Annotated in this window: 53 protein-coding genes and 2 tRNA genes (2 of these 55 cut by a window edge); 29 read left to right on the plus strand and 26 right to left on the minus strand. The window is 64.8% G+C overall.

The window, feature by feature from the left end; genetic code table 11:
* The 3 genes from AC1DOP_RS08675 to AC1DOP_RS08685 form a co-directional block, all read left to right on the plus strand.
* Positions 1-244: the final stretch of a 3-deoxy-7-phosphoheptulonate synthase gene (locus AC1DOP_RS08675; protein WP_441934842.1), read on the plus strand. It extends 815 nt beyond the left edge of the window; the window shows 244 of its 1,059 coding nt (coding positions 816-1,059); its start codon lies beyond the left edge, outside the window; the stop codon is at positions 242-244.
* A 102-nt stretch (positions 245-346) separates the two neighbouring features.
* On the plus strand, positions 347-1,384 hold the full coding sequence (tsaD, locus tag AC1DOP_RS08680) for a tRNA (adenosine(37)-N6)-threonylcarbamoyltransferase complex transferase subunit TsaD (RefSeq protein WP_441934754.1): 1,038 nt from the start codon (positions 347-349) through the stop codon (positions 1,382-1,384).
* Positions 1,385-1,482: 98 nt separating this feature from the next.
* On the plus strand, positions 1,483-2,328 hold the full coding sequence (locus tag AC1DOP_RS08685) for an endonuclease/exonuclease/phosphatase family protein (RefSeq protein WP_441934753.1): 846 nt from the start codon (positions 1,483-1,485) through the stop codon (positions 2,326-2,328).
* Here the strand turns inward: AC1DOP_RS08685 and AC1DOP_RS08690 are convergent.
* The 3 genes from AC1DOP_RS08690 to ybaK all read right to left on the minus strand — a co-directional run bounded on the left by AC1DOP_RS08690 (position 2,325) and on the right by ybaK (position 4,499).
* Entirely contained in the window at positions 2,325-2,975 is a 651-nt protein-coding gene (locus AC1DOP_RS08690) for a DsbA family oxidoreductase (protein ID WP_441934752.1), read from the minus strand. The genes AC1DOP_RS08685 and AC1DOP_RS08690 overlap by 4 nt on opposite strands.
* Before the next feature lie 308 nt (positions 2,976-3,283).
* Positions 3,284-3,931: a glycerol-3-phosphate 1-O-acyltransferase PlsY gene (gene plsY / locus AC1DOP_RS08695; RefSeq protein WP_477250781.1), complete on the minus strand. Its 648-nt coding sequence runs from the start codon at positions 3,929-3,931 to the stop codon at positions 3,284-3,286.
* A gap of 76 nt (positions 3,932-4,007) precedes the next feature.
* Positions 4,008-4,499, minus strand: a complete 492-nt coding sequence (gene ybaK, locus AC1DOP_RS08700) for a Cys-tRNA(Pro) deacylase (protein ID WP_477250782.1) — start codon at positions 4,497-4,499, stop codon at positions 4,008-4,010.
* Between the two features lie 38 nt (positions 4,500-4,537).
* Here ybaK and AC1DOP_RS08705 point away from each other — a divergent pair, with 38 nt between their 5' ends.
* From AC1DOP_RS08705 to AC1DOP_RS08715, 3 genes are all read left to right on the plus strand, one after another.
* Complete coding sequence (locus AC1DOP_RS08705) at positions 4,538-5,503, plus strand: endonuclease/exonuclease/phosphatase family protein (RefSeq protein WP_477250783.1); 966 nt, start codon at positions 4,538-4,540, stop codon at positions 5,501-5,503.
* Positions 5,504-5,655: 152 nt separating this feature from the next.
* A complete protein-coding gene (locus AC1DOP_RS08710) occupies positions 5,656-6,864 on the plus strand; it encodes an efflux RND transporter periplasmic adaptor subunit (protein WP_477250784.1) in 1,209 nt (402 codons plus the stop codon).
* Between the two features lie 4 nt (positions 6,865-6,868).
* Positions 6,869-9,985, plus strand: coding sequence for an efflux RND transporter permease subunit (locus AC1DOP_RS08715; protein WP_477250785.1), 3,117 nt, complete (start codon positions 6,869-6,871; stop codon positions 9,983-9,985).
* A gap of 127 nt (positions 9,986-10,112) precedes the next feature.
* Here AC1DOP_RS08715 and AC1DOP_RS08720 read toward each other — a convergent pair whose 3' ends face one another.
* The 6 genes from AC1DOP_RS08720 to AC1DOP_RS08745 form a co-directional block, all read right to left on the minus strand.
* Entirely contained in the window at positions 10,113-10,289 is a 177-nt protein-coding gene (locus tag AC1DOP_RS08720; protein WP_477250786.1) for a hypothetical protein, read from the minus strand.
* 71 nt (positions 10,290-10,360) lie between these two features.
* Positions 10,361-11,266 carry a site-specific tyrosine recombinase XerD gene (xerD, locus tag AC1DOP_RS08725; RefSeq protein WP_441934745.1) on the minus strand — a complete coding sequence of 302 codons (906 nt, stop codon included), beginning with the start codon at positions 11,264-11,266 and terminating at the stop codon, positions 10,361-10,363.
* Positions 11,239-11,769 carry a methylated-DNA--[protein]-cysteine S-methyltransferase gene (locus AC1DOP_RS08730; RefSeq protein WP_441934744.1) on the minus strand — a complete coding sequence of 177 codons (531 nt, stop codon included), beginning with the start codon at positions 11,767-11,769 and terminating at the stop codon, positions 11,239-11,241. Before AC1DOP_RS08730 ends, xerD begins: the two co-directional genes overlap by 28 nt.
* A 273-nt stretch (positions 11,770-12,042) precedes the next feature.
* Positions 12,043-13,323, minus strand: coding sequence for a TRAP transporter large permease (locus tag AC1DOP_RS08735; RefSeq protein WP_441934743.1), 1,281 nt, complete (start codon positions 13,321-13,323; stop codon positions 12,043-12,045).
* Entirely contained in the window at positions 13,320-13,886 is a 567-nt protein-coding gene (locus AC1DOP_RS08740; protein ID WP_477250787.1) for a TRAP transporter small permease, read from the minus strand. The genes AC1DOP_RS08735 and AC1DOP_RS08740 overlap by 4 nt, the downstream gene beginning before the upstream one ends.
* Positions 13,887-14,051: 165 nt before the next feature.
* Positions 14,052-15,056 (minus strand): TRAP transporter substrate-binding protein, encoded by a 1,005-nt coding sequence (locus AC1DOP_RS08745; protein ID WP_477250788.1) that lies wholly within the window; start codon positions 15,054-15,056, stop codon positions 14,052-14,054.
* Positions 15,057-15,185: 129 nt separating this feature from the next.
* Here AC1DOP_RS08745 and AC1DOP_RS08750 point away from each other — a divergent pair, with 129 nt between their 5' ends.
* The 3 genes from AC1DOP_RS08750 (at position 15,186) to AC1DOP_RS08760 (ending at position 18,359) form a co-directional block, all read left to right on the plus strand.
* Positions 15,186-17,201 carry a sensor histidine kinase gene (locus tag AC1DOP_RS08750; RefSeq protein ID WP_477250789.1) on the plus strand — a complete coding sequence of 672 codons (2,016 nt, stop codon included), beginning with the start codon at positions 15,186-15,188 and terminating at the stop codon, positions 17,199-17,201.
* Positions 17,202-17,227: 26 nt separating this feature from the next.
* A complete protein-coding gene (locus AC1DOP_RS08755) occupies positions 17,228-17,842 on the plus strand; it encodes a response regulator transcription factor (RefSeq protein WP_477250790.1) in 615 nt (204 codons plus the stop codon).
* Positions 17,843-18,029: 187 nt separating this feature from the next.
* Positions 18,030-18,359 carry a DUF3052 family protein gene (locus tag AC1DOP_RS08760; protein ID WP_441934738.1) on the plus strand — a complete coding sequence of 110 codons (330 nt, stop codon included), beginning with the start codon at positions 18,030-18,032 and terminating at the stop codon, positions 18,357-18,359.
* A gap of 7 nt (positions 18,360-18,366) precedes the next feature.
* On the opposite strand, the gene queG is transcribed toward AC1DOP_RS08760, so the two are convergent.
* On the minus strand, positions 18,367-19,473 hold the full coding sequence (queG, locus tag AC1DOP_RS08765; RefSeq protein WP_477250791.1) for a tRNA epoxyqueuosine(34) reductase QueG: 1,107 nt from the start codon (positions 19,471-19,473) through the stop codon (positions 18,367-18,369).
* Positions 19,474-19,523: 50 nt separating this feature from the next.
* Between queG and tsaE the strand changes: the two genes are divergently transcribed.
* Genes tsaE through AC1DOP_RS08780 form a run of 3 tightly spaced genes read left to right on the plus strand, consistent with a single transcriptional unit; the run spans position 19,524 to position 22,277 of the window.
* On the plus strand, positions 19,524-20,012 hold the full coding sequence (gene tsaE, locus AC1DOP_RS08770; protein WP_477250792.1) for a tRNA (adenosine(37)-N6)-threonylcarbamoyltransferase complex ATPase subunit type 1 TsaE: 489 nt from the start codon (positions 19,524-19,526) through the stop codon (positions 20,010-20,012).
* A complete protein-coding gene (locus tag AC1DOP_RS08775; RefSeq protein WP_477250793.1) occupies positions 19,976-21,418 on the plus strand; it encodes an N-acetylmuramoyl-L-alanine amidase in 1,443 nt (480 codons plus the stop codon). The genes tsaE and AC1DOP_RS08775 overlap by 37 nt, the downstream gene beginning before the upstream one ends.
* A 22-nt stretch (positions 21,419-21,440) precedes the next feature.
* Entirely contained in the window at positions 21,441-22,277 is an 837-nt protein-coding gene (locus tag AC1DOP_RS08780) for a D-hexose-6-phosphate mutarotase (RefSeq protein ID WP_477250794.1), read from the plus strand.
* Here the strand turns inward: AC1DOP_RS08780 and AC1DOP_RS08785 are convergent.
* The 3 genes from AC1DOP_RS08785 to AC1DOP_RS08795 all read right to left on the minus strand — a co-directional run bounded on the left by AC1DOP_RS08785 (position 22,267) and on the right by AC1DOP_RS08795 (position 24,639).
* Positions 22,267-22,788 (minus strand): hypothetical protein, encoded by a 522-nt coding sequence (locus AC1DOP_RS08785; RefSeq protein ID WP_441934733.1) that lies wholly within the window; start codon positions 22,786-22,788, stop codon positions 22,267-22,269. The two genes, AC1DOP_RS08780 and AC1DOP_RS08785, sit on opposite strands and share 11 nt — an antisense overlap.
* A 10-nt stretch (positions 22,789-22,798) precedes the next feature.
* Positions 22,799-23,875 carry a carbonic anhydrase gene (locus AC1DOP_RS08790; RefSeq protein ID WP_441934732.1) on the minus strand — a complete coding sequence of 359 codons (1,077 nt, stop codon included), beginning with the start codon at positions 23,873-23,875 and terminating at the stop codon, positions 22,799-22,801.
* Positions 23,876-23,994: 119 nt separating this feature from the next.
* Entirely contained in the window at positions 23,995-24,639 is a 645-nt protein-coding gene (locus tag AC1DOP_RS08795) for a VTT domain-containing protein (RefSeq protein WP_441934731.1), read from the minus strand.
* Between the two features lie 133 nt (positions 24,640-24,772).
* Here AC1DOP_RS08795 and AC1DOP_RS08800 point away from each other — a divergent pair, with 133 nt between their 5' ends.
* The 6 genes from AC1DOP_RS08800 (at position 24,773) to AC1DOP_RS08825 (ending at position 30,332) form a co-directional block, all read left to right on the plus strand.
* Positions 24,773-25,708, plus strand: coding sequence for a peptidylprolyl isomerase (locus AC1DOP_RS08800; RefSeq protein WP_477250795.1), 936 nt, complete (start codon positions 24,773-24,775; stop codon positions 25,706-25,708).
* 249 nt (positions 25,709-25,957) lie between these two features.
* On the plus strand, positions 25,958-27,931 hold the full coding sequence (mutL, locus tag AC1DOP_RS08805; protein ID WP_441934729.1) for a DNA mismatch repair endonuclease MutL: 1,974 nt from the start codon (positions 25,958-25,960) through the stop codon (positions 27,929-27,931).
* Between the two features lie 20 nt (positions 27,932-27,951).
* On the plus strand, positions 27,952-28,905 hold the full coding sequence (gene miaA, locus AC1DOP_RS08810; protein WP_477250796.1) for a tRNA (adenosine(37)-N6)-dimethylallyltransferase MiaA: 954 nt from the start codon (positions 27,952-27,954) through the stop codon (positions 28,903-28,905).
* Positions 28,906-28,948: 43 nt separating this feature from the next.
* Positions 28,949-29,025, plus strand: a tRNA-Met gene (locus AC1DOP_RS08815).
* Between the two features lie 66 nt (positions 29,026-29,091).
* A tRNA-Met gene (locus tag AC1DOP_RS08820) sits at positions 29,092-29,168 on the plus strand.
* A 177-nt stretch (positions 29,169-29,345) separates the two neighbouring features.
* Entirely contained in the window at positions 29,346-30,332 is a 987-nt protein-coding gene (locus AC1DOP_RS08825) for a hypothetical protein (RefSeq protein WP_441934727.1), read from the plus strand.
* On the opposite strand, the gene AC1DOP_RS08830 is transcribed toward AC1DOP_RS08825, so the two are convergent.
* Positions 30,323-30,718 (minus strand): hypothetical protein, encoded by a 396-nt coding sequence (locus AC1DOP_RS08830; RefSeq protein WP_441934726.1) that lies wholly within the window; start codon positions 30,716-30,718, stop codon positions 30,323-30,325. The two genes, AC1DOP_RS08825 and AC1DOP_RS08830, sit on opposite strands and share 10 nt — an antisense overlap.
* Positions 30,715-30,807 (minus strand): hypothetical protein, encoded by a 93-nt coding sequence (locus AC1DOP_RS08835; RefSeq protein ID WP_441934841.1) that lies wholly within the window; start codon positions 30,805-30,807, stop codon positions 30,715-30,717. The genes AC1DOP_RS08830 and AC1DOP_RS08835 overlap by 4 nt, the downstream gene beginning before the upstream one ends.
* Before the next feature lie 329 nt (positions 30,808-31,136).
* Here AC1DOP_RS08835 and AC1DOP_RS08840 point away from each other — a divergent pair, with 329 nt between their 5' ends.
* Positions 31,137-31,472, plus strand: coding sequence for a DUF2004 domain-containing protein (locus AC1DOP_RS08840; protein ID WP_441934725.1), 336 nt, complete (start codon positions 31,137-31,139; stop codon positions 31,470-31,472).
* Here the strand turns inward: AC1DOP_RS08840 and AC1DOP_RS08845 are convergent.
* A complete protein-coding gene (locus tag AC1DOP_RS08845) occupies positions 31,469-32,386 on the minus strand; it encodes a LysR substrate-binding domain-containing protein (RefSeq protein ID WP_477250797.1) in 918 nt (305 codons plus the stop codon). The genes AC1DOP_RS08840 and AC1DOP_RS08845 overlap by 4 nt on opposite strands.
* A gap of 105 nt (positions 32,387-32,491) precedes the next feature.
* On the opposite strand from AC1DOP_RS08845, the gene AC1DOP_RS08850 reads away from it, so the two are divergent.
* On the plus strand, positions 32,492-33,658 hold the full coding sequence (locus tag AC1DOP_RS08850; RefSeq protein WP_441934723.1) for a mandelate racemase/muconate lactonizing enzyme family protein: 1,167 nt from the start codon (positions 32,492-32,494) through the stop codon (positions 33,656-33,658).
* A gap of 1 nt (position 33,659) precedes the next feature.
* Here the strand turns inward: AC1DOP_RS08850 and AC1DOP_RS08855 are convergent, their stop codons facing one another.
* Genes AC1DOP_RS08855 through AC1DOP_RS08875 form a run of 5 tightly spaced genes read right to left on the minus strand, consistent with a single transcriptional unit; the run spans position 33,660 to position 38,797 of the window.
* A complete protein-coding gene (locus AC1DOP_RS08855; RefSeq protein ID WP_441934722.1) occupies positions 33,660-33,977 on the minus strand; it encodes a putative signal transducing protein in 318 nt (105 codons plus the stop codon).
* A 31-nt stretch (positions 33,978-34,008) separates the two neighbouring features.
* Positions 34,009-35,280, minus strand: coding sequence for a DUF445 domain-containing protein (locus tag AC1DOP_RS08860; protein ID WP_477250798.1), 1,272 nt, complete (start codon positions 35,278-35,280; stop codon positions 34,009-34,011).
* 19 nt (positions 35,281-35,299) lie between these two features.
* Positions 35,300-36,451 carry a CaiB/BaiF CoA transferase family protein gene (locus AC1DOP_RS08865; protein WP_441934720.1) on the minus strand — a complete coding sequence of 384 codons (1,152 nt, stop codon included), beginning with the start codon at positions 36,449-36,451 and terminating at the stop codon, positions 35,300-35,302.
* A 12-nt stretch (positions 36,452-36,463) separates the two neighbouring features.
* On the minus strand, positions 36,464-37,606 hold the full coding sequence (locus tag AC1DOP_RS08870) for an acyl-CoA dehydrogenase family protein (protein ID WP_477250799.1): 1,143 nt from the start codon (positions 37,604-37,606) through the stop codon (positions 36,464-36,466).
* A 9-nt stretch (positions 37,607-37,615) separates the two neighbouring features.
* Positions 37,616-38,797, minus strand: coding sequence for a lipid-transfer protein (locus AC1DOP_RS08875; protein ID WP_441934718.1), 1,182 nt, complete (start codon positions 38,795-38,797; stop codon positions 37,616-37,618).
* A gap of 85 nt (positions 38,798-38,882) precedes the next feature.
* On the opposite strand from AC1DOP_RS08875, the gene AC1DOP_RS08880 reads away from it, so the two are divergent.
* From AC1DOP_RS08880 to AC1DOP_RS08890, 3 genes are all read left to right on the plus strand, one after another.
* Entirely contained in the window at positions 38,883-39,518 is a 636-nt protein-coding gene (locus AC1DOP_RS08880; RefSeq protein ID WP_441934717.1) for a TetR/AcrR family transcriptional regulator, read from the plus strand.
* Positions 39,519-39,652: 134 nt separating this feature from the next.
* Positions 39,653-41,368, plus strand: a complete 1,716-nt coding sequence (locus AC1DOP_RS08885) for a cation:proton antiporter domain-containing protein (RefSeq protein WP_477250800.1) — start codon at positions 39,653-39,655, stop codon at positions 41,366-41,368.
* A 104-nt stretch (positions 41,369-41,472) separates the two neighbouring features.
* Positions 41,473-43,527: an FUSC family protein gene (locus AC1DOP_RS08890; RefSeq protein WP_477250801.1), complete on the plus strand. Its 2,055-nt coding sequence runs from the start codon at positions 41,473-41,475 to the stop codon at positions 43,525-43,527.
* A gap of 67 nt (positions 43,528-43,594) precedes the next feature.
* Here the strand turns inward: AC1DOP_RS08890 and AC1DOP_RS08895 are convergent, their stop codons facing one another.
* Positions 43,595-45,562 carry an AAA family ATPase gene (locus AC1DOP_RS08895; protein ID WP_477250802.1) on the minus strand — a complete coding sequence of 656 codons (1,968 nt, stop codon included), beginning with the start codon at positions 45,560-45,562 and terminating at the stop codon, positions 43,595-43,597.
* A gap of 517 nt (positions 45,563-46,079) precedes the next feature.
* Between AC1DOP_RS08895 and AC1DOP_RS08900 the strand changes: the two genes are divergently transcribed.
* Positions 46,080-46,355 carry a hypothetical protein gene (locus AC1DOP_RS08900; protein ID WP_441934713.1) on the plus strand — a complete coding sequence of 92 codons (276 nt, stop codon included), beginning with the start codon at positions 46,080-46,082 and terminating at the stop codon, positions 46,353-46,355.
* A 113-nt stretch (positions 46,356-46,468) separates the two neighbouring features.
* Here AC1DOP_RS08900 and AC1DOP_RS08905 read toward each other — a convergent pair whose 3' ends face one another.
* Both AC1DOP_RS08905 and gstA read right to left on the minus strand, forming a co-directional pair.
* Positions 46,469-47,029, minus strand: coding sequence for a DUF1697 domain-containing protein (locus AC1DOP_RS08905; protein WP_441934712.1), 561 nt, complete (start codon positions 47,027-47,029; stop codon positions 46,469-46,471).
* 57 nt (positions 47,030-47,086) lie between these two features.
* The gene (gstA, locus tag AC1DOP_RS08910) at positions 47,087-47,695 is read right to left on the minus strand and encodes a glutathione transferase GstA (protein WP_441934711.1); all 609 of its coding nucleotides are present in this window, start codon (positions 47,693-47,695) and stop codon (positions 47,087-47,089) included.
* A 125-nt stretch (positions 47,696-47,820) separates the two neighbouring features.
* Between gstA and AC1DOP_RS08915 the strand changes: the two genes are divergently transcribed.
* Together AC1DOP_RS08915 and AC1DOP_RS08920 are read left to right on the plus strand one after the other, a co-directional pair.
* Positions 47,821-48,153 carry a hypothetical protein gene (locus AC1DOP_RS08915; RefSeq protein WP_441934710.1) on the plus strand — a complete coding sequence of 111 codons (333 nt, stop codon included), beginning with the start codon at positions 47,821-47,823 and terminating at the stop codon, positions 48,151-48,153.
* A complete protein-coding gene (locus tag AC1DOP_RS08920) occupies positions 48,150-48,992 on the plus strand; it encodes an HDOD domain-containing protein (protein WP_441934709.1) in 843 nt (280 codons plus the stop codon). Before AC1DOP_RS08915 ends, AC1DOP_RS08920 begins: the two co-directional genes overlap by 4 nt.
* Before the next feature lie 125 nt (positions 48,993-49,117).
* Here the strand turns inward: AC1DOP_RS08920 and AC1DOP_RS08925 are convergent, their stop codons facing one another.
* Positions 49,118-49,513: a hypothetical protein gene (locus tag AC1DOP_RS08925; RefSeq protein ID WP_441934708.1), complete on the minus strand. Its 396-nt coding sequence runs from the start codon at positions 49,511-49,513 to the stop codon at positions 49,118-49,120.
* A 567-nt stretch (positions 49,514-50,080) separates the two neighbouring features.
* Between AC1DOP_RS08925 and miaB the strand changes: the two genes are divergently transcribed.
* From miaB to ybeY, 3 genes are read left to right on the plus strand one after another with little or no spacing between them, the layout of a single operon-like run.
* The gene (gene miaB, locus AC1DOP_RS08930; protein ID WP_477250803.1) at positions 50,081-51,454 is read left to right on the plus strand and encodes a tRNA (N6-isopentenyl adenosine(37)-C2)-methylthiotransferase MiaB; all 1,374 of its coding nucleotides are present in this window, start codon (positions 50,081-50,083) and stop codon (positions 51,452-51,454) included.
* The gene (locus AC1DOP_RS08935; protein WP_441934706.1) at positions 51,451-52,554 is read left to right on the plus strand and encodes a PhoH family protein; all 1,104 of its coding nucleotides are present in this window, start codon (positions 51,451-51,453) and stop codon (positions 52,552-52,554) included. Before miaB ends, AC1DOP_RS08935 begins: the two co-directional genes overlap by 4 nt.
* On the plus strand, positions 52,535-53,005 hold the full coding sequence (ybeY, locus tag AC1DOP_RS08940) for an rRNA maturation RNase YbeY (protein WP_477250804.1): 471 nt from the start codon (positions 52,535-52,537) through the stop codon (positions 53,003-53,005). The genes AC1DOP_RS08935 and ybeY overlap by 20 nt, the downstream gene beginning before the upstream one ends.
* A gap of 109 nt (positions 53,006-53,114) precedes the next feature.
* On the opposite strand, the gene AC1DOP_RS08945 is transcribed toward ybeY, so the two are convergent.
* Positions 53,115-54,592 carry the 3' portion of a xanthine dehydrogenase family protein molybdopterin-binding subunit gene (locus AC1DOP_RS08945; protein ID WP_441934704.1) on the minus strand. The gene runs 766 nt beyond the window's last position, so the window shows 1,478 of its 2,244 coding nt (coding positions 767-2,244); the start codon falls outside the window, past its right edge; the stop codon is at positions 53,115-53,117.

The raw sequence follows: 54,592 nt of genomic DNA on the forward strand, positions 1-54,592 counted from the left end.
CAGCTACAAGAAGCCGGAACTGCAGCCGCTGGTCATGTCGGACGTGATCCAGCAGATCAAGCACGGCAACCAGTCGCTGGTGGGCGTGATGATCGAATCGAACATCGTCAGCGGCAACCAGCCGATTCCGGAAGACCTGTCGCAGCTGCAGTACGGCTGCTCGGTGACCGACGGTTGCATCGGCTGGGAAGATACCGAGGCGATGCTGCGTGGGGCGCACAAGGAACTCTTGCAGCGGCCTTGACGTTCGCATAACGCTGGCGTCCGCGTGGGCACGGTGTCCTCGCCGGCCGCGTCCACCCTACGTTACAATGGCGGATTGTGCTTTCCCACTTCCGCTATTCCCATGATTGTCCTCGGCGTCGAATCCTCCTGCGATGAAACCGGCCTGGCTCTGTACGACACGGAGCGCGGGCTGCTGTCCCATGCCCTGCACTCGCAGGTTGCGATGCACGAGGAGTACGGCGGCGTGGTGCCGGAACTCGCCTCGCGCGACCACATCCGCCGCGCCCTGCCGCTGCTCGAACAGGTGCTGGCCCAGGCCAACCTGCCGAAGGAGCGCATCGACGCCATCGCCTATACCCAGGGTCCGGGCCTGGCCGGCGCCCTGCTGGTCGGCTCCTCGGTGGCCTGCAGCCTGGCGCTGGCGCTGGATAAGCCCGTGCTCGGCGTGCACCACCTCGAGGGCCACCTGCTGTCGCCGCTGCTGGCCAGCGAGCGCCCGGAATTCCCCTTCGTCGCCCTGCTGGTCTCGGGCGGCCACACCCAGCTGATGCGGGTCGACGGCGTCGGCCGCTACACGCTGCTGGGCGAAACCCTGGACGACGCCGCCGGCGAAGCCTTCGACAAGTCGGCCAAGCTGCTGGGCCTGGGCTATCCGGGCGGACCGGCGATCTCGCGCCTGGCGGAATTCGGCGATCCGGAAGCGTATAAACTGCCGCGGCCGATGCTGCACTCGAAGGATTTCAACTTCAGCTTCTCGGGCCTCAAGACCGCCGTGCTGACGGTGGTGAAGAACAGCCGCTCCGGGATCGCCAACATCTGCGAGCAGGACAAGGCGAACATCGCGCGCGGCTTCGTCGATGCGATCGTCGACGTGCTGACCGCCAAGTGCGTGTCCGCGCTCAAGCACACCGGCCTGAAGCGCCTGGTGATCGCCGGCGGCGTCGGCGCGAATCGCCAATTGCGGGAGTCGCTGAACGCGGCGGCGGCGAAGAAGAAGTTCAAGGTCTACTATCCGGAGCTGGAGTTCTGCACCGACAACGGGGCGATGATCGCCTTCGCCGGCGCGCTGCGGCTGGAGCGCAATCCGGCGGCCGCGAGGCATGACTACGGCTTCAACGTGCGTCCGCGCTGGCCGCTGGACGAGATCGAAGCCGCCTGAGAAATGTGAACTTGCAAGCTTGATATTGATCCTAACGTGTGACCTTTCGGCCCGAATAGATGGCAATATCGGGCAGTCGAGTTTTACGGAGGTATCGAATGCGCATCGTCAGCTGGAATATTCACTGGGGCTGCGGGAAGGACGGGCGCATCCGGATCCACGCCATCATCGACGTGCTGCGCAAGCTGAATCCGGACGTGATCTGCCTGCAGGAAGTCGCGGCAAACCACCCGGAACTCGAGGGCAGCGCCACCGCCAGCCAGTTCAAGCAGCTCGGCGGAGCGCTCGGCGGCTTCCACATGATCGAACAAGCGCCGAGCGAAATCTACCGTAACAACCTGCCTCGCCAGTTCGGCAATATCCTGCTGTCCAAGTACCGCATCACCCAGGCCCAGCGCCACATGCTGCCGTGGCCGGCCGCGCCGGAATACCCGTCAGGCATGCCGCGCGGGCTGATCGAAACCGTGCTCGACGCGCCCGGCGGCAAGCTGCGCGTGCTGACCACCCACCTCGAGTACTATTCGCCGCCGCAGCGCCGCGCCCAGGTGGCGCGCATCCGCGAACTGCATGCGGAAGCCTGCGCGCGGGCCGCGATCTACCAGCCCGAGCCCGATCTCGACCCGCCCTTCCAGCTGGGCTTCCGGCCCGGCACCGCCATCTATTGCGGCGACTTCAATTTCACGCCGGAGTCGGAGGACTACCGCGCACTGCTGGCACCACCCGGCGATGGCGTCCTGCCCCTGGTGGATGCCTGGAAGGTCCGCCACGGCGCGATGGCGCGGGCGCCGACGGCCGGGCTGCACGGCTACCCGTGGCCCGACCGCGCGGAGTGCTACGACTACTTTTTCGTGACCGAGGACCTGGCGCCGCGCGTCGTGGAGCTCAACGTGCAGTCCGAGACCGCGGCCTCGGATCACCAGCCGGTCGTACTCGATTTGACCTAGACCGTTTCTTCCTGCTGCGCCAGCTGGCGCAGCGCCTGCTCGAACACCTCGGGCGGCTGGCCGCCGGAAATCAGGTGGCGCTCGTTGATGACGATCGCCGGTACCGAACGGATGCCGGCGCGCTGCCAGTAGTACTCGCGCTGGCGCACCTCGTCGGCAAAGCTGTTCGACTCCAGCACGGCGCGCGCCTGCTCCTGGTCGAGCCCCGCCTCGCCGGCGGCCCGCACCAGCACTTCGCGCGAACTGGGGTCCTCACCTTTCGTGAAATAGGCTTCGAACAGCTTTTCCTTCAACGCGCGCTGGCGGCCTTCGCCCTGGTTCTCGGCCCAGTGCAGCAGGCGGTGGGCGTCGAAGGTGTTGTAGATGCGGCCACGCTTGCTCATGTCGAACGTGAAGCCGACATCCGCGCCACGCTGGCGGATCATCTCGCGCGACTGCTCCTGCTGGGCCGGCGTGGATCCGTATTTTTCGGTGATGTGTTCGAAGATGTCCTGCCCCTCGGGCCCCATGCCCGGGTTCAGCTCGAACGGCTGGAAATGGATGTCCGCCTGGACCTCGCCGGCGACGCGCTCGAGCGCCTTCTCCAGCGATTTCAGGCCGATCGCGCACCAGGGGCACGATACATCCGACACGAAATCGATTCTCATTTGCTTGCTCACGACTCACCACCTTCCTGGAATTGGCGCCGCCATTCATGCGGCCTGGGACATATGGTGACACATCGAACGAAAGCAGGCAGCGCGTGCACGAAAACGCCCCGTCAAAAATTCGGGGTCAGAGCACTTTTTCAGGAAATGGCCAGCGCGCAAACAGCGCCACCGGATGGCCCGCAAAAACAAAGCCCGGCCACGCGCAAGTCGCGGCAGGGCTTGAGAATGCTGCTCAGGAGCCATTGCTGAGAAAAGTGCTCTGACCCCGAATTTGCCTGAAAAAGTGCTCTGACCCCGAATTGGGGTTATTTTTTCCTGGCGGTGGCCTTGGTGGCTGCGGCCTTGCTGCCGATGCGCGATTCTTTGCCGGCCAGCAGGTTGGAGATGTTCTTGCCGTGGCGGTAGAGCAGGAGTGCGCTCATGATGACGACGGCGAACAGTTTTTCGTCCGCGCCGAACAGCAGGCCGTAGTAGAAGGGTGCGAAGACCGCGGCCACCAGCGCCGCCAGCGAGGAGTAGCGGAAGGCGTAGGCCACCACCAGCCAGGTCACCAGGGTCGCCAGGCCGAGCCAGACGTTCAGGCCCAGCAGCACGCCGAGCGCCGTGGCCACGCCCTTGCCGCCGACGAAGCGGAAGAATACCGGCCACAGGTGGCCGACGAAGACCGCCACCGCCACCAGGGCGACGCCGCCGTCCTCGACGCCGAAGCGGTCGCCGAAGTGCACCGCCAGCCATACCGCCAGCCAGCCCTTGGCGCAGTCGCCGATCAGGGTGGCGATGGCGGCTTTCTTGCTGCCGCTGCGCAGGACGTTGGTCGCGCCCGGGTTCTTGGAGCCGTAGGTGCGCGGGTCGGACAGGCCGAAGGCGCGGCTCGCCACGACCGCGAAGGAGATCGAGCCGATCAGGTAGGCCGCGATGGTGAAAACAATGGTGTAAATGGTCGAGCTGTCCATGCTGTTTCTTTCTTATATGGCTTGCGCCGGCAATTGCTCAGGCGCGTGGAATATACACCATCGGCCGAGCTGAACGCTAATCCGCCAGGGCGCATTGCACCGGCCTGGCCTTCAGCACCTCGACCAGCGCCTTCGGATCGATCCCGATCAGGAAGCCGCGCCGGCCGCCATTGATATAAATCCTGGGCAGGGACAGGATGCTCTCCTCGACGTACACCGGCATCGCCTTGCGCACGCCGAACGGCGACGTGCCGCCGACCAGGTAGCCCGAATGGCGCTGCGCCACCTCCGGCTTGCAGGGCTCGACCGACTTGCAGAGGATGGCGCGCGCCAGGTTCTTGGTCGATACCTTGCGGTCGCCATGCATCAGCACGATGAGAGGGCGCGCCGCCTCATCCTGCATCACCAGGGTCTTCACGACCGCGTGCTCGTCCACGCCCAGTTCGCGCGACGATACCGCGGTCCCGCCATGCTCCTCGTACTCGTAGGGATGTTCGGAAAATACGACCCCGTTCTTGCGCAGGAACTGCGTTGCCGGGGTCTCTGAAATGTGCTCTTTCTTGGCCATGCGTGTTACGCTAAAAACAAACGGAGGAGTTGCTTATTATGCAGCAAGAAATTCGCTTTGCCACCTTCAATGTCTGCAACCTGGCACCGCCGGGTGCGCGGCTGTACGAGAACCTGGAACCGAGTACGCCGGAAGAGTACGAAGCGAAAATCGCCTGGACCGCACACCAGATCGACATGCTGGGCGCCGACGTGATCGGCTTCCAGGAAGTCTTCTCGCAGGCCTCGCTGGCGGAGGCCCTGTCGCGCACCCGCCGCTACCGCGAAGCGATCCACGTCGGCTTCGACCCCGATCCGGGCGCCGAGAAGCTGACGCCCAGCGTCGCCCTGGTGTCGCGCCTGCCGCTGGCCGACGCCCCCGAATCCTTCCCCTATTTCCCACAGGGAATTGCGATGCCGCCCGGGAACCGCGACCCGGAGCGCTTCACCCGCGCGCCCCTGCACGCGGCGATCGAGCTCCGGCCCGGCCTGGTGGCCGACGTGGTGGTCGTGCACCTGAAGTCGCGCCGCCCGGACTACCGCGCCAGCGACACCGGCGACGATCCCCAGCTGTTCGCGCTCGCCTCGCTGCGCTCGCTGATCCGGCGCGGCACCGAAGCCGCCGCCCTGCGCGTGCTCCTGTCGAAGCTGGGCCGCGAACGCCACCGCCCGCGGGTGGTGCTGGGCGATTTCAACGACGTCGCCGACGCCGTCACCACCGGCATCGTGCTGGGCATCGGCGCCCCCAGCGGCGACCGCCTGTACGACGCCTGCCAGCTGCAGCGCCGCCAGGACCGCCTGCGCCATGTCGGCTTTTCCAACTTGCATGAAGGTCAATACACGACCATCGACCACATCCTCGTGTCCGGGGAATTCAATGGCGAACTGGCGGGTGCGCTGGGAGAAATCGTCGACGTGGTCTACCTGAACGACCACCTCGACCTGGGCTTGCCGGAAGCCTCCGACCATGGGCAGGTGCTGGCGCGGCTGCGGCTGTTCGAGACCGGCCAGCCCGGCGATGCCTGACTGATTGTCCGGACACGCCAATCGTACAGACGTCCGATCCGCCTTTTCGACGTTTCGTCGGTCCGATTGCACGGCTCGTCGCATTCCGATAGCTGTTCGTCATCCCCATCCTTATTCTCTCATCACGCGAATAAGAGACCGGACCATCCGCCATGAAGATCGAATCCCTGCCGCCGCTGGCGCCTCCCCCCGTCGAACCGAAATCCGCGCGCCGCCGCTGGCGCGTGCCCGTCATCGTCCTTGCCGTGCTGGCCGTCGCCGGCGGCGGTTATGCCTACACGCACAAAGGCAGCGCCTCTCCCGCCCCGGCGCCAGCGGCGGCGGAGAAGAAGGCCACCGTGCACGAACTGTCGGCGCGCGACATCGCACGCGTGGAGGCGCGGCCGCTGGCGGTGACGCTGCCCCTGTCCGGCTCCCTCACCCCGCTAGCCCAGGCCACGGTCAAGTCCAAGGTGTCGGGCGTGGTGCTGCAGACCACGGTGCAGGAAGGCATGAACGTGACGGCCGGCCAGGTCATCGCGCGCCTGGACGACAACGAGGCGCGCGCCCGCGTCGCCCAGCAGCAGGCGGCCTTGAACGAGGCCTCGGCGCGCCTGGCGCTGGCGAAGAAGAACATGGCCAACAGCGCCGCCCTGCTCAAGCAGAACTACATCGCCCAGAACGCCTTCGACACCACCGCCAATGCGGTCGACCTGGCCCAGGCCTCGGTCGATGCCGCGCGCGCCCAGCTGGAACTGGCGCGCATCTCGCTGGCGGACACCGCGATCCGCGCGCCGATCTCCGGGGTGGTCAGCAAGCGCCACGTGCAGGCCGGCGAGAAGCTGTCGCCGGACAGCCCGGTGTTCTCCATCGTCGACCTCAAGCAGCTGACCCTGGACGCCCAGGTGCCGGCCTCCGACATTCCGCGCATCAAGGTAGGCCAGGAGGTGCAGTTCAAGGTCGACGGCTTCGGCGAGCGCAATTTCGCCGGCAAGGTCGTGCGCATCAATCCCGCCACCGAGGCGGGATCGCGCGCGATGCTGGTGTATATCGGCGTCGACAACCCGGACGGCGTGCTGCGCGCCGGGATGTTCGCGAAAGGCATGGTCACCACCGAGAAATCGGCGCCCCATGCCCTGTTACCCCTGCTGGGCGTGCGCAAGGAAGGCGGCCGCGACGTGGTCTACCGCGTCGACGGCGGCAAGGTCGAGGCCAAAGCGGTCACGCTCGGCCTGAAGAACGAGGACGACGGCCTGGTCGAGGCGATCGACGGCATCGATCCCGGCGCGCTGGTACTGGCCGTGAAGCTGGACGGCGTCAAGCCGGGCGACAAGGTCAAGCTGCCGGAAGCCACCCCGGCCACCCCGGCGAAGAAAGGCTGAACCCATGTGGATCACCCGTATCAGCATCAAGCATCCCGTCTTCGCGACCATGGTGATGGTCGGCCTGATGGTGCTCGGCCTGTTCTCCTACCGCAGCCTTGGCGTGGAAAGCATGCCGAACATCGAGATCCCGGGCGTGTGGATCGAGACCAATTACCCGGGCGCTTCGCCGGAACAGGTCGAGAACGACGTCACCCGGCCGATCGAGGAAGCGGCCAACACCGTCGGCGGCATCAAGACCATCCGCAGCAGTTCCTGGGAAGGCCGTTCGGGCGTCGGCGTCGAGTTCCAGCTGAACGTCGACATGAACCGCGCCGTGCAGGACCTGCGCGACCGCATCAGTACCTTGCGCGGCGGCTTCCCGCGCGAAGTCAAGGAACCCGTGGTCTACCGCCAGGAGAGCGAGAACGCGCAGCCGGTGCTGCAGGTGGCGCTGCTGTCCCGTGAGCGCAGCCTGCGCGACCTGTCGATGCTGGTCGACCAGGTGATCGTCAAACGCATCCAGGCGGTGGCCGGAGTCGGCCAGGTGCGCATCAACGGCAAGCAGAACCGCCAGGTGCTGGTCGACATCCGTCCCGACCAGCTGCGCAGCCTGAACGTCGGCATCGACGAAATCATGGCCGCGATCACCGCCACCAACGCCAACCTGCCGGCCGGCCGCATCAGCCACGGCGAACGCGAGAACCTGGTGCGCATCGAAGGCAAGATGAAGGAAGCGGCCGACTTCCGCCGCATCATCGTCGCCAAGCGCGCCAACGGTCCGATCTACCTGCACCAGGTGGCCGAGATCAGCGACGGCGCCGCCGAAGAGCAATCGATCTCGCGGGTGGACGGCCAGCGCGCCCTGTCGCTGGAAATCGCCAAGGTCCAGGACGCGAATACCGTCGAGGTCGGCGTCAACGTCAAGAAGGCGATCGAGGCAATGAAGCAGACCCTGCCCAAGGACGTCGAGTTCCGCATTCTCGACGACGTATCAAGCAGGGTCCAGCACCAGGTCGACAACGTCAAGGAGACCATCGTCGAGGGCGCGGTGCTGACCATGGTGATCGTGTTCCTGTTCCTGCATTCCTGGCGCAGCACGGTGATCACCGGCCTGACCCTGCCGATCTCGGTGCTGGCCAGCTTCATCGCCATGAAGTACTTCGGCTTCACGCTGAACTTCCTGACCCTGATGGCGCTGTCGCTGTCGATCGGCCTGCTGATCGACGACGCCATCGTGGTTCGCGAGAACATCGTGCGCCATCTCGGCATGGGCAAGAGCCACGCCAGGGCCGCCGAAGACGGTACCAACGAGATCGGCCTGGCGGTGATGGCCACGACCTTCGCGATCGTCGCCGTGTTCGTGCCGATTGCCTTCATGAAAGGCATCATCGGCCGCTTCTTCCTGCAGTTCGGGATCACGGTGGCGGTGGCGGTGCTGGTGTCGCTGTTCGTCAGCTTCACACTGGACCCGATGCTGTCCTCGGTGTGGCCGGACCCGGTCAAGGATCGCTTCAAGTATGTCCCCTGGCTGGGCCGCCTGATGGCGCGCATCGACGTCGGCATCGACCGTGTGCACGGCTGGTATGCGAAGGTGCTGGGCTTCTCGCTGGCCTGGCGCAAGTCGACCCTGGCCTTCGCCTTCGCGGTGTTCGCCGGCAGCCTGCTGCTGGTGCCGATGATCGGCGGCGAATTCGTGCCCCAGGTCGACGACGGCTACGTCCAGCTGAACTTCAAGGTGCCGGTCGGCTCCAGCCTCGACTACAACGACGCCAAGGTCCGCCAGATCGAGGCCGCGCTGGGCGAGTTCAAGGAAATTGATAACATGCAGACCGTGGTCGGCGCCTGGGACGGCCGCCATACCTCGGCGATCAACCTGAAGCTGACGGACGTGCGCAAGACCCACCGCCGCTCGCAGCAGGAAATGGAAAAGGTGATCCGCGACCGCCTGGCCAGCATCGCCGGCGTCGAGATGACCGTCGGTAATCGCCCGATCTCCATCGCCATCCTCGGCAGCAACGAGGCGAATCTGGACAAGGTCGCGCACCTCCTGATCGACAAGATGAAGAAGATCAAGGGCGTGGCCGACATCCAGTACAGCCAGGAAGGCGCGAACCCGGCCACCATCGTGAAGATCAACCAGGAACTGGCGACCGACCTGGGCCTGTCGGTACAGCAGATCGGCGCCGCCCTGCGTCCTTTCGTCGGTGGCGACCAGACCAACCGCTGGCTGGCGCCGGACGGCCAGAACTACGAGGTCAACGTGCAGCTGCCGAAGTCGGGCCGCCAGAAGGTGGCCGACCTGGCCGACCTGTCGGTCGCCTCGAGCAAGCTGGACGCGGCCGGCAATCCGATTATGGTGCCGCTGCGCCAGGTGGTCGAGTTCGTGCCCTCGACCAGCCCGCAGGTGCTCAAGCGCCAGGCGCTGGAACGCCGTGTGGCGATCAATGCCGGCCTCGAGAACCGTCCGTTGGGCGACGTCATGAAGGACGTGAACGCGGCAATGAAATCCATCGACCTGCCGGAAGGCGTGCGCTTCGACGTTGGCGGCCAGTCGCAGCAAATGGACGAGACCATGGGCGGCTTCGCCATCGCCCTGGGTATCGCGATCATCTTCATCTACCTGGTGCTGGCCTCGCAGTTCGGCAGCTTCCTGCAGCCGGTCGCGATCATGATGTCGCTGCCGCTGTCGCTGATCGGCGTGCTGCTGGCCCTGCTGGTCACGAAGAGCACCTTGAACATCTTCTCGGTGATCGGCGTCGTGATGCTGATGGGCCTGGTGACCAAGAACGCGATCCTGCTGGTGGACTTCGCCAACCAGGGCCAGCGTGAAGGCAAATCGCAGTTCGAGGCGCTGATGGAAGCCGGCCAGGTGCGCCTGCGCCCGATCCTGATGACGACCCTGGCGATGATCTTCGGCATGCTACCGATGGCGATCGGCCTGGGCGAAGGCGCGGAAAACCAGGCGCCGATGGGCCGCGCGGTGATCGGCGGCGTGATCACCTCGACCCTGCTGACCCTGGTGGTGGTGCCGGTGGCGTACACCTACCTGGACAGCTTTGGCAAGCGGGCCAAGCGGTGGTTCCAGAAGGGGCATGAGCTTGAGGCGGAGGCTGGTCCGGCCGAGGGGCAGGCGATCTGAGCACGTAAGTTTGCACGTCATTCCCGCGTAGGCGGAATTAGTGCCACTGGCACTAATTCCGCCAAGTTCGGCGATCTGCCAACAAGCTTGGGTCCCCGCCTTCGCGGGGACGACGTTCATGCGCCAACTAAGCCGAATCCCGCTCCGGCTCAGCCAGTTCCGCCGCATCCTCGTCGGGAGAAGCGCTACCCTCCTCCCCCTTGTGCTGCTTGGCCTCCAGCTTGCGCTTGGCCTTTTCCTCAGCCTTCTTCTTTTTCTCCAACTCACGTTGCCGTTTTTCATACTGGAAATTGGTCTTGGCCATGGTGTCCTCGTGCGTGTGGGAAGGGTATTACTAGACCATTATGACTCACCAGACCCGCCAGGTCTTGAGAATTAACCACGCGGGTGGTGCTGGGCGTGCAGGTGCTTCAAACGCTCGCGTGCTACATGGGTGTAGATCTGGGTCGTCGAAATGTCCGAATGTCCCAGGAGTAGTTGCACCACGCGCAGGTCGGCGCCGTGGTTCAAGAGGTGGGTGGCGAAGGCGTGGCGCAGCGTATGCGGCGACAGCGGCGCGGTGATGCCGGCCCTGGCCGCATGTTTCTTGATGACGATCCAGAACATCTGGCGCGTCATCGGTCCGCCGCGGCCGGTCACGAACAGGGCGTCGTCCATCTGCCCGTTCAGGATCACGCCGCGCGCCTCCTTCATGTAGCGCTCCAGCCAGTGGCGCGCCTGCTCGCCGAAGGGCACCAGCCGGGTCTTGCTGCCTTTACCCGTGATGCGCAGCACGCCGTCGTTCAGGCTCAGCTCGACCACTTTCAGTGTCACCAGTTCCGATACCCGCAGGCCGCTCGCATACATCAGCTCGAGCATGGTGCGCTCGCGCAGGCCCAGCGGGGTCGAGACGTCCGGCGCGCTCAAGAGGGCCTCGACCTGGGCTTCGGAGAGGGTGTGCACGAAGCGGGTCGGTTGCCTGGCCGAAGCCATGTTCAGGCAGGGGTCGTGGTCGATGCGGCGCTCGCGCAGCGCCATCTGGTAGAAGCGCTTCAGTACCGACAGCCGCCGGTTGGCCGAGCTGGGCTTGGTGTCCTCGTGGCGCTCGGCAAAGTAGGCGGCGATGTCCTGCGGCTGCACCGCGTGCAGGTCGCTGCGCTCCGGACGCCTGGCCTCGAGCCAGCCGGCGAACAGGCGCAGGTCGCGCCGGTAGGCATCCAGCGAATTCCTGGCCAGTCCGTGCTCGAGCCAGAGGGCGTCGCAGAAGCCGTCGATCAGGGAAAGATTGATTGCTGCTGCCATGGGACGTCGGCGGGGAGCGCACCTTCGTGGCGCAGCAGCCAGCGCTTGACCGTGAGCGTGAAGCCGTGTTCGTCGTCGCTGCTGGCAAAGCCGCCCAGGCCGCCGGCCGCGGTGACGCGGTGGCAGGGAATCACCAGCGGGAACCAGTTGGCGCCGCAAGCCTGGCCTACCGCGCGCGGATGCGACTCGAGCAGCTTGGCGACCTGGCCGTAGGTACGCACGCTGCCGCGCGGGATCGCGCAGATGGCTTCCCAGACGCGGCGTTGGAATTCGCTGCCGGCATCGACCAGCGGCAAGTCGAAACGGAAATCGGCGTCGGCGACATAACGCACGACCTGCTCGGCGGCCTGTTCGGCCACCGCATCCTGCGGCGCTTTTTCTTCGTAATGCGGCGGCAGGTAGACCAGCTCGCGCACGCGTTGATCTTCCGTACGGATGCCCATCGCCCCGAACGGCGCCGCGACGATGGCGCTGAAAAGCTCGCTGCCCTGTTGTGTGTTCATTGATCCAGTGTAGCAAAAAAAAACGCACCCTCGTGAGGTGCGTTTTCAGTATGGGTCACGTTTGCGGCCACTCGGTCAATGCCGGCGGCATCTATAAAACGTGCGTCTCCTCATCATTCTCCGGTATTCCAATGCTGGATTACCGCTTTTTTGCTTCTCCCCAAAATTCGTATCCGGGCTTTCGAACGCACCATGGTGGTGCCAAAGCTGCGCCATCATAACGCATTCGAATAAGAATAGCGTAGTTTTTTATATACATTCACGAAATATATGTCAGCCATAAACCATTCTCGGAAGCCATAAGGAGATTGCCGGGACATAGGTTATCAACAGCAGGAAACCAATCATCGTCAGCAGCCAGGGCATCACGGCCACCGTCAGCTCGGAAATGCCCATCTTCGTGATGCCGGAGGCGACGTACAGGTTCAGGCCCACCGGCGGATGGCACATGCCGACTTCCATGTTGACCACGATGATGATGCCGAAGTGGACCGGGTCGATGCCCAACTGGGTCGCGACCGGGAAGAGGATCGGCGCCATGATCAGCACGATCGACGATGGCTCCATCACATTGCCGGCCAGCAGCAGCAGCAGGTTCACCACGATCAGGAAGCCGATCGGACCCAGGCCCTGGCCGGTAAGCCAGCCGGCCATCGCCTGCGGCACGTTCTCGCTGGTCATCAGGAAGGAGAACAGCACGGCATTGGTGATGATGTACAGGAGCATCGCCGACATCGCCGCCGAATCCAGCAGCACCTTGCCGACCTGCTTCAGCTTCAGGTCCTTGTAGACGAACACCGCGATCACGAAGGCGTACACCGCCGCGATGCCGGCCGCTTCGGTCGGCGTGAACACGCCGGTGTAGATACCGCCCATCACGATCACGATCAGGAACAGGCCCCAGGCACTGCGGCGGAACGCGGTCCAGCGCTCGACCCAGGTGGCGCGCGGCATGCGCGGATAGTCGTGTTTCTTCGCCAGGAACCAGGTCGTCAGGCCAAGCATGAACGCCAGCAGCAGGCCGGGCACCACGCCCGCCATGAACAGCTGGCCGACCGAGGTATTGGTCGTGACCGAGTACATCACCATCACGATCGACGGCGGGATCAGGATGCCGAGCGCGCCCGAGGTCGTGATCACGCCGGCGCCAAAGCGCTTCGGATAGCCCTGCTTGACCATGGCCGGCAGGATGATCGAGCCGATCGCCACCACGGTCGCCGGGCTGGAACCCGATACTGCGGCGAACAGCGCGCAGGCGAACACGCCGGCCAGCGCCAGGCCGCCATGGAAGTGGCCGACCATCGAGGTGGCGAAGTTGATCATGCGCCGCGCGACCCCGCCGTGGGTGAGGAAGTTACCCGCCAGGATGAAGAGCGGGATGGCCATGATCTCGAAGTTGTCGATACCGGTGAACAGCTTCATCGCCACCGACTCGATCGGCACGTGCGTCATGGTGAACAGGAAGGTCAGCACCGTGAGGCCGAGCGCGATCGAGACCGGCATCCCGGTCAGCATCAGCAGGATCAGCAGGACAAAGATAATGGCGGCGTTCATGAGGATTTCCTTGCTTCTTCGATTTCGTCGTCCAGGCCTTCGACGTAGGCGTGGTCATGCTTCGGCAGTTCGCCATTACGGATGAAATGCCAGGTCACCTGCAGGAAGCGGAAGCACATCAGCCAGGAACCGAGGGGCAGCGCCAGGTAGACGATCCACATCGGGATTTCCATGTCGGGCGAGGTCTGCGCGGTGCCGGCCATGCGGTAGACGAAGCTGGCGCCGAGGGTGCCGATGATGCCGGTGAACAGGGCGCCGGCCAGCAGCGCCAGCACGATGAGCTTGTTGCGCCAGCGCTCGGACAGCCGGTTGACCAGCACGTCGACGCCGACGTGGATGCCGGTGCGCACGCCATATGCGGCGCCGAACTTGGCCATCCACACGAACATGATGGTGCTGAGCTCCTGGGCCCAGCTGGTATTCAGGGAAATGAACCAGTCCTGCAGCCCGCCAAGGGGCAGGCCGGACAGGTAGCGGTGCAGCACCGCGATGAAGATGATGAAGGTGGCGCCGGCCATCAGGCTGGCGATGAGCCACTCTTCGAGGCGATCGAGGATTTTCATTTTGGCTTTGGGCGAGGACGCGACAGCCGTCGTTCCCGCGGAAGCGGGAACCCATGCTGAAGCTCCGGCTGCCGCACTGGCGGATCAACCGTCACGACTTCGGCAGCTCGGTATGGGTCCCCGCCTTCGCGGGGACGACGTGGGTTTATGCGGGCGACGAGGTTCTTACTGCACCGACGCAGTCGCCTTGTTGATCGAATTGATCAGATCCTGGCCAACCCGGTCCGCCATCTGCTTCTGCACCGGCAGCAGGGCCTTGCGCCATGCCGCCTGCTCTTGCGGGTTCAGGTTGTAGATGGTGGTCTTGCCCGCCTTGCGGATGGCTTCCAGGGCCTGGTCGTTGTCCTGCTGGGCAATCGCCTTTTCGTACTTGGTGGCGTCGTTCATGGCCTGCTGCAGCTGGGTGCGGATGTCGGCCGGCAGGCCGTCCCAGAACTTCTTGTTGACGATGACCGCATAGCCCAGGTAGCCGTGGTTCGAGACCGTCACGTGCTTCTGCACCTCATGCATCTTCTGGGTGTACATGTTCGACGGCGGGTTCTCGGTACCGTCCACCACGCCGGTCTGCAGCGCCTGATAGACTTCCGAGAAGGCCAGCGCCTGCGGGTTGGCGCCCAGCGCGCGCATCTGCGCGTCCAGCACCTTCGAGCTCTGGATGCGCATCTTCAGGCCGCGGAAATCGGCCGGCATGTGCAGCGGCTTGTTGGCCGACATGACCTTGAAGCCGTTGTCCCAGTAGGCCAGGCCGGTGATCCCCTTCGGCTCCAGCTTCTGCAGCAGGCTCTTGCCGATCGGGCCTTCGGTCACGGTGTACAGCGCGGCCTTGTTCGGGAAGATGTACGGCAGGTCGAAGACTTCGAATTCCTTCACGCCCAGCGGACCGAACTTGGCCAGCGAGGGCGCCAGCATCTGGACCGCGCCCAGCTGCAGGGCTTCGAGTTCTTCCTTGTCCTTGTACAGCTGGCTGTTCGGGTAGACTTCGACCTTGACCCGGTGATTGGTCATCTTCTCGGCCAGTTCCTTGAAGCGCTCGGCGGCACGGCCTTTCGGCGTGTCGGTCGCCACCACGTGGCTGAACTTGATGACGATGGGGGTCTGGGCCGCTGCGCTGAACGCGAAGCCGGCGCCGGCGACCAGGGCAAGTGCTGCCACGACGGATTTGATCTTCATGAGTCTCCTCTCCAATAAGAATAGGTTTTATTTTTTTATATTTGCCACGAGTCTGCTGAGCTTCTTAACAACAAGCTATTGTGGAAAACCACAATTGTTCGCTCAGCAATAAAAGTATCACGTTATCGCATGAAAAACCCTTTTTCGATGCCGCGTCCCGTACCGGACGGCCCCTGGCGCTGGCTGGTGCCGGTGCTGCTGGTGCTGCTCTTCCTGCTGGTCCTGCTGTGGCTGCCCTGGCAGGCGCGCCAGATGGAGAGCAATGAGCGCCAGGAACAGCTGATCGCCGACACCCTCTGGGTCGAGCAGACCCTGCGCTTCGAACTGGCGCGCAGCGAGGAGGTGCTGGCGACCCTCGGCACCGACCTGGCCGCCGACAGCCCGCCCGCGCACGACGTGGTCGAGGCGCGCATGGCGCAGATGTTCAAGAACGGTCACGAACTGCGCCGCATCGCCTGGCTCGACGCCGGCGGCCGGCAGCTGGCGGTGCAAGGCGCCGAGCTGGCCCACGGCGCGCTGACCGCCTCCTCGCGCGATGCCCAGGAGATGGCGCGCAAGACGCATAACGGCCGCTATTCCGATCCGTATAGCCTCGGTCCGGCCAGGTATGGGCCGGATGCGGGCCTGGTCGACTACCACCTGCCGCTCTACCACGAAGGCAGGTTCGTCGGCAGCCTGGTCGCCACCTACGACTTGCAGACCCTGCTGGACGAGAACGTGCCCTGGTGGTTCGCCCAGGACAATTCGCTGTCCCTGCTCGACCGCGACGACCACGTGGTGGCCCACCGCGCCGCCGGCGGCCCCGGGCGCGGCGTCTACACCCACAAGCGCGCGCTCGACCTGCCCGGTGGCCAGATCGTGCTGGCCACCGACAGCGTCAAGGGCGCGCCCAGGCTGCTGCCCAACCTGCTGGTCGGCTCGGTGATCCTGCTGGCGCTGGGCCTGGTGCTGTCGCTGGCCGCGCTGTGGCGCCACATCGCGCGCACCATCGCCGCCGAGAACGCGCTGCGCCAGCAGATGGCCTTCCGCACGGCGATGGAAAACTCGCTGCTGACCGGCCTGCGCGCGCGCGACCTCGAAGGCCGCGTCACCTACGTCAATCCGGCCTTCTGCCGCATCGTCGGCCTGCCGGCCGGCGAACTGCTCGGCAGGACCCCGCCCATGCCCTACTGGGCGCCGGAGGAAACCGACGAGTACGAGGAGCGCTTCCGCAAGATCCTGGCCGGCCAGGCCACGCCGCAGTTCGAGACCGTGTTCCTGCGCCCCGACGGCACCCGGGTGCCGGTGCTGGTGTTCGAGGCGCCGCTGGTCGACAGCATTGGGCGCCACACCGGCTGGATGAGCTCCATCCTCGACATCACCGACCGCAAGCGCGCCGAGGAGCTGGCCCGCCAGCAGCAGGAAAAGCTGGAGACCAGCGCGCGCCTGGCGACCATGGGCGAGATCTCGTCGATGCTGGCGCACGAGCTGAACCAGCCGCTGGCGGCGATCTCCAGCTACACCGCCGGCGCGCTCAACGTGCTGGGGCGCGCCAGCGACCATGCGGCCCCGCTGGATGCCGGCATGCTGAAACGCGCGCTGGAACAGGCGAATACCCAGGCGCGGCGCGCCGGCCAGATCATCCGCAGCGTGCACGAATTCGTGAAGAAGCGCGAGCCGCGCCGCGAGAGCGTGATGGTGCCGCAGGTGATCGAGGGCATCCGCGCCCTGGTCGAGCTGCAGGCGCGCCAGAGCTACGTGACCCTGCAGGTCGAAGTGCCGCCCGACCTGCCGCCGGTGCTGGCCGACCGCGTGCTGCTCGAGCAGGTGCTGCTGAACCTGACCCGCAACGCGATCGAGTCGATGCAGGACATCGACCGCGAGCGCCGCGTGCTGCGCATCGAGGCCGCGCGCTTCGATGCCGACGACCAGGGCCGGGTGGCGGTGTCGGTGATCGACAACGGCCACGGCATCCCGCCCGAAGTGGCCGAGCGCCTGTTCTCGCCCTTCTTCTCGACCAAGGCCGAGGGCATGGGCATGGGCCTGTCGATCTGCCGCACGGCGATCGAATTCCACGGCGGCACCCTCACCCACGCCGACAATCCCGGCGGCGGCACCGTGTTCACGTTCACCTTGCAGCAGGCGCAGGCTACAATGCCGACCTGAAGAGCAGGACTTACGAAGGAGACTCCATGCTGCACATCGTCGACGACGAAGACGTCATCCGCGACGCCCTCGAATGGCTGGCGCAATCGCGCGGGCTGGCCGCGCGCGGCTATGCCGGCGGCCAGGCCTTTCTCGACGCCCTCGACGCCCAGTCCGGTCTTGATGCCTCCACCGGTAGCGGGACCGCCGGGGATGGCGAATGCGTGCTGCTGGACGTGCGCATGCCGGGCATGAACGGCATCGCCGTGTTCGACCAGCTGGTCGCGCGCGGCCTGCTGGCGCGCCTGCCGGTGATCTTCCTGACCGGCCATGGCGACGTGCCGATGGCCGTCGATTCGCTCAAGCGCGGCGCCTTCGACTTCTTCGAAAAACCCTTCAACGACAACCAGCTGATGGACCGCGTCGACGAAGCCCTGGCCAAATCGCGCCAGGCCGCCGCCTCCAGCGCGGTGCGCGAACGCCTGTCCACGCTGTCGGCGCGCGAACGCGAAGTGCTCGACCTGATCCTGGCCGGCAACATGAACAAGGTCGTGGCCGACAAGCTGGGCATCAGCATGCGCACGGTGGAAGTGCACCGCGCCCACATCTTCGACAAGATGCAGGTAAAGACGGCGGTCGAGCTGGCCGGCCTGTTGAAATAAAACTTCCTTAGCTTTTCGTTCCGGAACCCCGCGCACGGCAGGTTTCGCGCCCTGCTTTTCGGAAGTTCGCTTGTAAAATCAAGCTGAACACGCCATGGTCAAACTGACCATGTGAATATTTTCTTAGGGAACGCAGATGAGCGAAAAGACAATTGCAGACAAAATGTTCTTGAGGAACGCGAAATCGATGCTGATCCTGAACGGGAACGTGCATCCCGGCATGGTGTCGCAGATGCCGCCCGACCTGATCAAGGACGACCAGGACAAGGTGGATGTGGTGTTGCTGTTCGCGATGAACCGCAAGGAACTCGAACAATACTTTCCCACCGCGAAGGAGCGCATGGGCGAGAAGGGATCGCTGTGGGTGGCCTATCTGAAGCAGACCGCGTCGAAGGCCACTGATATCAATCGCGACTCAATCAACGCTTATGCGAAGGAAAACGGTATCACAGGCGTGGCGATGATCTCGATCGACGGCGACTGGTCGGCACTGCGCTTGAAGCGCATCGAGATTTAAAGCAGACTCAGGCTGCGTGACGGGCTAATGCCCAGGCGACATGCTCGCGCACCAGCGCCGACGGATGCTCCAGCCGGGCCCGCAGCGCGGCCACGATGCGCGGGTCGCCCTTGGCCCCGGCCTCAGCGGCAGCGTTCCCCATGCCTACCGCCAGATTACGCAGCCAGCGCTCATGCCCGATCCGGCGGATCGGGCTGCCCTCCATGCGGCGATTGAACTCTTCTTCTTCCCAGCCGAACAATTCCACCAGCCCGGCGGCGCCCAGGCCGTTGCGCTCGTCGAAATCCGGCAGCACGGCGCGTCGGGCGAACTTGTTCCACGGGCAGACCAGCTGGCAATCGTCGCAACCGTAGATGCGGTTGCCGATCAAGGGCCGCAGGTCTTCCGGAATGCTGCCCTTCAGTTCGATCGTCAGGTAGGAGATGCAGCGCCGCGCATCGAGGCGGCCCGGCCCCAGGATCGCGCCGGTCGGGCAGGCGGCGATGCAGGCTTCGCACTGGCCGCAATGGGCGCCGGTGGCATCGTCGACGGGCAGCGGCAGGTCGACCAGGATCTCGCCGATGAAGAAGGTCGAACCGGCCTCGCGCGACAGCAGCAGCGTGTGCTTGCCGCGCCAGCCCAGCCCCGCCTTTTCCGCCAGCGGCAATTCCATCACCGGCGCCGAATCCGTGAACACGCGGAAGCCGTACTCGCCGGCCAGGCCGCGCACGCGTTCGGCCAGTTGCTGCAGGCGGTTGCGCAGCACCTTGTGGTAGTCGCGTCCGCGGGCGTAGACGGAGACCACGGCGGCGCCCGGATCCTGCTGGCGCAGGCGTTCCCGGGCGCGCCAGTCGGCGTCCGCGCTGTTGCCACCCGAGATGGGCAGGTAGTCCATGCGGGCGACGATCGCGCGCACCGTGCCCGGCACCAGTTCCGCCGGCCGGGCGCGCTTCATGCCGTGGCTTGCCATATAATCCATCTCGCCATGGTGGCCGGCGTCCAGCCAGGCTTGCAGCCCTGCCTCGTGGCGCGCCAGGTCGACGTCCGTGATGCGCACCTCGGCAAAGCCCAGTTCCACGCCCCACGCCTTGATGGCGCGTGCGAGTTCGTTCAGGTCAGGCTGGGATGGGGACATGGCGGGACGGACACTGGCTGGTTGGTACGACAAACCCGATATTCTATTCGATGCAGCATTCATTCAACGCTTATCTTCCGGACGAAGCCGCCACCCAGGCCCTGGGCGGCGCCCTCGCGCGCGCACTGCGCCCCGGCCTCGTGATCTACCTGCACGGCGACCTCGGCGCCGGCAAGACGGCCCTCACGCGCGCCCTGCTGCACGCTGCCGGCCACAAGGGCGCGGTCAAGAGCCCGACCTATACGCTGTCCGAGCCCTACCGGATCGCGCTCGACGGCCAGGCCGTCAACCTGATCCACTACGACCTGTACCGCATGTCGAGCCCGGAGGAATTCCTCGATGCCGGCTTCCGCGAAGACTTCGACGGCCAGAATATCTGCGTCGTCGAATGGCCGGAAAAAGGCGAACCGGTGTTGCCCCCGCCCGACGTACGGGTGTTGCTTACGGTCAGCGGCCACGGCCGTGCTGTAGAATTGCAGGCGTTGTCTGAATTGGGCCTGCTATGCCTCGAACGCCTGCACTACCCCCCGACTCCCTGACCCCGGGTTCTCCGAAGCGCCGCGCAGTGCTGAAGGCCGGCGGCACGCTGCTCCTGTCCGTCCTCGCTCCGCTGACCGCATCGGCCGCGCAGATCATGGCCGTGCGCGTCTGGCCGGCCGACGAGTACACCCGCGTCACGCTGGAAAACGACGGCGAGCTGAATGCCTCCCACTTCATGCTGGCCAATCCGCCGCGCCTGGTGGTCGACATCGACGGCCTGGCGCTCAACGAGACGCTGAAAAGCCTGGTCGCCAAGGTCGAATCGAACGACCCTTACATCCAGCAGGTGCGGGTCGCCCAGAACCGCCCGAACGTGGTGCGCCTGGTGTTCGATCTCAAGGAAGAGGTCAAGCCCCAGGTGTTCACCCTGGCCCCGGTGGCCGGCTACCGTCATCGCCTGGTCTTCGACCTGTATCCGGTGCGGCCGGTCGATCCCTTGTCCGCCATGATCGCCAGGGAGAACTGGTCCGAGGGCGGCGCGCGCGCCGCCGAAGTGCCCGCGGCGACGCCGGCGCCGGCCCAGCAGCCGGGCGCGCCGACGGTCGGCCAGGCCGGCCCCGACGCCATCGCCAGGCTGGAAGCCGACGCCGCCCGCGCCGGCAGCACCCCGGCCCAGCCGCAGCCGACCGCACCGCAGGCCCAGCCCCAGCCGCAAGCGCCGACACAGGGCAAGAACGCGCCCGGCGGCAAGGTGATGCGGATGGTGACCATCGCCCTCGATCCCGGCCATGGCGGCGAGGATCCGGGCGCCACCGGCGCCACCGGCGTGCATGAAAAGGACATCGTGCTGGCGATCGCCAAGCGCCTGAAGGGCAAGCTGGAAGAGCTGCCGAACACGCGCGTGATGCTGACCCGCGACGCCGACTTCTTCGTGCCGCTGGGCCAGCGCGTGGAAAAGGCGAGGAAGGTGCAGGCCGACCTGTTCGTCTCGATCCACGCGGACGCCTTCATCCAGCCCTCCGCGCGCGGCTCCTCGGTCTTCGTGCTGTCGGAAAAAGGCGCGAGCTCGAGCGCGGCGCGCTGGCTGGCGGCCGACCAGAACAAGGCCGACCTGATCGGCGGCGTGAACCTCGGCACCCACGACAAGCAGCTCGCCAGCGTGCTGTTCGACCTGTCGACCACGGCGCAGATCAACGACAGCATGAAGCTCGGCAAGGCCGTGCTGAGCGAGATCGGCGGCATCAACCGCCTGCACAAGGGTTCGGTCGAGCAGGCCGGCTTCGCCGTGCTGAAGGCCCCGGACATCCCCTCGATCCTGGTCGAAACCGCCTTCATCTCGAACCCGGAAGAGGAAGCGCGGCTGAAGGACGACGCCTACCAGAACCAGCTCGCCGACGCGATCACGAAAGGCATCAAGCGCTACTTCGCGTACAATCCGCCGCTGGCGAAGAGCCGAATGACCTGATCTCAGCCTGGAGGGTTTTGACGTGAGCGTTACTACTACTCAATTCGGGCAACTGCCCGCCCTGCTGCTGCGCGCGCCGGACGGCGCCGAAGCCACCATCACCCTGTACGGCGCCCACCTGGTGTCCTGGAGGCCAGCGCACAGCGCTGGCCGCGAAGGGCAGCCCGGCGAAGCCGGGCCGGAGCGCATGTTCATGAGCAGCCTGTCCGCGCTCGACGGCAGCCGCGCCATCCGCGGCGGCGTGCCGGTGATCTTTCCGCAATTCGCAGAACGCGGCGAAGGCATGCGCCACGGCTTCGCCCGCGTCAGCACCTGGCGCTTGCTCGACAGCGGCGAACAGGACGGCGCCGCGTTTGCCCTGCTGGGCCTGAACCAGGACGACCTGTCGCCGCAGGCTTCGAGCGCCTGGGCCTATGCCTTCGAGCTGGCGCTGCGGGTGAGCGTGCAAGGCGCCAGCCTGGCGCTGTCGCTCGAAGTGCGCAACACCGGCACCCACCCCTTCTCCTTCTCCAGCGCCCTGCACACCTACCATCTGGTCGAGGACGTCGAAGCCGTGCGCATCGACGGCGTGCAGGCCGAGACCCTGGCCCTGACCGACAAGCTGGACCAGGTGTTCGAGCGCATCGCCGGGGCGATCACCTTCGACAACGGCGCCGACAAGCTGTTGCTGCAGCAGCGCGGCTTCACCGATGCGGTGGTGTGGAATCCGGGCGCGGCCGATGCCGCCGCGCTGTCCGACCTCGAAGACGAGGAGTACCGGCGCTTCGTCTGCATCGAACCGGCCCTGCTCCAGCCGCAGACCCTGGAACCGGGCGGCAGCTGGAAGGGCGAATACCGGGTGGGGCCGGCTACTTCCTGACGCGCTCGAAGCTCAGCTGGTCGATCATCCGCCACGGCTTGTCGCCGGCGTGGACTTCATAGGCCATGTGGAAGCTGTCGTTCGATTTGCGCTCGAACACGAAGCGCTCCTCGCGCAGGGGCTCGCTTGATATCGTGCGGACGAACACCACCTTGCCGTCCTGCCAGCCCTCGCTGGCGAACGTGCGCGCGCCGCCGCCGTTGTCGTTGACGGTCATGACCAGCTTGCGCGAGCCGCTCTCGATGCCCCACAGGCCGAGCGCCTTGTAGCTGTTCGGCGCGCGGTCGGTGTGGCGGTACTGCAACCACTGGCCGTCCAGTTCGGGCGTGAAGCTGACCTCGGCCTCGATCGGGCGGCCGGAGGCGAAGGCGCCCTTGCCGCTCCATTCGCCGCCGAAGAAGGCGGCCATCTCGGCGGGCACGCGGGTCGGCGCGGCAGGGGTCTGGGAAAAGGCGGGAATGGCGGCGCAGGCGAACAGCGCCGCCGCCAGGATGCGGGCAGTCAGGGTCATGGCGAGGAGCTTAGTTGGATTCCTTGATCATCCGGCCCGAGGTCGACTGCACCGGGCGCGCATTCAGCGGATACAGGCGCGAGAACAGCGCCATCTGGGCCGGCGAGGCCTGGCGCGGCTGCTTGAACACCAGCCACAGCACGCCTTCGGTGCAGGGCGGCTCGGTGAGCGAACCCATGTAAGTGAAGTATTCACGCTTTTCAGGCAGCGCATCCTTCGGGTCGATCACGATCGAGGGCGATACGACCTCGTTCTTTTCGAGCGGCAGGTTGTCCCAGATGGTCTGCACCAGGCTGTGCGGCTGGCCGCGTTCGAGCAGCACGGCGATGATCGCGATCTTGCCGTCATAGCTCTTGTGCACCAGGTGCATGACCATTTCCGTGCCCTTGCCGTTGATGCGCTCTTCCGACGGACGGTGGAAGTGGAACTGCTGCAGCTCGTAGGTCTGGTTGCCGACCGTGATGAAATTGCCGCCGCCGACCGTCACCTGGACGGTGTGGCCGTTGTTCACCTCGTTGAAGGAGGACGGGTGGTAGTCGAAACCGATCTGCTCTAGGTTGACCTTGATGCCATCGCGCAGGTCGATCGGCGACTGGCGGTTGCCGGTGCCGCACTTGGCCCAGTCGACATTGATCTTGGACCAGTTGGCCGGGCCGAGTTCGCCCTCGTAGGACCAGACGGTGCCATGCTTGGGCGCGGCGGCCAGGATCGCAGCCGCGGCGGCGGCCTTCTCTTCCTCGCGGCGCCTGGCGTCGGCGGCCTTTTTTGCGCGTGAGGCCGCGCTGGCGCGGGCCTGCTGGCGTTCGCGCAGCTCGGCCAGGCGCTCGGCGATCTTGGCCGAGAGGGCGACTTCGGCGGCTTCTTCATCCTGTGGGGCGGGTGCGGCCTTCTTGGCCGGTGCCTCTTTCTTGCCCGGCAAGGGTTCCTTGGCCGCGTCCTTGGCCATCTGTTCCTTGGTCGGCATCGAGGCCGACGCCGGCTTCGACACGGAGGCCGCCAGTCTGGCTGCCGCGGCGGGGGCAGGATCGTTCGCGCTTGCGCTCAGGACGACGCAGCTGCAAGCGAACAGGGCGATCAGGTTACGCATGGGATTCCAGTAGTGTTGCTGTCCCATGCTTTATCGGCGCGGGCAAGGGTAAACTTGAGCGCCGTAAACACACAGCGCGCCGTCGAAGCGGCGCGCTGCAGGAATGACAAGGTGCGCTTTCAGCGGCTGAGCATGCGGCGCCCGAACTTGTAGATGCCGCCCAGGGCCAGCGGCACCACGGCGGCGCCGACACCGATCAGCACGATGGCGGTCAGGTGATCGCGCACGATGGGAATGTTGCCGAAGAAGTAACCGGCGGTCACGAGACCGGCCACCCACAGGACGGCGCCGGTGATGTTGAACATCTGGAAACGCGCATGCGTCATCTCCGAAATGCCGGCCACGAAGGGAGCGAAGGTCCGCACCACCGGCACGAAGCGCGCCAGGATGATGGTCTTGCCGCCGTGCCTTTCGAAGAAATCGTGGGTGCGCTGCAGCGCATCCTTGTTCAGCCAGCGGTAATCATGGGTGAAGACGCGGTGACCGATGGCCCCGCCGATGTAATAGTTCAGGGTATTCCCGGTAACGGCGGCAATGATCAGCAGCGCCATCAACAGCGGATAACTCATCTCGCCGGTGGCGCAGAAGGCGCCGGCGATGAACAGCAGGGTGTCGCCCGGGAAGAAGAACAGCACCACGAGACCGGTCTCGCAGAACACGATCGCGAACAGGACCGCATAGACATACACACCGTACTGGGCCAGCAGGGTGCCCAAGGTCTTATCGACGTGCAGAAGCATGCCGAAGAGTTGCATCAGATCCATAATCATCCTAAATGGTAGCGCCGAATCATACCATCAGACCGTCTTCAAAAAATGGCCCCGGGGTCAAGATCATGGAGAGAATTTGTACTTTCCGGATTACAATCGTTCGAATAAGAATGACAAGGAGAGAAAGATGGCTTACCGGAAGCTTCACCACGCCGTGCTGCTCGGGATTGCAGCCTTGATGGCAACGGGCGCAGGCGCCGCCGACAAGAAGGCGGAGAAGGAACTGCCGCCCAAACCCAGCGTCGGCGACGTACTGAAAGGCTCGACACCGGGCGACTGGCGCCCGCTCGACCCCGACAACACGCTCTATATGGAGCTGCCGGGCGGCCGCGTGGTAATCGAACTGGCGCCGGACTTCGCCCCCAACCACGTCAGGAACATCAAGGCGCTGGCGCGCGAACACTATTACGACGGCCTGGCCATCATCCGCTCGCAGGACAACTTCGTCGTGCAATGGGGCGATCCGCACGAAGACGATGAGCAGGTGCGCAAGGTAAAGAGCGCGCAGAAAACCCTACCGGCCGAATTCACCGTGCCGCTGGCAAACGACCGTCACTTCGTCCGCATGCGCGACATCGACGGCTTCGCGCCCCAGATCGGCCATTCGGGCGGCTTCCCGGTCGGCCGCGATCCGAAGGCGGGCCGCACCTGGCTGGCCCATTGCTACGCCATGGTCGGCGTCGCCCGCGGCAACGAGTCCGACAGCGGCGGCGGCACCAGCCTCTACGTCGTCACCGGCCAGGCGCCGCGCCAGCTCGACCGCAACATCACCGTGGTCGGCCGGGTGGTATCGGGCATGCCGCTGCTGTCGACCCTGCCGCGCGGCCCGGCGCCGATGGGCTTCTACGAGCAGCCGGGGCAGCAGCTGCCGATCGGCGCGGTGAAGGTCGCCGCCGACGTCCCGGAAGCCGCACGCAGCCGCCTCGAAGTGATGCGCACCGACAGCGCCACCTACCAGTCCGTCCTCGAAGCCCAACGCAACCGCGGCGGCCCCTGGACCAAGTACACACCGAACTACCTCGACCTCTGCAACGCCCAAATCCCGGTACGCGAGCAAAAATAAATTCGGGGTCAGAGCACATTACCGCTGAAATTCGGGGTCAGAGCACTTTTTTGGGCAATGGTTAGAAGGTAACTCAACCGGCCAGTTTCCCTCTGCGGCACGACGGTGGCGCTACTTGAACCGGGCCGATCAGCCGTCCGGCGAAATGTGCTCTGACCCCGAATTTGCAGAAAAATGTGCTCTGACCCCGAATTTTGGAAAAATCGGACAGCCATGCTTTGCCATGTGGCGGCGAGCTATAATTTGTGAATGAACGCCCCGGCCCCCACCCACCGCCCCATCCAGCAGCTTCCTGACCAGCTCATCTCGCAGATCGCCGCCGGCGAGGTCGTCGAGCGGCCCTCGGCCGTGGTCAAGGAATTGCTGGAGAACGCACTCGATGCCGGCGCCACCCAGGTCACGATCCGTCTCGAGGAAGGCGGCGTCAAGCGCATCGCCATCACCGACAACGGCCGCGGCATTCCGCCGGAAGAGCTGCCGCTCGCACTGGCCCGCCACGCGACCTCGAAGATCGCCTCGCTGACCGACCTCGAAAACGTCAACACCCTCGGCTTCCGCGGCGAGGCGCTGGCTTCGATCGCCTCGGTGGCGGCGGTCAGCATCACCTCGCGCACGCCGAACGCGCCCCACGCCTGGGAGATCGTCGGCTCGCACCAGGGCACGGTCTCGCCCTCCTCCGGCGCCTTCGGTACCACGATCGACGTGCAGGACCTGTACTTCAACACGCCGGCGCGCCGCAAGTTCCTGAAATCCGACCAGACCGAGTACGGCCACTGCGCCGAAGTCGTGCGCCGCATCGCGCTGGCCCGTCCGGACGTGTCGTTCAGCCTGACCCACAACGGCCGCACCATCGACCACTGGAACGTCAGCGAGCCCGCCAAGCGCAGCGCCCAGATCCTCGGCAACGACTTCGCCGAGGCCAGGTTGCAGCTCGACGAAGCCGCCGGTCCGCTGCGCCTGCACGGCTACGTCGGCCTGCCGACCGCCTCCAAGGCGCGCGCCGACGGCCAGTTCTTCTACGTGAACGGCCGCTTCGTGCGCGACAAGCTGCTGGTCCACGCGGTGAAGGCCGCCTACCAGGACGTGCTGCACGGCGACCGCTTCCCCAGCTACGTGCTGTCGCTGGAGCTGGACCCCGCCATGGTCGACGTCAACGTGCACCCCTCGAAGATCGAGGTGCGCTTCCGCGACAGCCGCGCCGTCCACCAGTTCGTGTTCCACGCGGTGCAGCGCGCGCTCGCCCAGACCTCGGCCACGGCCCACGGCAACGCACCGGCGCCGGTCAGCGCGGCCGAGATCGCGCCCTCGGGCGCGTCCTGGGGTGGCGGCTTCGGGCGGGATTCCGGAATCAGCGGCACCCCGGCCTGGCGCCGCCCGCACGAGCAGACCTCGTTCGGCTCGCAGCTCACGCCCACGTCGCCGTATGCCTCGACCTTCTCGCCCTCGCCCCACCCGGCCGGCAGCCGCTGGGATGCCCAGCCTTCCGGCGCCGGCGTGGCCCAGCGCACCGAAAGCTACGGCGCCCTGTTCGCCGGCGTGAAGGACGCCGATGCCGCGCAGGCCAAGCCCGCACCGTCCGGCTTCGAAATACCGCTGCCCGCCACCACCGCACCGGCACACGACGACGACTTCCCGCTCGGCTTCGCCCTGGCCCAGCTGCACGGCATCTACATCCTCGCCCAGAACCGCAAGGGCCTGGTACTGGTCGACATGCACGCGGCCCACGAGCGCATCCTCTACGAGCAGCTGAAGAATGCCCTCGACGCCCAGGCCGGCGGCGAACAGATGCAGGTGCAGCAGATGCTGATCCCGGTGACCTTCTTCGCCGACGCCGTCGAAGTCGGCACGGCCGAAGAAAACCGCGAGACGCTGCAGGCGCTCGGCTTCGACATCACGGCGGTCTCGCCGACCACGCTGGCAGTGCGCGCCGTACCGACCCTGCTGAAGAACGCCGATGCGCAGACGCTGGCCCGCGACGTGCTGCGCGACGTACGCGAATACGGCGGCTCGCGCGTGCTGATCGAGCGCCGCAACGAGCTGCTCGGCACCCTCGCCTGCCATACCGCGGTGCGCGCCAACCGCATCCTGTCGGTGCAGGAGATGAACGCCCTGCTGCGCCAGATGGAAGCGACCGAACGCGCCGACCAGTGCAACCACGGCCGCCCGACCTGGGTGCAGCTCGAGATCTCCGCACTGGACAAGCTGTTCCTGCGCGGCCAGTAATTGCCTCGTTATTTATGAATATGAATCACAAACCGATGGCAGTCGCCATCATGGGCCCGACCGCGTCCGGCAAGACCGCCGCCGCGCTCAGCATCGCCAGGGAGATGCCGGTCGAGATCATCTCGGTCGACTCGGCCCTGGTCTATCGCGAGATGGACATCGGCACCGCCAAGCCGAGCCCCGAAGAACTGGCCAGCGTGCCGCACCACCTCATCGACATCATCGACCCGCTCGAGTCCTACTCCGTCATGCAGTTCCGCGAAGACGCGATCCGGCTGGTGGCCGGGATCCAGGCGCGCGGCAAGCTGCCGCTGCTGGTCGGCGGCACGATGATGTACTTTAAAGGGCTGGTCGACGGCCTCGACGACCTGCCGACCGCCGATGCCGAGGTCCGCGCCCGCATCGATGAGGAAGCCGCGCGCATCGGCTGGCCCGGCATGCACGCCAGGCTGCGCGAACTCGATCCGGCCACGGCCGACCGCCTGGCGCCGAACGACGCCCAGCGCATCAACCGCGCGCTGGAGATCATCGAACTGTCCGGCAAGCCGATGTCCGAACTGCTGGCCAGGCGCGAGAAGACCGAGCTGCCCTTCGAACTGCTCTCGTTCGCGCTGGAGCCGTCCGACCGCGCGGTGCTGCACAAGCGCATCGCACAGCGCTTCGACCAGATGCTGGGCAGCCGCGACGACGAAGGCATCGTGGCCGAAGTGGCAAGGCTGCGCGCCCGCGGCGACCTGGACCTGAGCTTGCCGTCGATGCGCTGCGTCGGCTACCGGCAGAGCTGGGAATACCTCGACGGCCAGTACGACCGCGCACAGCTGCGCGAGAACGGCATCGTCGCCACCCGCCAGCTGGCCAAGCGCCAGCTGACCTGGCTGCGTTCGATGCCGGAGCGGATCGTGGTCGATTGTCTGGCGAAAGATGCAACGGCCCAGGTTCTGGGCGTGCTGGACAAGCACATTCGAAGCGCGTAACCTTGACAGTCTTGTGTGCGGACGGCATAATGCCCTCCGCTTTGGTGATATAGCTCAGCTGGTTAGAGCACAGCACTCATAATGCTGGGGTCGGTGGTTCAAGTCCACCTATCACCACCAGATTTCAAGCGAGATGGCTTGGCTCCTCAAAGGCTAGGCCATTTTGTTTTTAGTACCGTTTTAGATGGTGATATAGCTCAGCTGGTTAGAGCACAGCACTCATAATGCTGGGGTCGGTGGTTCAAGTCCACCTATCACCACCACATATAAGCCGCAAAAAGCCCAGCTCGTTGAGCTGGGCTTTTTTGCATTTCTGGGCCATATTTTGTTCTACAGAAGCACGAAAATGCCAACTAAAACTGCTGAAGGCGCCTCATAATTTCTTTACTTTTCGGAAACTTCGGTGTTAGACTATAGTTACAATAATGAAAAATCTAACAATGAATAATATTATCTTCCCGAGTATTGAGGCGACATTCACAGGATTGTCAGCTGCATTTGCTATTGTTGCGTTAGTAATTGCAACTATTTTTGTTTTCTTTAGATCTACTATTACGACTTCTGTAAAGTTGCTTGGTAGCATAATGGTCTTGGCTCTAGCATTTGCCGCACACAATGCTGCTGTTTATGCATTAGGAATCTTCATTATCGCGACTTTGGTAACTGATCTTGATTTTCTGGAGAAACTTGCAGCAATTTTTTGGAACCGAGATAAATATTGGGAATACCGTCTAGGGACAGCTTCTCCAGCCCAAGTGGCAGCGAAAGTTGCTACAGAAGCTCAGCAAGAAATTGTCGAAGAAGTCGATAATAACGGTGATTTAAAATCAGAACCCGAAACTGTGATAGTTGAGGAATCCGCAAAAAAAGAAGTAAATGTTAAATCATCAGTAAGCGATCAAAATACAGCGATTGCCGAACGCACTGATCAACCATTAAGTTTCTCCACACAGGAACAAACTGCATCAGCAGCAACGCAAAGTTATCGAACAAAAATCAATGAAACAATCGTAAAGGCATTTGCATTTGAACAATCCGCACAGCAAGCTTTGAGATTAATTTCTCACGAACTTGAAATAAAATCATTACATCCTAATGCAGTGATCTCAACACCTGATGGGCCAGTGGAAATTGACGCCATCATAGAAACCTTAAATGGGGATCTTGTCGTTGAAATAAAACACTCTAAGCGTCCACATATTTTGCTGAATGTAGTTTCGGCCTTGCGCCGCGCAACTCAAGCATATGACGCTTATGGAAAGCAGAGAGGCGTAACAAGAAAGATAATACCGGTAGCCATTCTCCCGACACTTGGTATCCAAGGGGAATGCAAGCGTGATCAAATTCTCATTCTCAGACTTGATCCCGAAACAAAGAGATTTACAAATCTTGAAGAGTTTAAGTTAGCACTACACAACTACCATTGAATTAGAGGTACAAAGTCGTCGCTTCTCACGAATCGACGACTTTTTCTTTGTTCACTGACCTTCCGGCCCAAGAGCGTGAATCCACCGCACCTCCGCCGTATCAACTTCTTCAGCATTGAAACCACCAACTCGGCGGTCTGGTCAAAATCCCTCCGGCTCAAAATCCCGTTATGCGCATGTGTATACCGTACCGGTACCACCAGATTCACGGTCGGCACCCCGCCATTGCTCTTCTGGATCTCGGCCGAATCGTCGCCATAGTCCTGCACCAAATCAAGCGGCAGCTTGCGCTCAGCCGCAGTCTGCTTCACGAAGGCGGTCAGCTTCCGATTTGTCAGCGCCGACGAGTCGTACAGGAAGATGCCCGGCCCGGCGCCTAGCTTCACCTACGTCTCTTCCGGCTTGCCGTGATGCGGCGGACCATGCCGCCCAGCTCGTCCATGTGGGCGTCGACCATGATTTTTCGGCCCTCCAGAACCTGGGGTGGCGATGATCGGGCCCATGCCGTCGTAAGTGAGCGAGCTGGCCAGCGGTTTCATCATCCCCACCAGCACGGCCCATACCGCCCCTCGAAGCTTGGCGGCCCGCGGCGGCGTCGAGCTTTTGCAGGGTTTCGGCGGTAAGATCAAGGGCGGAAGCGGCAATGGCGCGAAAGGAAGCCGCCAGCAGCGCGATGGTGGCGGTAATGCGACGGGTGGTGTTCACTTGGAATTCTCGTTATCGTTGTGTTGGCGGGCGGCGCCCCATGCTGTCGAGCATGCCAATAAAATGCCAGCCTTGCGCAAACATTCACGGAGCACCCCGATGACCGACCACACCGCCGAACCGACCCGCCGCGAAGCCGCCGCCCGCCAGGCCATCAAGAACGGCTTCGACATGGAAGACGAGGATTCCGGCGTCGCCATGTTCGTCGCCTTTCACCTAGAAGAGCTCCCGCCCGGATACTGGCAGGAGAAGATGGGAACAAGCCGCCCGGATCCCGCCGCCGTGCTCGACATCCTCGAGCTGCGCGGCTACTCAGGCGAAGATGACGACATGGAATACTTCGATTTCACCCTGCCGGGCAAGGTGACCGACTACGTCATCAGCGTGCGCTTCGACGCCAAAGGCAAGGTCGACGAGATCTCGATGGAGAGCTAGGCCATCGCCGAAGGCTGGCTGAAATGCTCAACCAGAAAATCAATGAACACCCTGCTCCGCGCCGCCTGATTCCGCCGGTTCAGGTAATACACGAACAGATCCGCCGACGGCAGCCGGTACGCCGGCAGCACGATCTTCAGCCGTCCACTCTCCACATAGCGCGCCAGGTCCCACTCCGAGCGCACCAGAATGCCGTGCCCGTCCAGCGCCCAGCCCAGCACGATGTCGCCGTCGTTGCTCGACAGCGCGCCATGCACCTTCACCACCTCGCTGTGCTCCTCTCCCTCGCCTGAATAGAAGCGCCAGACGCCGTGCGCCTCGTCGTTCTGGCGGTGCACGATGCAGCGGTGCCGCGTCAGGTCGCCCAGGCACGCCGGCACGCCATGCCGCTGCAGGTACATGGGCGACGCGCACAGGAAGCGCCGGTTGCTCATCACGCGGCGCGCGTTCAGGCGTTTATCCGGCAGCGCGCCGAAGCGGATCGCCAGGTCGTAGCCGCTCTCGACCAGGTCGACCGGACGGTCGGTCACTTCCATCTGCACCTCGACCTGCGGGTAGCGCTTCGCGAATTCGGAGACGATCGGTGCGATCGTGGTGCGGCCGAAGCCCAGGGTCGCGTTCACGCGCAGCAGGCCCTTGGGCGCCGCGCGGCCGCTCGACACCGCATCCTCCATCTCGCGAATGCTGGCGAGGATGCGGCCCGCGTGCGCCAGGTAGGTCTCGCCTTCGCTGGTCAGGCTGATGCGGCGCGTGGTGCGGTTCACCAGGCGCACGCCGAGCCGCGCCTCCAGCTGGGCCAGGCGCTTGGTGGCCGCGGGCGGCGTCAGGTCGAGGGCGCGCGCGGCCGCGGCCAGGCTGCCGTGGCGCGCCACCAGCGTGAAGAATTCCATGTCGGCCGTGTGGTCGGGTTTCATCCGGCATTCACCTCAAGTTAATAATCAATTCGACGCGGGGAAATTATAGACGGGGAGGCAGGGGCTAAGCTGGGGACTTCATTGACACCCACGCAGGCAGCCATCATGAGAATCGTCGAGATCCGCGAACAGACCCTCCCCATCAGCTCTTCCATCCGCAACGCCTACATCGACTTCAGCAAGATGACGCTGAGCCTGGTGGCGGTGATCACCGACGTGGTCAAGGACGGCAAGCCGGTGGTCGGCTACGGCTTCAATTCGAACGGCCGCTACGGCCAGGGCAAACTGATGCGCGAGCGCTTCATCCCGCGCATCCTGGAAGCCGAGCCAGGCTCCCTCGTCAACGACAAGGGCGACAACCTCGATCCGCACAAGATCTGGGACTGCATGTTCACCAACGAGAAGCCGGGCGGCCACGGCGAGCGCTCGGTGGCGATCGGCACCATCGACATGGCGGTGTGGGATGCGGTCGCCAAGATCGAAGGCGTGCCGCTGTTCCAGCTGCTGGCGGACCGCTACGGCAACGGCCGGCCCGACCGCAAGGTCTTCGTCTACGCGGCCGGCGGCTACTACCATCCCGGCCAGGACCATGAGGCGCTGAAGAACGAGATGCGCAGCTACATCGACCGCGGCTACACGGTGGTCAAGAAGAAGATCGGCGGCGCCTCGCTGGATGAAGACCTGCGCCGCATCGACTCCATCCTGTCCGTGCTGCAGGACGGCCAGAAGCTGGCGGTGGACGCCAACGGCCGCTTCGACCTCGACACCGCGATCCGGTACGCGAAAGCGCTGTCGCAGTACGACCTGTTCTGGTACGAGGAAGCCGGCGACCCGCTCGACTTCGAGCTGCAGGCGACCCTGCGCAACTATTACGACAAGCCGATGGCGACCGGCGAGAACCTGTTCTCGATGCAGGATGCGCGCAACCTGGTCCGCTACGGCGGCATGCGTCCGGACCGCGACTGGCTGCAGTTCGACTGCGCCCTGTCCTACGGCCTGGTCGAGTACCTGCGCACGCTGGACATGCTGCACCAGCACGGCTGGTCGCGCACTCGCTGCATTCCGCACGGCGGCCACCAGATGTCGCTGAACATCGCGGCCGGCCTCGGCCTGGGCGGCAACGAGTCCTATCCGGACCTGTTCCAGCCTTTCGGCGGCTTCCCGGATGGCGTGAAGGTGGAGAACGGCTATGTGACGATGCCGGACCTGCCGGGCATCGGCTTCGAGGGCAAGGCGGACCTGTTCCGCGAGATGCGGAAGCTGTCGGCCTGAGTCATTCCTCGCCGACGTCGGCATCTTCTCCCAGCGCGAACTCGCCGCGCTGGAAAGCCTCGAGTACGGCCTGGGCTTGCGTCAGATGCTCCTGCGGCACCAGGATGCGCACCCCGCCCAGGGCCGGCGCCAGCAGCAGGTCGGTCTGTACCAGGTTGGCATCGGCAAGCACCGCCGGGACGCCGGCTGCGACCAGGCACCCCTGCACCAGGCTGGCTTCCATGGGGATCAGATAACGCGCGAGTTCGAGCAGATCGCGGCCGGGCAGCAGCCCGGCCTCCGGCGTGCCTGCCAGCAGTGCATTCAATGCGTGTGTCATGACGGCTCCCTGAAGATCGACGGCTGTGTACTCATCTTAGCAGCATCGGCAGCGCGGACAACAGATACAGCACCACGCCGATCAGGCCGCCGACCACCGTACCGTTGATGCGGATGTACTGCAGGTCCTTGCCGATGTTGAGCTCGACCTGCTCGGACATCTCGCGGCTGTCCCAGTTCTTGACGGTGTCGGCGATGTGGCGCGTCAGGAAGCCCGCGAACTCGGGCGCCGCGCCGCGCGCCGCCAGCTCCAGGTTCTCGTTGAGCGAGGCGCGTAGTAGCGGATCCTCGGCCAGCGTGCGCCCGACCCAGGCGCCGGTCGCTTCGAGGCGCCGGCGCAGCACCGAATCTTCTTTCTCGAGGTCGGCCTTGATCCAGGCTTTCAGGTCGCTCCACAGCGAGCCGAGATAGCCGTTCAGGGTCTCGTCGCCGATCAGGTAGCGCTTGATGTCCTCGCCCTTCTCCAGGAAGGCGGGGTCGTCCTGCAGACGAGTGATGAAGTCGGCCGTGAAGGCGTCGAAGCGCTGGCGCAGCGGGTGCTGCGGATCCTCGCTGACGCGCTTGAGGATGCCGGCGGCCAGCTTGACCGTCAGGTCCGCGCCCTTCCTGCCGATGAGTTCCGAGGGCAGCATCTTTTCCATGAAGGCGTATTCCTCGCGCAGCCAGTCGACGATGCCGTGGGCGATCACGGCCTGGGTCTCCTCGTTGGCCAGCAGTTTCGCCAGCTGGACGATGCCTTCGTCGAGCAGCTCCTGGTGGCGGCCGTCGCGGGTCACGCTCTCCAGGATGGTGCCGGCGGTCTTCGACAGGTCGACGGCCTGGATCATGCCGTGCACGGCGCGGCGCACGAAGTTCTGCACCGCGGCGTCCTCGATGAAGTCGAGCGCCCAGCCGGCCGTCCTGACCAGGTAACGTCCCAGCTGCCGGGTGTTCTCGGGGTGCGTGAGCCAGTCGGCCACCTTCTGCGCCGGGTCGTGGCGCTGGATCAGGCGCACGATGGAATCGGTGTCGAGGAATTTCTCGTGCACGAAGGCACCCAGGTTGTCGGCGATGCGGTGCTTGTTGGCGGGGATGATCTCGGTGTGGCGCGAAACGAAGGGAATCGGGATGTGCCGGAACAGCGCGGCAACCGCGAACCAGTCGGCCAGCGCGCCCACCATCGCGGCTTCGGCGAAGGCTTTCAGCAGGCCGGTCCACCAGTTCTGTGGAAGGAACAAGGACAGCACGAACAGCGCGGCCGCGCCGCCGAAGAAGGACAGCGCCAGCCGCTTCGACTGGCGAAGTTCCGCACTCTTTGTATTCATGCCTCCATGTTAGCTCAGCCTAGACGACGCCGGCGCGCAGCAGTGCCTCGACGCTGGCCGCGCTCCAGCCCCAGTCGGCCAGCACGGCGGCGCCATCCTGGCCGGGACTGGATGGCGCCGGACCGAGCTCCGCGGGGGTGCGCGAAAAGCGCGGCGCCGGCGCCGGCTGGGTCACGCCGTCGCGCTCGACGAAGGTCGCGCGCGCCGCATTGTGCGGGTGGCGCGGCGCCTCGTCCATGTCGAGCACGGGGGCGAAGCAGACGTCGGTTCCTTCCAGCAGCGCGCACCATTCGTCGCGGGTGCGGGTGGCGAACAGCGCGGCGAAACTGCGCTTCAGCCCGGGCCAGCCGGCCTGCCGCCATTGCTTGCGGAATTGCGGATCGTCGGCGCCGCTCAGCTCCAGCAGCTGGGCATAGAACTGCGGTTCGATCGCGCCGATCGAGATGAACTTTCCATCTGCGCAGGCATAGCAGTCGTAGAAGGGAGCGCCGCCGTCGAGCAGATTGGCTTCGCGTTCATCGCTCCAGGAACCGAAGGCGCGCAGGCCATACATCATGGAACCCAGCAGCGCGGCGCCGTCCGTCATGGCGGCATCGACCACCTGGCCCCGGCCCGAACTCTTCGCTTCGAAGGCCGCGCAGACCACGCCGAAGGCCAGCATCATGGCGCCGCCGCCGAAGTCGCCGACCAGGTTCAGGGGCGGAGTCGGCGGACTGTCCGCCCGTCCCATCGCATGCAGCATGCCGGACAGCGCCACATAGTTGAGGTCATGCCCGGCCGCCTGCGCCAGCGGCCCGGTCTGGCCCCAGCCGGTAACGCGGCCATACACCAGCCGCGGGTTGCGGTCCATGCAGGGATCGGGGCCGAGCCCCAGCCTCTCCATCACGCCGGGGCGGAAGCCTTCGACCAGCACGTCGGCCTTCGCCACCAGGTCGAGCAGCAGCTGGCGGGCCCGCGGGTCCTTCAGGTCCAGCGCCAGCGAGCGCCGGCCGCGCGCCATCACATCGAACTTCGTGCCCAGCATCGGATACGGGTTCGGCGCCGCCGGATCGGGCTTGCGGTCGATGCGGATCACGTCCGCGCCCATGTCGGCCAGCATCATGGCGGCGAAGGGGCATGGGCCGATGCCGACCATTTCGATTACTTTCAATCCTTTCAGGGGTCCTGGCATGTATGTCTCGCATCACAAGGAACGGGCGATGATCTCTTTCATGATCTCGTTGGCGCCGCCATAGATGCGTTGCACGCGGGCGTCGAGATACATCTGCGCGATCGGGTACTCCAGCATGTAGCCGTAGCCGCCGAACAGCTGCACACACTGGTCCACGATCTTGCACTGCAGGTCGGTGATCCAGTACTTGGCCATCGAGGCCTGCACCGTGTCCATGCGGCCGGTCATCACATCCTGGATGCAGCGGTCGACGAATACGCGCGCAACGAAGGCCTCGGTCTTCGCCTCGGCCAGCACGAAGCGGGTATTCTGCATCTCGATCAGGGCCTGGCCGAAAGCCTTGCGCTGCTTCGCATGCTCGACCGTCAGCTTGATCGCACGCTCGATCGAGGCCACCCCGCACACGCCGACGATGGTGCGCTCGTAGGGCAGCTCGGTCATCAGCTGGGCAAAGCCGTGGCCCTCCCCACCGCCCAGCACGTTCTGCAGCGGCACGTGGGCGTCGTCGAAGAACAGCTCGCAGGTGTCCTGGCCCTTCTGTCCCACCTTCTCCAGGATGCGGCCGACACGGAATCCGGGATTGTCCCTGGTCTCCAGCAGCAGCAGCGAAACGCCTTTCGCGCCGGCCGCCGGGTCGGTCTTGGCGACCACCAGGACCAGGTCGGCCATATAGCCGTTCGAAATGAAAGTCTTGGAACCGTTCAGGCGGTAGCCGTCCCCGGTACGGGTGGCCGTGGTGCGGATGCCTTTCAGGTCGGAGCCGGCGCCCGGTTCGGACATGGCGATGGCCGCGATCGTCTCGCCGCGCGCCAGCCGCGGCAGGTATTTGACTTTCTGCTCTTCCGTGCCCTGGTTCAGCAGGTAGTGCGCGACGATGGCGTGTACGTGCAGGCCGAAGGCGGTGTCGCCGGCATGGCAGAGCTCTTCGAACACCACGCACTGGTGGGCGAAGCTGCCGCCCGAGCCGCCGTATTCCTCGGGGATGTCGGCCAGCAGCAGGCCCATCTCGCCGGCCTTCCGCCAGACCTCGCGGTCGACGTGCTGCTGTTCGCGCCAGCGCTGCTGGTGCGGGACCACCTCATGATCGATAAAGCGGCGCACGGCATCGCGAAAGCCTTCGAGTTCGGCGTCCATCCAGGGAGAGACGTAGTCCATGTGCCCTCCTTACACGCGGTACATGGTGACGACGCAGGCGCCGCCCAGGCCCAGGTTGTGCTGCAGCGCGACCCTTGCGCCCTCGACCTGGCGCGCGCCCGCGCTGCCGCGCAGCTGGTGGGTAAGCTCGAAGCATTGCGCCAGGCCGGTGGCGCCCAGCGGATGGCCCTTCGACAGCAGGCCGCCGGACGGGTTGGTGACGACCTGGCCGCCGTAGGTGTTGTCGCCGTCGCGGATGAATTTGTCGGCGCCGCCTTCCGGGCACAGACCCAGGGCCTCGTACGTGATCAGTTCGTTGTGCGCGAAGCAGTCGTGCAGCTCGACCACGTCGAGGTCTTCGGGGCCGACGCCGGACTGGGCGTAGACCTTTTGCGCGGCTTCCCTGCTCATGTCGTAGCCGACCAGGCGCATCATGTCGTTCGCATCGAAGGTGCTCGGTCTGTCGGTGGTCATGGCCTGGGCGGCGATGTGGACGTCGGCGCGCAGGCCGTGCCTCTTTGCGAAGGCTTCCGAAACGAGCACCGCGGCGGCGGCGCCGCAGGTCGGCGGACAGGCCATCAGGCGGGTCATCACGCCGGGCCAGATCTCCGGCGCGTCCAGCACGTCCTGTTCCGTCACTTCCTTGCGGAACAGGGCCAGCGGGTTGTTGACGGCGTGGCGGCTGGCCTTGGCGCGGATGCGGGCGAAGGCGTTCAGGGGCGTGCCGTATTTTTCCATGTGGGCCAGGCCGGCGCCGCCGAAGTAGCGCAGCGCCAGCGGGATCTCAGGCTTGCCGACCAGGCGGTCGGTGACGGCGTCGAAGTCGTCGAAGGGCGCCGGACGGTCGGTGAACACCGAGGCCAATGCACCCGGGCTCATCTGCTCGAAGCCCAGCACCAGCACGCAATCCGCCGCGCCGCTCTGCACCGCCTGGCGCGCCAGGTACAGCGCCGTCGACCCGGTCGAGCAGTTGTTGTTGACGTTGACGATCGGGATGCCGGTCATGCCGACGCCGTACAGGGCCTTCTGGCCGCAGGTCGAATCGCCATACACATAGCCCACATAGGCCTGCTCGACGTCTTCGTAGGCGATGCCGGCATCTTCCAGCGCGGCGCGGGCCGCCAGGGCGCCCATCTCGTGATAGGGGCTGCTTCCGCCCGGCTTGGCGAAGGGGATCATGCCCACGCCGCTGACGAATACTTTCTGGCTCATCGCTGTCTCCTGGTTTTCTCGGTCACGCGACCGGTTTTGGACAATTATAGGTCAACTGTACTAGTCGATAAAGTATAATCGCGACATGGAAACGACACTCGACAGCACGCTGAAGAACAAGGTCTCGGGCACCACCGAGAAGGGCCTGGGCCGGGCGCAGGACATCCTGCAGGCGGCGCGCTCCCTGCTCGCCGCCGAAGGCTATGCCGGGCTGTCGATGCGGCGGGTGGCTGCGGAGGCCGGCATGAGCCTGTCGAACGTGCAGCACTACTACGGCAGCAAGGACCTGCTGCTGGAAGCGCTGCTGCTCACCACCATGGACCTGGTTCAGGGCAAGATGGACGCCATCGCCGCCGCCATGAGCGAGCGCTCGCAGCTGGAGCGCTTCCTGACCACGGTCGACATGTTCCTCGAAGAGATCACCGATCCCGTCACCCACGCGCTGTTCTTCGAGATCTGGGCGCTGGCCTCGCGCAACCCCTTCGCCTCGAAGCTGATGGACAAGATGCTGGGACGCGAGCGCAAGACCGTCTACAACCTGGTCCGCGGCCTGAACCCGGCCATTTCCGACGACGAGACCATGCGGCGCGCGGTGCTGATGGTGGCCCAGATCGAGGGCCTGATGCTGTTCCGCCTGGATAAGCGCCGCCGCCGCGCCCAGTTCGACGAGGTGCGGGCAGCGCTGCGCAAGGCACTTCTCACACTGGCAACCATGCCCTAACACGCCGCGATCTGCCGCGTTCGCATCGGATCGCCCCTTCATCCTCCGCTAATTTTTTTCGCCCCGCGGCCGGATGAAGGCCCATCGTCGCTTATACTGGACAGGTTTATCTTTACAAGGAGGGCCTCGTCCGCATGCACCACAACATCAGTCTGATCACCACCATTGCCGCCGCTCTCGGCTTCGGCTTGCTGTTCGGGATGCTCGCCGTCCGCATGCGGCTGCCGGCCCTGGTCGGCTATCTCGCCGCCGGCGTCCTGATCGGCCCTGCCACGCCCGGCTTCGTGGCCGACGTTGCGCTCGCCTCCCAGCTGGCCGAGATCGGCGTGATGCTGCTGATGTTCGGTGTCGGCCTCCACTTCTCGCTCGACGACCTGCTGGAAGTGAAGGGCATCGCCCTGCCCGGCGCGATCCTGCAGATCACGGTGGCCACACTGATGGGCATCGGGGTCAGCCATCTGTGGGGCTGGGGCCTGGGTGCGGGACTGGTGTTCGGCCTAGCGCTGTCGGTGGCCAGTACCGTGGTGCTGCTGCGGGCGCTCGAAGACCGCGGCCAGCTCGATTCCTTCAACGGCCGCATCGCGGTCGGCTGGCTGGTGGTCGAAGACCTGGTCACGGTGCTGGTGCTGGTGCTGCTGCCGGCGCTGGCCGGCCCGCTGGGCGGCAACGCCGGCGGCGACGGCCACGCTGCCGGCGATTCTCTGTGGCTGGCGCTCGGCAAGACCCTGCTGTCGGTGGGCGCCTTCGTCGCCTTCATGCTGCTGGTGGGCCGCAAGCTCTTCCCCTGGTTCCTGTGGCGCGTGGCCAAGACCGGCTCGCGCGAGCTGTTCACCCTGTCCGTGATCGCGGCCGCGGTCGGCATCGCCTACGGTTCGTCGGAGCTGTTCGGCGTCTCGTTCGCGCTGGGCGCCTTCTTCGCCGGCATGGTGCTGCGCGAATCGGCGCTCTCCCACCGCGCGGCCGAGGAGACCCTGCCGCTGCGCGACGCGTTCTCCGTGCTGTTCTTCGTCTCGGTCGGCATGCTGTTCGATCCGCGCGTGCTGGTCGAGCATCCGCTCGAGCTGCTGGCGGTGGTCGCCATCATCCTGTTCGGCAAATCGCTGGCCGCCTTCGTGCTGGTGCTGGCGCTGCGCTATCCGCTCAACACGGCCATCACCGTCTCGGCCAGCCTGGCCCAGATCGGCGAGTTCTCCTTCATCCTGGCGGCGCTGGGCATGTCGCTGGGCCTGCTGCCGGACCTCGGCCAGAACCTGATCCTGGCCGGCGCCATCATCTCGATCGCGGTGAACCCGTTGATGTTCAAGGCGATCAACCCGCTGCAGGACTGGCTGCGTTCGAAATCGGATCTCGCGCGCCGGCTGGAGCGCTCGGCCGACCCGCTGGCCGAACTGCCGGTGACGGTCACCCACGAACACCTGACCGGCCAGGTGGTGCTGGTCGGCTATGGCCGCGTGGGCCGGCGCATCGCCCAGGAACTGAGCAGGCAGGGCATCCATTACGTGGTGGCGGAACAGAACCGCGAAGTGGTCGAAGAGCTGCGCCGCAAGGACCAGCCGGCGGTGGCCGGCAACGCGGCCGACCCGGCGGTGCTGATCCAGGCCCACATCGCCCGCGCGTCGATGCTGGTGATCGCGACGCCGGATACCTTCCACGTGCGCGCCATGGTCGAGATAGCGAAGGCCCTGAACCCGGGCATCCGCTGCGTGGTGCGCAGCCACAACGAAGAGGAAGCGCGCCTGCTGCGCGAAGACACCGGCGGCACCGTCTTCATCGGCGAGCACGAACTGGCGGCCAGCATGTCGCGCCACGTGCTGCAGGGCCTGGCCGAAGCGCCGGTCGCGGCGCACTGAGGCATCGCCGCGGCGCACGCTTGTCCAGGCGGCAAGCGTGCGTGCCGGGCTCTTGTCATCTTGTACAGTAACTGCTCGGCCACTGCCGGACTTCGACTATCGAGATGCATCGCGCCCACCATCTGTTCGCTTATTTACTCGATCTCTTCCTCGCTTCCGATCCAGCCCTGGAGCGGCTGCGCAGCGGACTGCGCGCCCTGCTCACCGCCGCCATCCTCGCAGCCCTGTTCCTCCTCGTTCCGCGCCTGCTCGGCCTGAAATACGAGCTGACCCTGGCCGGCATCCTGGTGGCGGTGATCGCCGCGGTCGCCCTGCAGGACCCCGGAAGGAAGCAGCAACAGCGGACGATGGCCTGGGTGCCCTTCCTCGCCAGCGCCATCCTCGTCCTCGGCAGCCTGGTGGGCGACCATCCCTGGCTGAGCGGCGGCTGCTTCCTCATCATCATCTTCGCCGCCTTCCAGGCGCGCCGCTTCGGGCCGCGCGGCAGCGGCCTCGGCGCCCTCGCCTACCAGTCCTATTTCTACGCCCTGCTATTGAAGACGCCGCCGGACAAGGCGCAGTGGCTGCCCCTGTTCGTCCTGGTTGGCTGCGCCGTCGCCTATGCGATCCGCTTCTGGCTGGTACCCGAGCATCCGGGCCGCATGCTTCACAGCGAGCTGCGGGCCTGGCGCGCCCGCATCAGGGCCCTGCTGCACGACCTGGCAGGCCAGCTGGAGCAGGGAAAGGAAGCTGGCTGCAAGCGGATCGAAGCCCAGCTCGAGCGCCTGAACGCGCAGTCGCTGGGCCTGGAAACGCGGCTCGCCGATTTCGCCTGCGACGCCGGCCGCGACGGCGGCCCGGCCGACCGGCTGCGCGGACAGGTGCTGCGCGGCGAACTGGCCGTGGAAGCCCTGGCGGCGGTCGTGCGGGCGGCCGCCAGGGCCGGCGCCGGCGAGCGGCAAGTGCTGGCGAACCGTCTGCGGACGCTGGAGCGCAGCCCCGGCGGCGACGCCGCTGCCGCTGCCGACGATAGCGAAGAAGCCGGCGCGGCCTTGCCGGCTGCGCTGCGCTGGCGGCTGGAGCAGGCGCTGCGCGTGCTGGCCTGCCTGCCCTCGCCGCGCGAGGCCTTGCCGCCGATGCGCGACGAGCGCAAGCCGCCGCCCGCCGAAGGCGCCGACAAGAAAGCGGACGACAAGGACGAGAAGCGTTCCTGGTTCGACCACACCACCCGGCGCGCGCTGCAGGCTTGCGCGGCCGCCCTCGGCGCCATCGTGGCCGGACGCGCCCTGTCGCCCTCGCACTGGTATTGGGCGGTGTTCGCCGCCTTCGTCGTCTTCACGCGCACCGTCACCATCGGGCAGACGCTGTCCGGCGCGTGGCGCCAGGTGCTGGCCACAGTGGTGGGCGTCTGCGTGGGGATCGCCGCCGCGGAGCTCGTGCATGGCAACCGCACGGTCGAACTGGTTCTGCTGTTCGCTTTCGTGGGGAGCGGCTTCTATGCTTTCCGCGGCCTGCAGAACGTGTATGTGGTGCTGCTGAGCGCGATGCTGGCGATGCTGTACGAATTGATGGGAATGAACAGCCCGGGCCTGCTGATACTCAGGCTCGAGGAAACCCTGATCGGCGCGGCAGCCGCCGTCCTCAGCGCCAGCCTGGTGCTGCCGGTCCACACCCGCGACGAATCGCGCGGCAAGAGCGCCGAGCTGCTGCGCGCCGCCGGCCGCCTGCTGCGGGCGGCATGGGCGGATCCGGATTCGCCGCCGCGGCACGAGGAGATCCGTGAACTGGACCGCAAGCTCCAGGCGCTGCGCCAGACGCTCGGCCCGGTCACCGGCGCCGAGTATCCGGGATCGAAAAAGCATCGCCGGCAGCATCTGCGGCGGCTGTCGCGCATCGCCTATTGCGTGCGTCACTGCTGCGACCTGGTCGTGAATTTCGCGCCGCAGCTGACGCGGTTGCCGGCATTGCACGCGGCTGCCCGTGCCCTGGCGCCCAGGCTGGAACAGGCGGCCGCGCTGTTCGAAGAGCCGGAGCGGCGCGATCCGCCCGATGCCGAAGAAGCGATCCGCCCCCAGGCCGGCGATGCCATCCCCTCCCAACTTGCCGCGCGCTGGCTGACGGACATCGACGACACCCTGCGCGCACTGCGGGCCGAGACCGCGAGGCCGGACAAACCATAAAAAAGGCGGACATCGCTGTCCGCCTTTCGAACCGGGCCAGGCCCGGGGTCCATCAGCTATCGTTTGCTCAGGCCACCGCTTCGCCGGTTTCCGCGCACAGCTTCAGGCTGGCGTGGCGCTGGGCCTTCAGGCCGGCCATCAGGGCATCCTTGTGCTCTTCCAGCAGGGCAAACACGGCGTCCTTGGACAGCACGTACTGTTCGAGCAGGGTGTCCTTGATGGCGGCGATCACCTTCTCGTAGTCGCGGATCGCGTCCAGCGTGTAGCTGTACAGCTCATCGGATTTCTCCTCGACCTGGCGCAGGGTATGCTCGCCGGAAGCGTCGTTGGCAAGCTGGCTGTAGTCGATCTTGGCGCGCGAGTACATCGACAGGCGGCCGACCATCAGGTTCAGCATCTTGGTGATCTTCTCGATGTCGTTCTGGCTGCCGACCGAGATGCCGCGGGCGCCGTAGAACAGCTCTTCCGCCGCCACGCCGCCGTACAGGCCGATCACGTCGCGCTCCAGCTCTTCCAGGGTGCGCAGCGACATGTCGTCGCCCGACTGCAGCACGTAACCCAGGGCGCCGATCTTCGACACGGCTTCGGTGCTGATCTTCAGCAGGTGCGATTTCTCCTTCACTTCGTCCAGGCTCATGCCGGCGCGCAGGAAGGGGTCGATCTGCATGAAGAAGTGGCCCAGCTCGTGCACGGCGATGCGCTCGCGCTGCTTGTGCTTCTCGGCGGTGGTGGCGCGGTCGGTCAGGCCGATGGTGGCGCGCTCATAGGCACGGAACAGCAGGTCGGTGTTGATGATGACCTTTTCCTGGATCGACAGCATCGATGCGCGCTCGACCACGGATTCCAGCAGCGCCGGGCTCAGGTTCTGGGTGATCTCGGCCACCTGGTCGAGATCGAGGTCGTTGTAATCGACCAGGCCTTCTTTTTTACGCGACAGGAAGCTGCGCAGCAGTTCCCTGCGCTCGGCCTTGTTCGGCAGGCGGAAGTTGATCTTCACCGAGAAGCGGCGCAGCATCGCTTCGTCCATCTCGGTCGAGGCATCGTCGAAGTTCGAGGCGACCACCCAGATCACGCCCTGGCCCTTGTCGCTCTTGACGCCGTCCAGCAGGCCCAGCAGGGTATTGGCGGTATCGTCTTCCCATTTCTTTTCGCTGCGGCCGCGCGGCATGAACAGGCTCTGCGCTTCATCCAGGAAGATGATGCAGCGGCCCTTGCTCGAGGCCTTGCGGTAGAGGGCGTTCAGCGCCTTCGAACCGCCGCCGACGTAACCCGATTCCAGCGCCGAACCCGAGGCCTGGATCAGCGGGATGTCCAGGCGCTTGGCCAGGTAGCCGACCAGCTTGGTCTTGCCGGTACCGGCAGGACCGGTCAGCATCACATTGAAGGGCTTGTCGATGTTGTGCTCTTTGTACAACTCGCGGTTGCGGATCATGTCTTCCAGGTGCAGCACTTCCTGCTTGATGTCTTCCATGCCGATCAGGTCGTCCATCGAGCCTTTCAGCTTGTCCGGCGAGATCATCTGGGCGCCGCCGTTCATGCCCGGGATGCCGAACTTCAGGGCGTACAGGATCAGCACCAGCACGGTCAGGTCGAGCGCATGGCGTTTCATGAAGGAGACGACGTCGGAAACGAAGCCCTCGTTTTCGTCCTGCAGCACGGCTTTGTGGGAAGCCAGGTAATCGTCCTTGGCGATCGAATACGGGATCGCGTTCTTCAGCAGGACTTCGCGCTCGAGCGACAGGTGGGAGGTGCTCGGCACCTTCACCACGTGCAGCTGCGGCGCGCCCTTGAACTTGTAGATATAACGCGGTGCGTCGGACAGGGGGCGGGCCACCAACAGGTAGTCGAGCTTGTCCTTCTGTGCGGCCAGTTCGGTGATCTCGGAGATATTCTGCGAGTGGACGACCGGCGACGGATCCTGCGGAACGTCGGCCTTGTAAACGAACCAGCCCACCAGCATACCCAACAGCACGGCAGTCAGAATACGGACATAAACATTCTTAAAGGCAATTTGGAGTCGAGCAAAATTGGGCATATATCAGTACTCTTTAATCTGAAGGTGCTTCACGACATTGATATTGCGTGCCTTCCGAAGTGCCGAGTGGACGCGAAAGGCGGCGGTGCATGGGACCGCTATGGGATGCAAACGTATGCGTCTGCTATTGTTTTGATGCCCGAAGGCAATGGGGATATGGAGACTATACCCCCAAAGAAAAGACAGGTGTATACCGTGCGATGAAAAAACTTTGGGACACAACACAACTGATCAAATTGATATCGATTTTCTTTGTGATTTCAATAAGTTAGCTAAGCAAATCGCAAAGATTCGATGATTATTTGCATGTTAAATAAGTAATTGATGGATAACTGATTCTATTTCAATAATTAAAAAATATTTAATTTTTAATTGCAGAGTAATTGCAGCTTACGTATTTAGTCATTGCTGAGTAACAGGTAACAAGACGTAACGAGCGCTTTTCCACCTGTGTTTTTGTTATGCTGAATAGGTACCCGGATGCGCTCTCCGAGGTGGACATTTGGAAGGAATGACCGTGAAACGAATCTTTCTTGCCGCAGCAATCAGTTCAGCCCTCAGCCTGCTCTTCGCCGGCGCCGCCCAGGCGGCCGCCATCGACCTCGACTCCCACGCCATCCGCTCCAATCGCATTGCCGATGTCTCGGCGGTCGCGCGTACCGAAGTGGTGTCACCGCCCTCGCCTTCCATGTCCGAACTGCCCGAACCCGAAGTGTTTGCGATGATGCTGGTGGGACTGATCCTGATCGGCTACCGCGCGAGCCGCGACAGCAGCGAGAAGTTCAAGAAATAAGTCAAGAAACACGCCTGGCCGGAAGGCCGGGAGAAGAAACGGCGCCTGCGGGGCGCCGTTGTCGTTTGGGCGGGTGCGCGCCCATGTTTTACATATGGGGACGGGATCGGAAATTACAAGGGTCCGGCGCACAGGGCGTGCAGCTTGAGCAGCGTCGCCCAGTTGCGCGACGTGGTCGCATCGCCCAGCTGTTTGCCGAGCGCAGCCGCGGCGGCGCTGGCGAGGATGCCTTCCGGGCACCATACATAGGCGGCACGCTCGCCCAGCGCGACGGCGCCGGGTTGCCAGTCGCGGCCGCACAGGGCTTCGAGCGCCTCGCGTGCCTGCGGTGTGGCATGCGGGCTGGACAGGACGAAGGCGAGCAGGCGCGAGTGGTCGCCAGCCTGGTCGAGCAAGGGGTTGCCGGCGACGATGGCCGCCAGCTCGTCGGCGTCGAGCACCAGCACGCGGGCGGCCACGCCCAGTTTCAACACCAGGGCCTCCTCGATCTCGCTGGCGACCTGGTCCTGCGGCTTGGCCGGGCCGCTGAAGACCAGGTTGCCGCTGTTGAGGACGCTGCGCACCTCGTCGTAACCCAGGTCGCCGGCCAGCTTGCGCAGGTCGGCCATGGCGACGCGTTTCGCGCGTCCGACATTCACACCCCTCAGCAGGGCAACGTAGCGTTTGCTTTTCATGGCGCGCATGGTACCGTGGCCGCGCCGTCGACGGCGCAGCGCACGGTCCTTATCGGATTACTTGAGCAGGCCTTCGTCGCGCAGCGCCTGCTGCACCGCCGGACGCGCGGCCACGCGCTGCGTATAGGCGGCAAACACCGGCCACGGCGACAGGTCGAAGTGCACGAAGCCGGCCCAGCCCAGCACCGTGAACAGGTAGGCGTCGGCCACCGTGAACTGCGAACCCATCAGGTAGTCGCGGCCTTCCAGCTGGCTGGCCAGCCAGCCGAAGCGGTTGCCGAGGTGGGTGCGCGCCGCTTCCTTCATGTCCTCGGTCGAGGTCGGGCGGAACAGCGGGCTGAAGCTCTTGTGCAGCTCGGTCGAGATGAAGTTCAGCCATTCGACCAGGCGGTAGCGCTCCAGGGTGCCGTTGGCGGGCGCCAGCTGGCGGTCCGGGACCAGGTCGGCGATGAACTGGACGATGGCCGGGCCTTCGGTCAGCACGGCGCCATCCTTCAGCTCCAGGGCGGGCACATAGCCCTTCGGATTGATTGCCAGGAAGTCGGCGCCGCTGGCGGTCTGCCTGGCGCGGATGTCGACTTTCTCGGTCGTGAAGTCCAGGCCTGCCTCGAGCAGTGCGATGTGGGGAGCGAGCGAACAGGCGCCGGGGCTGAAATACAGTTTCATGGTTGTCCTATCAAATACAAACCGGTCGAGAATACAACAGTTTGCGGTATCTTGCCGGCTGGCACGGGACCTTGATCCGTGCCGGATGGTAATATAAATACGTTAACAAAAAGCAAGAGGGAAGAATGAACGGGGCTTACCAGCTGACACCTCTCGCAGAGGCCACGCCGGGCATGGTCCTGGGCGAGGTGCTGCGCGACGGAAATGGGAATGTGCTGCTGGCGCAGGGCGTGGTGCTGACCGAGGGCATGCTGGCTTCGCTGGCGCGCCACGGGATCGAACTGCTGCCCATCCTCGGCGCCGCGCGCGCCGAAGCGCCTGTCGACCCGGCCCTGGTCCGGGAAAGGCTGGACCGGGTGTTCCGCAAGCACGAGCGCGGCAACCATGGCGACTGGGCAACCGGCATCCTGCGCCAGTACATCGAGGATTTCCGCCTGGGCCGCGAGGTGGGGCAATGAGCATGCTGTCTCCGGAACAATTGGCCCTGAGCGTACAGGATCTGCCCTCCCTGCCCGCGGTCGTCATGGAACTGCTGGGCAGCATCGAACAGGAAAACATCGATATCTCGGTGCTGGCAAAAAAAGTGTCCTATGACCAGGCACTGACGGCCAAGACCCTGCGCCTGGCAAACTCCTCCTCCTATGGCTTGCAAGTCAAGGTGGCGACGATCCAGCAGGCGATCACCTTCCTGGGCTTCCAGACCACGCGCAACCTGATCACGGCGGCGGCCGTCACCGGCTGCTTCCCGAATGGCAAGTGCCCCGGCTTCAACGACAAAGCCTTCTGGCGCCATTCGATCGCCACCGCCGTCTGCGCACGTTCGCTGGCGCGGCGCCTGCGCTTCAACCAGGATGTCGCCTTCACGGCGGGATTGCTGCACGACATAGGGCGCCTGGTACTGGTGACCGGCCATCCCCAGGCTTATGGCGAGGTACTGGCCTGGCGCCGCAGGCATGACGGCGAATGGCTGGAGGCGGAGCGCGCCGTACTGGGCATCGACCATGTGGACGCCGGCGTGGCCCTGGCGGAGCACTGGAATTTTTCGGACACGATGCGCCAGGCGATCGCGTTTCACCACGCGCCCGAGACCCCGGGCGCGGGATTTCTTGCCGCCATCGTTCACGTCGCCAACGCGGTCGTCCATGCGCTCGACCTGGCGGGCGAGGAGAATGAACTGGTACCGGCGCTGTCCAGCATCGCCTGGGATGCAATGGGCTTGAACGAAGACGCTTATCTGGACCTGTTCCGCGAGACGGAACAGCAGCTGGAAGAAATGTCGGCCATCCTGATGGCGTGAGGGTTTTCACCCTCCAGGCTCAGGACGGCCTGTAAGTGACGGCAGCGGACGCGTTCCTGACGGACGCGAGCCCGCTGCCGGGTCGAGCCGAAGTCATGACGGGACCGGCCGTCATGCCCGCGGCATCAGTGCGCATAATTACCGGACTTGGAAGCGTCGCTCTGCTCTTGCGGCTGGGCTTGTTGCTGTTGTGCAGCAGCTTGCTGTGCAGCAGCTTCTTTGGCGGCTTTTTCTTCAGGCTTCGGGCGGCCTTGGGCGTCCGACAGGCGATATTTGGTGCGGCGGTCGCCCATCAGGTCGCGCAGGTCGCGGATGCTCATGCCGGTCACTTCGTGCATACGGATCAGCAGCGACGCGCCGACCGGCAGGCGATGGTGACGGATCTTGCTGATCACCGGCGGAGCGACTTCCAGCATGCGCGACAGCGCGGCGTCGTTCTTCAGCTGCATCTTGCCGAGCAGGATGTCCAGCAAGTGGTTCGGGTTGTAGCTTTCCTGTGAAGACAGAGCGTGATGTGCCATGATTACCTCGTGAGTGGTTAAAATAGTTCTCTTACGAACTTTGTTAAAGACTTCGTTTCGTCAACATAAGTTCCCGGACACGTTACCGAACGATCAATCGACTGCGCGTCGACAACGTCACCGGACCCCGTGCGCTCCCTAACTCGCTTCCGTTACGCACTTGTATTTCGAACAAATTATCAAACTCATACGTCGCGTTCACACTCGACCTGAGCACTGAAATCATTGGCCGAAATCAAGCTATCGTCGGGAAAGCTTGTCATACAGTCATTTCAGCACATGGTGACAGATTGTGGCGCACGCAAGAGTTTTCTTGAACTAATTTTGCAATTTCCAGAACACAGGAACTATTTGATTTACAAGAAGAAATAAAAAAATCGTTCCGACAATCACAAACATAACAGTTAGCAACCAGAAATCAAGATTTAACAATGTAACTGACTGTATCAAAAATTTTATTTTGGAAATTAACCGTTCCCGGCAGTACCGAAACCAGGCGCACACGCCCTTTTCCGGGCATGTTTCCGATTTGCGGTAAACTGGAATTCACTTGTCAAAGCATCAGCCATGCAGAAAAAAGTATTCATCAAGACCTTTGGTTGCCAAATGAACGAGTACGACTCGGACAAGATGGCTGACGTGCTCGGCGCGTCCGAAGGACTCGTACGCACCGACAGCCCCGAGGATGCCGACGTCATCCTTTTCAACACCTGCTCGGTCCGCGAAAAGGCACAGGAAAAGGTCTTTTCCGATCTCGGCCGCCTGAAGGAGCTCAAGCGTGGCAAGCCGGACCTCGTGATCGGCGTCGGCGGCTGCGTCGCCTCCCAGGAAGGCGAGGCGATCGTCAAGCGCGCGCCCCACGTCGACGTGGTGTTCGGCCCGCAGACCCTGCACCGCCTGCCGCAAATGATCCAGGCGCGGCGCGCCAGCGGCGCGGCCCAGGTCGACATCAGCTTCCCGGAAATCGAAAAGTTCGACCACCTGCCCCCGGCCAAGGTCGAGGGCCCGGTCGCCTATGTCTCGATCATGGAAGGCTGCAGCAAGTACTGCAGCTACTGCGTGGTGCCCTACACCCGCGGCGAGGAAGTCTCGCGCCGCTTCGAGGACGTGCTGACCGAAGTCGCCGGCCTCGCCGCCCAGGGCGTGAAGGAGATCATGCTGCTGGGCCAGAACGTGAACGCCTACCGCGGCCTGATGGAGGGTGGCGAGGGCGCGGCGCAGTTTGCCGATTTTGCCCTGTTGCTCGAATACGTGGCGGCGATCCCCGGCGTCGAGCGCCTGCGCTTCGTCACCAGCCACCCGAAGGAATTCACCCAGCGCCTGATCGACGCCTATGCCAAGATCCCGCAGCTGGTGAACCACCTGTATCTGCCGGTGCAGCACGGTTCCGACCGCATCCTGCAGGCCATGAAGCGCGGCTACACCGGCCTCGAATACAAATCCATCATCCGCCGCATCAAGGCGGTGCGCCCGAACATCTCGATCTCCTCGGACTTCATCGTCGGCTTCCCCGGCGAGAGCGATGCCGACTTCGAAGCGATGATGAAGCTGGTGGAAGACGTCGGCTTCGACAACAGCTTCAGCTTCATCTTCAGCAAGCGCCCCGGCACCCCGGCCGCCAACCTCGAAGACGATACCCCGCACGAGGTCAAGCTGGCGCGCCTGCAGCGCCTGCAGGCCCGGATCGACCTGAACACCCGCAAGACCAGCGCGAGCATGGTCGGCACCGTGCAGCGCATCCTGGTCGAAGGTCCGGCCAAGAAGGGCCAGGGAGAACTGGCCGGCCGCACCGAGAACAACCGCGTCGTCAACTTCGCCCCCGGCGAGCCTGGTGAAACGCTGGTCGGCCAGCTGGTCGACGTGCGCATCACCGAAAGCCTGGATTACACCCTGCGCGGCGACCTGGTCGCCAGCCTTGACTCGATTGCCAAAGCCAGTTGAAAACGCCTACCCAGCCTTCGTATTTCTTCCCCGAGCCGCTCGATAACACGCGGCTCGCCCACCTCTGCGGCCCGCTCGACGAAAACCTGCGCCAGATCTCGGCCGCCCTCGACGTCACGATCTTCCGCCGCGGCGAGAAGTTCATCGTCAGCGGCACCAATGCCGAACGCGCGGTCGAGCTGCTCGAACGCTTCTACGCGGTGGCCAACAAGGTCGTGCCGATCGAAGAGGTGCAGCTGGCCCTGGTGGAGCAGCGCGCCGGCCTGAAGCCGGCCGCCGCCGATGCCCCCGCCGCGTCCGAAGCGAAAAAAGAGCCGGGCGAAACGGTCAGCGCGGAAGCGGAAAACCTCGAACGCGACGAAGCCGGCGAGCTCGTCAGCCCGATGCTGAAGACCCGCCGCAGCGACCTGCGCGGCCGCACGCCGCACCAGATCCAGTACCTGAAGGCGGTGCTCGAGCACGACATCAGCTTCGGCATCGGTCCGGCCGGCACCGGCAAGACCTATCTCGCGGTCGCCTGCGCCGTCGATGCGCTGGAGCGCGACGCCGTCAAGCGCATCATCCTGACCCGCCCGGCCGTCGAAGCCGGCGAGCGCCTCGGCTTCCTGCCGGGCGACTTCGCCCAGAAGGTCGATCCCTACCTGCGTCCGCTGTACGACGCGCTGTACGACCTGCTCGGTTTCGACCGCACCCAGAAGCTGTTCGAGAAGCAGGTGATCGAGATCGCCCCGCTGGCCTTCATGCGCGGCCGCACCCTGAACCACGCGTTCGTGATCCTGGACGAAGCCCAGAACACGACGGTTGAGCAGATGAAGATGTTCCTGACCCGGATCGGCTTCGGCAGCAAGGCCGTGGTCACCGGCGACGTGACCCAGGTCGACCTGCACAAGACCCAGCGCAGCGGCCTGGTCGACGCGGTGCACGTACTGAAGGACGTGCGCGGCATCGCCTTCACCCAGTTCTCCAGTGCCGACGTGGTGCGCCATCCGCTGGTCGGACGCATCGTCGATGCCTATGAAAAATCCGCGTCGATGCAGGAGCTTGGCGCCCTGCCCGGCGTGGCCAAACCCGTGACCCGAAATGCAAGAAAAAAAGCATAAACTCGAACTCGACGTCCAGTACGCCGACACCCGCCTGGAAGCCTCGATCACGCCCGCGATGATCGAACGCTGGGTCCAGGCCTCCCTGCTCGGCCCGGCCGAACTGGCGATCCGCTTCGTCGACGCCGCCGAAGGCCAGCAGCTCAACCGCGACTACCGCGGCAAGGACTACGCCACCAACGTGCTGACCTTCGCCTACAACGAAGGCGCCGAGATCGACGACGACGAGCCTACCCAGGCCGACATCGTCCTCTGCACCGACGTGCTGGAGCGCGAGGCCGAGGAGCAGAAGAAAACGGTCGAGGAACACGTGGCCCACCTGGTGGTACACGGCGTGCTGCACGCGCAGGGCTTCGACCACGAGAACGACGAAGAGGCCGAGGAGATGGAGCAGCTGGAGCGCGACATCATGGAGGCGCTCGCGTATCCGGATCCGTACGCGGAGGATTAATCATTAACCCGTCGTTCCCGCGCAGGCGGGAACCCAGGTTTCTACGATCCGCCGCTAAACTTGGATCCCCGCCTTCGCGGGGACGACGGTTTTCAGGCCACAGGCCTTATCAAGCCTTCTTGAGCTGCTCCCCAATCGGCAGCTTCCGCACCCGCTTGCCGGTCGCCGCGAACACCGCATTCGCGATCGCCGGCGCAATCCCCGAGGTTCCCGGCTCGCCGATCCCGCCCGGCTCGTCGTGGCTGTTGACGATGTACACCTCCACCGTCGGCGCCTCGTTCATCCGCATCACGCGGTAGTCGCCGAAGTTGGTCTGCTGCACCCGGCCCTTGTCGAGGGTGATCTCGTCCCACAGCGCGGCGCTGGCGCCGAACACGATGCCGCCTTCCATCTGGGCGATGATGGTGTCCGGGTTGATGTTCTGGCCGCAGTCGACCGCGCACACCACGCGGTGCACGCGCACGTCGCCGTCCGGGCCGACCGAGACTTCCGCCACCTGCGACATATAGCTGCCGAAGGCAAACTGCGCCGACACGCCGCGGCCGACCTTGCGGCCGGCGATCGGCCTCAAAGGCCGGCCCCAGCCCGCCTTCCCGGCCGCCAGGTTCAGTACCGCCAGCGTACGCGGCGACTTTTGCAGCAGCGCGCGCCGGAACGCAACCGGGTCGGTCTTGCTCGCATACGCCAGCTCGTCGATGAAGCTCTCGACCACGAAGACATTGTGGGTCGGACCGACGCCGCGCCAGAACGCGGTCGGCACGCCGGGCGGCTCGTGGCGCACGTACTCGACCCGCATGTCGGGAATCGTGTACTGCAGGTCGGCGGCGGCTTCCACGGCGTCCGGGTCGACGCCGTTCTTGACCATCGGCGGCGCGAAGCGCGCCATGATCGAGGAGCCGGTCACGCGGTGGAACCAGGCCAGCGGCATGCCCTTGTCGTCGAGCTTGGCCGACAGGCGGTCATAATAATAGGGGCGGTACATATCGTGCTGGATGTCTTCCTCGCGGGTCCAGATGACCTTCAGCGGCCCCTTGGCCAGCTTGGCGAAGGCCACCGCCTGGATCACGTTGTCGACTTCCAGCCGCCGCCCGAAGCCGCCGCCCAGGTAATGGTTGTGCACCTTCACCTTCTCGAGCGGCAGGCCGGTGATCTTGGCCGCCGCTCCCTGCGCCAGCGCCGGCACCTGGGTGCCGACCCACAGCTCGCAGGCATCCGCGCGCAGGTCGACCGTGCAGTTCATCGGCTCCATGGTCGCGTGGGCCAGGAAGGGCATCTCGTAGATGGCGTCGATGCGGCGCCCGCCGTCCTGGCCGAGCACCTTCAGGGCATCGCCCTTGTTGGTGGCGATCGCCCCGGTGCCCTGCGAGACCTTGGCCATGTCGGCCACGATCGAGGCCGTGCTGACCTTGGCGTTGGGGCCGTCGTCGAAGCGCGGCGCGGCGGCCAGCAGGCCCTGTTTCGCGGTCCAGAAATTGTCGGCGACGACCGCCACCGCGCCTTCGATGCGCAGCACCTGGCGCACGCCCTTGACCGCCATCGCCTTCTGCTCGTCCACCGCCGCCACCTTGCCGCCCGTGACCGGCGAGG

Source organism: Massilia sp. 01N410, from assembly GCF_056399665.1.

What these genes read in the sequence shown, in the direction of transcription:
- tsaD (WP_441934754.1), top strand. Translation starts at nt 347, where the DNA reads ATGATTGTCCTCGGCGTCGAATCCTCCTGCGATGAAACCGGCCTGGCT.
- AC1DOP_RS08685 (WP_441934753.1), top strand. Translation starts at nt 1,483, where the DNA reads ATGCGCATCGTCAGCTGGAATATTCACTGGGGCTGCGGGAAGGACGGG.
- AC1DOP_RS08690 (WP_441934752.1), bottom strand. Translation starts at nt 2,975, where the DNA reads ATGAGAATCGATTTCGTGTCGGATGTATCGTGCCCCTGGTGCGCGATC.
- plsY (WP_477250781.1), bottom strand. Translation starts at nt 3,931, where the DNA reads ATGGACAGCTCGACCATTTACACCATTGTTTTCACCATCGCGGCCTAC.
- ybaK (WP_477250782.1), bottom strand. Translation starts at nt 4,499, where the DNA reads ATGGCCAAGAAAGAGCACATTTCAGAGACCCCGGCAACGCAGTTCCTG.
- AC1DOP_RS08705 (WP_477250783.1), top strand. Translation starts at nt 4,538, where the DNA reads ATGCAGCAAGAAATTCGCTTTGCCACCTTCAATGTCTGCAACCTGGCA.
- AC1DOP_RS08710 (WP_477250784.1), top strand. Translation starts at nt 5,656, where the DNA reads ATGAAGATCGAATCCCTGCCGCCGCTGGCGCCTCCCCCCGTCGAACCG.
- AC1DOP_RS08715 (WP_477250785.1), top strand. Translation starts at nt 6,869, where the DNA reads ATGTGGATCACCCGTATCAGCATCAAGCATCCCGTCTTCGCGACCATG.
- AC1DOP_RS08720 (WP_477250786.1), bottom strand. Translation starts at nt 10,289, where the DNA reads ATGGCCAAGACCAATTTCCAGTATGAAAAACGGCAACGTGAGTTGGAG.
- xerD (WP_441934745.1), bottom strand. Translation starts at nt 11,266, where the DNA reads ATGGCAGCAGCAATCAATCTTTCCCTGATCGACGGCTTCTGCGACGCC.
- AC1DOP_RS08730 (WP_441934744.1), bottom strand. Translation starts at nt 11,769, where the DNA reads ATGAACACACAACAGGGCAGCGAGCTTTTCAGCGCCATCGTCGCGGCG.
- AC1DOP_RS08735 (WP_441934743.1), bottom strand. Translation starts at nt 13,323, where the DNA reads ATGAACGCCGCCATTATCTTTGTCCTGCTGATCCTGCTGATGCTGACC.
- AC1DOP_RS08740 (WP_477250787.1), bottom strand. Translation starts at nt 13,886, where the DNA reads ATGAAAATCCTCGATCGCCTCGAAGAGTGGCTCATCGCCAGCCTGATG.
- AC1DOP_RS08745 (WP_477250788.1), bottom strand. Translation starts at nt 15,056, where the DNA reads ATGAAGATCAAATCCGTCGTGGCAGCACTTGCCCTGGTCGCCGGCGCC.
- AC1DOP_RS08750 (WP_477250789.1), top strand. Translation starts at nt 15,186, where the DNA reads ATGAAAAACCCTTTTTCGATGCCGCGTCCCGTACCGGACGGCCCCTGG.
- AC1DOP_RS08755 (WP_477250790.1), top strand. Translation starts at nt 17,228, where the DNA reads ATGCTGCACATCGTCGACGACGAAGACGTCATCCGCGACGCCCTCGAA.
- AC1DOP_RS08760 (WP_441934738.1), top strand. Translation starts at nt 18,030, where the DNA reads ATGCTGATCCTGAACGGGAACGTGCATCCCGGCATGGTGTCGCAGATG.
- queG (WP_477250791.1), bottom strand. Translation starts at nt 19,473, where the DNA reads ATGTCCCCATCCCAGCCTGACCTGAACGAACTCGCACGCGCCATCAAG.
- tsaE (WP_477250792.1), top strand. Translation starts at nt 19,524, where the DNA reads ATGCAGCATTCATTCAACGCTTATCTTCCGGACGAAGCCGCCACCCAG.
- AC1DOP_RS08775 (WP_477250793.1), top strand. Translation starts at nt 19,976, where the DNA reads ATGCCTCGAACGCCTGCACTACCCCCCGACTCCCTGACCCCGGGTTCT.
- AC1DOP_RS08785 (WP_441934733.1), bottom strand. Translation starts at nt 22,788, where the DNA reads ATGACCCTGACTGCCCGCATCCTGGCGGCGGCGCTGTTCGCCTGCGCC.
- AC1DOP_RS08790 (WP_441934732.1), bottom strand. Translation starts at nt 23,875, where the DNA reads ATGCGTAACCTGATCGCCCTGTTCGCTTGCAGCTGCGTCGTCCTGAGC.
- AC1DOP_RS08795 (WP_441934731.1), bottom strand. Translation starts at nt 24,639, where the DNA reads ATGGATCTGATGCAACTCTTCGGCATGCTTCTGCACGTCGATAAGACC.
- AC1DOP_RS08800 (WP_477250795.1), top strand. Translation starts at nt 24,773, where the DNA reads ATGGCTTACCGGAAGCTTCACCACGCCGTGCTGCTCGGGATTGCAGCC.
- mutL (WP_441934729.1), top strand. Translation starts at nt 25,958, where the DNA reads ATGAACGCCCCGGCCCCCACCCACCGCCCCATCCAGCAGCTTCCTGAC.
- miaA (WP_477250796.1), top strand. Translation starts at nt 27,952, where the DNA reads ATGAATCACAAACCGATGGCAGTCGCCATCATGGGCCCGACCGCGTCC.
- AC1DOP_RS08825 (WP_441934727.1), top strand. Translation starts at nt 29,346, where the DNA reads ATGAATAATATTATCTTCCCGAGTATTGAGGCGACATTCACAGGATTG.
- AC1DOP_RS08840 (WP_441934725.1), top strand. Translation starts at nt 31,137, where the DNA reads ATGACCGACCACACCGCCGAACCGACCCGCCGCGAAGCCGCCGCCCGC.
- AC1DOP_RS08845 (WP_477250797.1), bottom strand. Translation starts at nt 32,386, where the DNA reads ATGAAACCCGACCACACGGCCGACATGGAATTCTTCACGCTGGTGGCG.
- AC1DOP_RS08850 (WP_441934723.1), top strand. Translation starts at nt 32,492, where the DNA reads ATGAGAATCGTCGAGATCCGCGAACAGACCCTCCCCATCAGCTCTTCC.
- AC1DOP_RS08855 (WP_441934722.1), bottom strand. Translation starts at nt 33,977, where the DNA reads ATGACACACGCATTGAATGCACTGCTGGCAGGCACGCCGGAGGCCGGG.
- AC1DOP_RS08860 (WP_477250798.1), bottom strand. Translation starts at nt 35,280, where the DNA reads ATGAATACAAAGAGTGCGGAACTTCGCCAGTCGAAGCGGCTGGCGCTG.
- AC1DOP_RS08865 (WP_441934720.1), bottom strand. Translation starts at nt 36,451, where the DNA reads ATGCCAGGACCCCTGAAAGGATTGAAAGTAATCGAAATGGTCGGCATC.
- AC1DOP_RS08870 (WP_477250799.1), bottom strand. Translation starts at nt 37,606, where the DNA reads ATGGACTACGTCTCTCCCTGGATGGACGCCGAACTCGAAGGCTTTCGC.
- AC1DOP_RS08875 (WP_441934718.1), bottom strand. Translation starts at nt 38,797, where the DNA reads ATGAGCCAGAAAGTATTCGTCAGCGGCGTGGGCATGATCCCCTTCGCC.
- AC1DOP_RS08880 (WP_441934717.1), top strand. Translation starts at nt 38,883, where the DNA reads ATGGAAACGACACTCGACAGCACGCTGAAGAACAAGGTCTCGGGCACC.
- AC1DOP_RS08885 (WP_477250800.1), top strand. Translation starts at nt 39,653, where the DNA reads ATGCACCACAACATCAGTCTGATCACCACCATTGCCGCCGCTCTCGGC.
- AC1DOP_RS08890 (WP_477250801.1), top strand. Translation starts at nt 41,473, where the DNA reads ATGCATCGCGCCCACCATCTGTTCGCTTATTTACTCGATCTCTTCCTC.
- AC1DOP_RS08895 (WP_477250802.1), bottom strand. Translation starts at nt 45,562, where the DNA reads ATGCCCAATTTTGCTCGACTCCAAATTGCCTTTAAGAATGTTTATGTC.
- AC1DOP_RS08905 (WP_441934712.1), bottom strand. Translation starts at nt 47,029, where the DNA reads ATGAAAAGCAAACGCTACGTTGCCCTGCTGAGGGGTGTGAATGTCGGA.
- gstA (WP_441934711.1), bottom strand. Translation starts at nt 47,695, where the DNA reads ATGAAACTGTATTTCAGCCCCGGCGCCTGTTCGCTCGCTCCCCACATC.
- AC1DOP_RS08915 (WP_441934710.1), top strand. Translation starts at nt 47,821, where the DNA reads ATGAACGGGGCTTACCAGCTGACACCTCTCGCAGAGGCCACGCCGGGC.
- AC1DOP_RS08920 (WP_441934709.1), top strand. Translation starts at nt 48,150, where the DNA reads ATGAGCATGCTGTCTCCGGAACAATTGGCCCTGAGCGTACAGGATCTG.
- AC1DOP_RS08925 (WP_441934708.1), bottom strand. Translation starts at nt 49,513, where the DNA reads ATGGCACATCACGCTCTGTCTTCACAGGAAAGCTACAACCCGAACCAC.
- miaB (WP_477250803.1), top strand. Translation starts at nt 50,081, where the DNA reads ATGCAGAAAAAAGTATTCATCAAGACCTTTGGTTGCCAAATGAACGAG.
- ybeY (WP_477250804.1), top strand. Translation starts at nt 52,535, where the DNA reads ATGCAAGAAAAAAAGCATAAACTCGAACTCGACGTCCAGTACGCCGAC.